The sequence below is a fragment of the Hymenobacter sp. genome, from assembly GCF_036387835.1.
Taxonomy (GTDB): Bacteria; Bacteroidota; Bacteroidia; order Cytophagales; family Hymenobacteraceae; genus Hymenobacter.
Window position 1 is genome coordinate 1 of the sequence record NZ_DASVSY010000069.1, and the last position, 56,677, is coordinate 56,677.

52 protein-coding genes, 2 tRNA genes and 1 pseudogene (1 of these 55 cut by a window edge) are annotated in these 56,677 nt (G+C 55.0%); 35 read left to right on the forward strand and 20 right to left on the reverse strand.

All coding sequences use genetic code 11. The annotated features are described in order from the left end of the window. The first annotated feature begins 92 nt into the window (after nt 1-92). The 6 genes from VF639_RS12855 (at nt 93) to VF639_RS12880 (ending at nt 5,960) form a co-directional block, all read left to right on the forward strand. Complete coding sequence (locus VF639_RS12855; protein ID WP_331146315.1) at nt 93-572, forward strand: energy transducer TonB; 480 nt, start codon at nt 93-95, stop codon at nt 570-572. A 145-nt stretch (nt 573-717) separates the two neighbouring features. Then, nucleotides 718-2,562: an ABC transporter ATP-binding protein gene (locus VF639_RS12860; protein WP_331146316.1), complete on the forward strand. Its 1,845-nt coding sequence runs from the start codon at nt 718-720 to the stop codon at nt 2,560-2,562. A gap of 106 nt (nt 2,563-2,668) precedes the next feature. Next, the gene (locus VF639_RS12865) at nt 2,669-3,667 is read left to right on the forward strand and encodes a cation diffusion facilitator family transporter (protein WP_331146317.1); all 999 of its coding nucleotides are present in this window, start codon (nt 2,669-2,671) and stop codon (nt 3,665-3,667) included. Nucleotides 3,668-3,736: 69 nt separating this feature from the next. Further along, nucleotides 3,737-4,267 (forward strand): hypothetical protein, encoded by a 531-nt coding sequence (locus VF639_RS12870; protein WP_331146318.1) that lies wholly within the window; start codon nt 3,737-3,739, stop codon nt 4,265-4,267. 93 nt (nt 4,268-4,360) lie between these two features. Next, nucleotides 4,361-4,978: a biopolymer transporter ExbD gene (locus VF639_RS12875; protein ID WP_331146319.1), complete on the forward strand. Its 618-nt coding sequence runs from the start codon at nt 4,361-4,363 to the stop codon at nt 4,976-4,978. A gap of 97 nt (nt 4,979-5,075) precedes the next feature. After that, on the forward strand, nt 5,076-5,960 hold the full coding sequence (locus VF639_RS12880) for a DUF2911 domain-containing protein (protein WP_331146320.1): 885 nt from the start codon (nt 5,076-5,078) through the stop codon (nt 5,958-5,960). 166 nt (nt 5,961-6,126) lie between these two features. Here VF639_RS12880 and VF639_RS12885 read toward each other — a convergent pair whose 3' ends face one another. The 4 genes from VF639_RS12885 to VF639_RS12900 all read right to left on the reverse strand — a co-directional run bounded on the left by VF639_RS12885 (nt 6,127) and on the right by VF639_RS12900 (nt 12,409). Continuing rightward, complete coding sequence (locus tag VF639_RS12885; protein WP_331146321.1) at nt 6,127-7,815, reverse strand: sodium:solute symporter family protein; 1,689 nt, start codon at nt 7,813-7,815, stop codon at nt 6,127-6,129. Next, nucleotides 7,812-8,012 (reverse strand): hypothetical protein, encoded by a 201-nt coding sequence (locus tag VF639_RS12890; RefSeq protein ID WP_331146322.1) that lies wholly within the window; start codon nt 8,010-8,012, stop codon nt 7,812-7,814. Before VF639_RS12890 ends, VF639_RS12885 begins: the two co-directional genes overlap by 4 nt. Before the next feature lie 103 nt (nt 8,013-8,115). After that, nucleotides 8,116-10,758, reverse strand: a complete 2,643-nt coding sequence (locus VF639_RS12895) for a PIG-L family deacetylase (RefSeq protein WP_331146323.1) — start codon at nt 10,756-10,758, stop codon at nt 8,116-8,118. Between the two features lie 415 nt (nt 10,759-11,173). Continuing rightward, entirely contained in the window at nt 11,174-12,409 is a 1,236-nt protein-coding gene (locus VF639_RS12900; protein ID WP_331146324.1) for a T9SS type A sorting domain-containing protein, read from the reverse strand. 359 nt (nt 12,410-12,768) lie between these two features. Here VF639_RS12900 and VF639_RS12905 point away from each other — a divergent pair, with 359 nt between their 5' ends. Further along, a complete protein-coding gene (locus tag VF639_RS12905; RefSeq protein ID WP_331146325.1) occupies nt 12,769-14,403 on the forward strand; it encodes a S8 family peptidase in 1,635 nt (544 codons plus the stop codon). A gap of 81 nt (nt 14,404-14,484) precedes the next feature. On the opposite strand, the gene VF639_RS25370 is transcribed toward VF639_RS12905, so the two are convergent. Beyond that, nucleotides 14,485-14,883: a DUF805 domain-containing protein gene (locus VF639_RS25370; RefSeq protein ID WP_414654717.1), complete on the reverse strand. Its 399-nt coding sequence runs from the start codon at nt 14,881-14,883 to the stop codon at nt 14,485-14,487. 404 nt (nt 14,884-15,287) lie between these two features. Between VF639_RS25370 and VF639_RS12910 the strand changes: the two genes are divergently transcribed. The 3 genes from VF639_RS12910 (at nt 15,288) to VF639_RS12920 (ending at nt 17,491) form a co-directional block, all read left to right on the forward strand. Next, a complete protein-coding gene (locus VF639_RS12910; protein ID WP_331146326.1) occupies nt 15,288-15,632 on the forward strand; it encodes a hypothetical protein in 345 nt (114 codons plus the stop codon). A gap of 162 nt (nt 15,633-15,794) precedes the next feature. Then, nucleotides 15,795-16,622 carry an MOSC domain-containing protein gene (locus tag VF639_RS12915; protein WP_331146327.1) on the forward strand — a complete coding sequence of 276 codons (828 nt, stop codon included), beginning with the start codon at nt 15,795-15,797 and terminating at the stop codon, nt 16,620-16,622. A gap of 197 nt (nt 16,623-16,819) precedes the next feature. Continuing rightward, the gene (locus VF639_RS12920) at nt 16,820-17,491 is read left to right on the forward strand and encodes a DUF2461 domain-containing protein (RefSeq protein ID WP_331146328.1); all 672 of its coding nucleotides are present in this window, start codon (nt 16,820-16,822) and stop codon (nt 17,489-17,491) included. A gap of 59 nt (nt 17,492-17,550) precedes the next feature. On the opposite strand, the gene VF639_RS12925 is transcribed toward VF639_RS12920, so the two are convergent. Further along, entirely contained in the window at nt 17,551-18,174 is a 624-nt protein-coding gene (locus VF639_RS12925; RefSeq protein ID WP_331146329.1) for a deoxynucleoside kinase, read from the reverse strand. A gap of 155 nt (nt 18,175-18,329) precedes the next feature. On the opposite strand from VF639_RS12925, the gene VF639_RS12930 reads away from it, so the two are divergent. Continuing rightward, a complete protein-coding gene (locus VF639_RS12930) occupies nt 18,330-18,806 on the forward strand; it encodes a hypothetical protein (protein ID WP_331146330.1) in 477 nt (158 codons plus the stop codon). A 27-nt stretch (nt 18,807-18,833) separates the two neighbouring features. Here the strand turns inward: VF639_RS12930 and VF639_RS12935 are convergent, their stop codons facing one another. Further along, complete coding sequence (locus tag VF639_RS12935) at nt 18,834-19,532, reverse strand: DUF6565 domain-containing protein (protein ID WP_331146331.1); 699 nt, start codon at nt 19,530-19,532, stop codon at nt 18,834-18,836. A 138-nt stretch (nt 19,533-19,670) separates the two neighbouring features. Between VF639_RS12935 and VF639_RS12940 the strand changes: the two genes are divergently transcribed. Both VF639_RS12940 and VF639_RS12945 read left to right on the forward strand, forming a co-directional pair. Beyond that, nucleotides 19,671-20,189, forward strand: coding sequence for a GNAT family N-acetyltransferase (locus tag VF639_RS12940; RefSeq protein WP_331146332.1), 519 nt, complete (start codon nt 19,671-19,673; stop codon nt 20,187-20,189). Nucleotides 20,190-20,336: 147 nt separating this feature from the next. Beyond that, entirely contained in the window at nt 20,337-20,615 is a 279-nt protein-coding gene (locus VF639_RS12945) for a CDGSH iron-sulfur domain-containing protein (RefSeq protein WP_331146333.1), read from the forward strand. Between the two features lie 90 nt (nt 20,616-20,705). On the opposite strand, the gene VF639_RS12950 is transcribed toward VF639_RS12945, so the two are convergent. Beyond that, the gene (locus VF639_RS12950) at nt 20,706-20,963 is read right to left on the reverse strand and encodes an acyl-CoA-binding protein (protein WP_331146334.1); all 258 of its coding nucleotides are present in this window, start codon (nt 20,961-20,963) and stop codon (nt 20,706-20,708) included. 233 nt (nt 20,964-21,196) lie between these two features. Here VF639_RS12950 and VF639_RS12955 point away from each other — a divergent pair. From VF639_RS12955 to VF639_RS12970, 4 genes and pseudogenes are all read left to right on the forward strand, one after another. After that, nucleotides 21,197-22,485, forward strand: a pseudogene (locus tag VF639_RS12955) (amidohydrolase family protein). Nucleotides 22,486-22,634: 149 nt separating this feature from the next. Beyond that, nucleotides 22,635-23,300, forward strand: a complete 666-nt coding sequence (locus VF639_RS12960) for a hypothetical protein (RefSeq protein ID WP_331146335.1) — start codon at nt 22,635-22,637, stop codon at nt 23,298-23,300. A gap of 27 nt (nt 23,301-23,327) precedes the next feature. Continuing rightward, nucleotides 23,328-24,635 (forward strand): APC family permease, encoded by a 1,308-nt coding sequence (locus tag VF639_RS12965; protein WP_331146336.1) that lies wholly within the window; start codon nt 23,328-23,330, stop codon nt 24,633-24,635. A 108-nt stretch (nt 24,636-24,743) separates the two neighbouring features. Further along, a complete protein-coding gene (locus VF639_RS12970) occupies nt 24,744-25,277 on the forward strand; it encodes a CinA family protein (RefSeq protein WP_331146337.1) in 534 nt (177 codons plus the stop codon). Nucleotides 25,278-25,406: 129 nt separating this feature from the next. Here the strand turns inward: VF639_RS12970 and VF639_RS12975 are convergent, their stop codons facing one another. Next, nucleotides 25,407-26,444 carry a hypothetical protein gene (locus tag VF639_RS12975; protein ID WP_331146338.1) on the reverse strand — a complete coding sequence of 346 codons (1,038 nt, stop codon included), beginning with the start codon at nt 26,442-26,444 and terminating at the stop codon, nt 25,407-25,409. Nucleotides 26,445-26,815: 371 nt separating this feature from the next. Here VF639_RS12975 and VF639_RS12980 point away from each other — a divergent pair, with 371 nt between their 5' ends. The 3 genes from VF639_RS12980 (at nt 26,816) to VF639_RS12990 (ending at nt 30,307) form a co-directional block, all read left to right on the forward strand. Continuing rightward, the gene (locus tag VF639_RS12980) at nt 26,816-28,069 is read left to right on the forward strand and encodes a zinc dependent phospholipase C family protein (RefSeq protein WP_331146339.1); all 1,254 of its coding nucleotides are present in this window, start codon (nt 26,816-26,818) and stop codon (nt 28,067-28,069) included. A gap of 434 nt (nt 28,070-28,503) precedes the next feature. After that, nucleotides 28,504-29,409, forward strand: coding sequence for a manganese catalase family protein (locus VF639_RS12985; RefSeq protein ID WP_331146340.1), 906 nt, complete (start codon nt 28,504-28,506; stop codon nt 29,407-29,409). Nucleotides 29,410-29,554: 145 nt separating this feature from the next. Further along, nucleotides 29,555-30,307 carry a peptidylprolyl isomerase gene (locus VF639_RS12990; protein WP_331146341.1) on the forward strand — a complete coding sequence of 251 codons (753 nt, stop codon included), beginning with the start codon at nt 29,555-29,557 and terminating at the stop codon, nt 30,305-30,307. A 17-nt stretch (nt 30,308-30,324) separates the two neighbouring features. Here the strand turns inward: VF639_RS12990 and VF639_RS12995 are convergent, their stop codons facing one another. Next, entirely contained in the window at nt 30,325-30,687 is a 363-nt protein-coding gene (locus VF639_RS12995) for a hypothetical protein (RefSeq protein WP_331146342.1), read from the reverse strand. Nucleotides 30,688-30,871: 184 nt separating this feature from the next. Continuing rightward, a complete protein-coding gene (locus VF639_RS13000; RefSeq protein WP_331146343.1) occupies nt 30,872-33,007 on the reverse strand; it encodes a M13 family metallopeptidase in 2,136 nt (711 codons plus the stop codon). 528 nt (nt 33,008-33,535) lie between these two features. On the opposite strand from VF639_RS13000, the gene VF639_RS13005 reads away from it, so the two are divergent. Next, nucleotides 33,536-34,546: a GDP-mannose 4,6-dehydratase gene (locus tag VF639_RS13005; RefSeq protein ID WP_331146344.1), complete on the forward strand. Its 1,011-nt coding sequence runs from the start codon at nt 33,536-33,538 to the stop codon at nt 34,544-34,546. A gap of 254 nt (nt 34,547-34,800) precedes the next feature. Further along, nucleotides 34,801-36,495 (forward strand): ArnT family glycosyltransferase, encoded by a 1,695-nt coding sequence (locus VF639_RS13010; RefSeq protein WP_331146345.1) that lies wholly within the window; start codon nt 34,801-34,803, stop codon nt 36,493-36,495. Between the two features lie 76 nt (nt 36,496-36,571). On the opposite strand, the gene VF639_RS13015 is transcribed toward VF639_RS13010, so the two are convergent. Together VF639_RS13015 and VF639_RS13020 are read right to left on the reverse strand one after the other, a co-directional pair. Continuing rightward, on the reverse strand, nt 36,572-37,246 hold the full coding sequence (locus VF639_RS13015) for a lipid-A-disaccharide synthase N-terminal domain-containing protein (RefSeq protein WP_331146346.1): 675 nt from the start codon (nt 37,244-37,246) through the stop codon (nt 36,572-36,574). Between the two features lie 92 nt (nt 37,247-37,338). After that, the gene (locus VF639_RS13020) at nt 37,339-38,094 is read right to left on the reverse strand and encodes a glycosyltransferase (RefSeq protein ID WP_331146347.1); all 756 of its coding nucleotides are present in this window, start codon (nt 38,092-38,094) and stop codon (nt 37,339-37,341) included. Between the two features lie 339 nt (nt 38,095-38,433). Here VF639_RS13020 and xseA point away from each other — a divergent pair, with 339 nt between their 5' ends. From xseA to VF639_RS13060, 8 genes are all read left to right on the forward strand, one after another. Continuing rightward, nucleotides 38,434-39,807: an exodeoxyribonuclease VII large subunit gene (gene xseA, locus VF639_RS13025; RefSeq protein ID WP_331146348.1), complete on the forward strand. Its 1,374-nt coding sequence runs from the start codon at nt 38,434-38,436 to the stop codon at nt 39,805-39,807. Nucleotides 39,808-39,928: 121 nt separating this feature from the next. Then, entirely contained in the window at nt 39,929-40,234 is a 306-nt protein-coding gene (gene xseB, locus VF639_RS13030) for an exodeoxyribonuclease VII small subunit (protein WP_331146349.1), read from the forward strand. A gap of 129 nt (nt 40,235-40,363) precedes the next feature. After that, complete coding sequence (locus VF639_RS13035) at nt 40,364-40,714, forward strand: hypothetical protein (RefSeq protein ID WP_331146350.1); 351 nt, start codon at nt 40,364-40,366, stop codon at nt 40,712-40,714. 13 nt (nt 40,715-40,727) lie between these two features. Beyond that, the gene (locus VF639_RS13040; RefSeq protein WP_331146351.1) at nt 40,728-41,447 is read left to right on the forward strand and encodes a hypothetical protein; all 720 of its coding nucleotides are present in this window, start codon (nt 40,728-40,730) and stop codon (nt 41,445-41,447) included. Between the two features lie 483 nt (nt 41,448-41,930). Further along, nucleotides 41,931-42,749 carry a sensor histidine kinase gene (locus tag VF639_RS13045; RefSeq protein ID WP_331146352.1) on the forward strand — a complete coding sequence of 273 codons (819 nt, stop codon included), beginning with the start codon at nt 41,931-41,933 and terminating at the stop codon, nt 42,747-42,749. Continuing rightward, complete coding sequence (locus VF639_RS13050) at nt 42,746-43,162, forward strand: response regulator (RefSeq protein WP_331146353.1); 417 nt, start codon at nt 42,746-42,748, stop codon at nt 43,160-43,162. The genes VF639_RS13045 and VF639_RS13050 overlap by 4 nt, the downstream gene beginning before the upstream one ends. A 316-nt stretch (nt 43,163-43,478) precedes the next feature. Then, nucleotides 43,479-44,165, forward strand: coding sequence for a hypothetical protein (locus VF639_RS13055; RefSeq protein WP_331146354.1), 687 nt, complete (start codon nt 43,479-43,481; stop codon nt 44,163-44,165). A gap of 63 nt (nt 44,166-44,228) precedes the next feature. Continuing rightward, nucleotides 44,229-44,816 carry a hypothetical protein gene (locus tag VF639_RS13060; protein ID WP_331146355.1) on the forward strand — a complete coding sequence of 196 codons (588 nt, stop codon included), beginning with the start codon at nt 44,229-44,231 and terminating at the stop codon, nt 44,814-44,816. 14 nt (nt 44,817-44,830) lie between these two features. On the opposite strand, the gene VF639_RS13065 is transcribed toward VF639_RS13060, so the two are convergent. Further along, a complete protein-coding gene (locus tag VF639_RS13065; protein ID WP_331146356.1) occupies nt 44,831-45,193 on the reverse strand; it encodes an MGMT family protein in 363 nt (120 codons plus the stop codon). Between the two features lie 130 nt (nt 45,194-45,323). On the opposite strand from VF639_RS13065, the gene VF639_RS13070 reads away from it, so the two are divergent. The 4 genes from VF639_RS13070 to VF639_RS13085 all read left to right on the forward strand — a co-directional run bounded on the left by VF639_RS13070 (nt 45,324) and on the right by VF639_RS13085 (nt 51,962). Further along, the gene (locus VF639_RS13070; RefSeq protein WP_331146357.1) at nt 45,324-45,827 is read left to right on the forward strand and encodes a YciE/YciF ferroxidase family protein; all 504 of its coding nucleotides are present in this window, start codon (nt 45,324-45,326) and stop codon (nt 45,825-45,827) included. Nucleotides 45,828-46,062: 235 nt separating this feature from the next. Further along, the gene (locus VF639_RS13075; RefSeq protein ID WP_331146358.1) at nt 46,063-47,220 is read left to right on the forward strand and encodes an efflux RND transporter periplasmic adaptor subunit; all 1,158 of its coding nucleotides are present in this window, start codon (nt 46,063-46,065) and stop codon (nt 47,218-47,220) included. 108 nt (nt 47,221-47,328) lie between these two features. After that, the gene (locus tag VF639_RS13080; RefSeq protein ID WP_331146359.1) at nt 47,329-50,406 is read left to right on the forward strand and encodes an efflux RND transporter permease subunit; all 3,078 of its coding nucleotides are present in this window, start codon (nt 47,329-47,331) and stop codon (nt 50,404-50,406) included. 116 nt (nt 50,407-50,522) lie between these two features. Then, nucleotides 50,523-51,962 carry a TolC family protein gene (locus tag VF639_RS13085; protein ID WP_331146360.1) on the forward strand — a complete coding sequence of 480 codons (1,440 nt, stop codon included), beginning with the start codon at nt 50,523-50,525 and terminating at the stop codon, nt 51,960-51,962. Between the two features lie 61 nt (nt 51,963-52,023). Here the strand turns inward: VF639_RS13085 and VF639_RS13090 are convergent, their stop codons facing one another. After that, nucleotides 52,024-52,302 (reverse strand): hypothetical protein, encoded by a 279-nt coding sequence (locus tag VF639_RS13090; RefSeq protein WP_331146361.1) that lies wholly within the window; start codon nt 52,300-52,302, stop codon nt 52,024-52,026. Nucleotides 52,303-52,723: 421 nt separating this feature from the next. Here VF639_RS13090 and VF639_RS13095 point away from each other — a divergent pair, with 421 nt between their 5' ends. Further along, nucleotides 52,724-52,918 carry a hypothetical protein gene (locus tag VF639_RS13095; RefSeq protein ID WP_331146362.1) on the forward strand — a complete coding sequence of 65 codons (195 nt, stop codon included), beginning with the start codon at nt 52,724-52,726 and terminating at the stop codon, nt 52,916-52,918. Nucleotides 52,919-53,268: 350 nt separating this feature from the next. Here VF639_RS13095 and VF639_RS13100 read toward each other — a convergent pair whose 3' ends face one another. The 5 genes from VF639_RS13100 to VF639_RS13120 all read right to left on the reverse strand — a co-directional run. After that, complete coding sequence (locus VF639_RS13100; RefSeq protein WP_331146363.1) at nt 53,269-54,543, reverse strand: zinc dependent phospholipase C family protein; 1,275 nt, start codon at nt 54,541-54,543, stop codon at nt 53,269-53,271. A gap of 258 nt (nt 54,544-54,801) precedes the next feature. Beyond that, nucleotides 54,802-54,886, reverse strand: a tRNA-Ser gene (locus VF639_RS13105). Nucleotides 54,887-54,965: 79 nt separating this feature from the next. After that, nucleotides 54,966-55,052, reverse strand: a tRNA-Ser gene (locus VF639_RS13110). Nucleotides 55,053-55,180: 128 nt separating this feature from the next. After that, complete coding sequence (locus VF639_RS13115; protein WP_331146364.1) at nt 55,181-56,185, reverse strand: YihY/virulence factor BrkB family protein; 1,005 nt, start codon at nt 56,183-56,185, stop codon at nt 55,181-55,183. Nucleotides 56,186-56,257: 72 nt separating this feature from the next. Continuing rightward, nucleotides 56,258-56,677 carry the 3' portion of an acyl-CoA thioesterase gene (locus VF639_RS13120; protein ID WP_331146365.1) on the reverse strand. It continues 69 nt past the right edge of the window, so the window shows 420 of its 489 coding nt (coding positions 70-489); its start codon lies beyond the right edge, outside the window — the gene reads right to left on this strand; its stop codon occupies nt 56,258-56,260.

Sequence of the window (56,677 nt, forward strand, 5' to 3'; positions counted from 1 at the left end):
CGCAGCATCTCGTACTCGCTCCGCTCGTCGCGGAACGGACTTCCGCGCTACAGTGGCGCGTAACACTACTGTGCCTCAACTTTTTGCAACCTATGAAACACGTATTCTTTCTGGTTCTGCTCGTTGGGGCTGCTTTTACCGCTCGTGCGCAGCAGTCAACCCCGACTTCACCGAAGCCCACCGAACTGAAGGCCGGCCGGATGCAGGCACAGGCCCGGCCGGCCTCCAACCGGCCCGATGTAGCCCCGTCGTTTCCGGGCGGCGCCGATGGGTTAGGCACCTTTTTTCAGCAAAACATCAAGTATCCGCAGACTTCCGGCGTCAGCAACCCTACCGGCAACGTAGTGGTGACGGCTACTGTTGGCGCCGATGGCCGCCTCAGCAACCCCGTGGTGACGCAATCGTTGTCGGCGGCGCAGGATGCGGAGGCGCTGCGGGTGCTGGCGCTGTTGCCGGCTTTCAAGCCCGCGACCCGCAAGGGCCAGCCAGTGCCGGTGCAAATCAGTTTGCCTGTGCCGTTTGGCAACGGGCAAATTTTGAAAGTAGAGCAGGCGAATAACAAGGATGAATAACTAAGAAGCTAGAAGTGAGGAGCTAGGAGACAGAAAGTAAGAGACAGGAATCAGGAGACAAGAGACACTCTTGGCAGCTCCTTGCCCCTCACTCTTAACTCCTAGCTCCTCACTCCTAGCTCCTAGCGTCTAACTTCTATAGAGAATGGCCCGAAGCGGATTGAATACGAGTGGCAATGGGGCGAACCCGGAGCCGGAAAAAAAGAAATTAAGTAAAGAGAGTTTTCAGCGCGGGCTGCAGGTGTTTCGTTTCACGCTGCCGTACCGCGGTAAATTCCTGGTGGGGCTGCTTTTGCTGGCTCTGAGCACCAGCACGTTCCTGGCATTTCCGTGGGTGGCCGGCAAGTTAGTGGATGCTGCCAACCACAAGCCCGTGACCCTGCCCGGCGGCCTAGTGCTCAGCATCGACCGAATTGCGTTGCTGCTGTTCTGCATTATCGTGCTGCAGGGCCTGTTTTCGTTTGGCCGCATCTGGTTTTTCACGCAGGTAAGCGAGTTTACGGTGCGCGATATTCGCCGCGCACTGTACCAGAAGTTCATGCTGCTGCCGATTCCTTTCTACGAAACCCACCGAGTGGGTGAAGTTACGTCGCGCATCACCACCGATGTCGGCCAGATTCAAGATGCCTTTTCTTTGACGCTGGCCGAGCTGTTCCGCCAGATTGTTACCCTTATCGTCAGCATTGCCGCCATCATGGTGGTGAGCATTAAGCTCTCCTTGTTTATGCTGGCAACCTTTCCCCTGATTGTGGGATTGGTCTTTGTGTTTGGGCGTAACATTCGCAAGCTGTCACGCACCACGCAAGACGAGCTGGCCAAGACCAACGTCATTGTGGAAGAAACCTTGCAGGCTATCAACACGGTGAAGGCGTTTACCAACGAGCTGTTTGAAGTGGCGCGTTACAACTTTTCGCTGAACCGGGCCGTGCAAGCCGCACTGAAAGGCAACTTGTACCGGGGCGCATTTGTTTCGTTCGTGATTATCGGCCTGTTTGGCGGCATCATTCTAGTGCTGTGGCGCGGGGCCACGCTGGTTAATTCTACCGGCCCCGACCACCTGGAAATTGGGCAGCTGGTGTCGTTTATCATTTACACCGCCTTCGTAGGGGCGTCCGTGGGCGGCCTCGGCGAGCTGTATGGCAAGGTGCAAAGCACTCTTGGCGCCTCCGAGCGCATCCTAGAAATCCTGGACGAGCCGACCGAGCCTACGCACCAGCCCCGCGTGGCTGGCTTGGCACCACTGCAAGTACGCGGCGACATCGACTACCGCAACGTGGCTTTCCGCTACCCCACCCGCCCCGACTTACCGGTGCTCAAGGACATCAGCTTCGATATTCAGGCCGGCGAAAAAATCGCGCTGGTCGGGCCTTCGGGCGCCGGCAAGTCCACTATCGTGCAGCTGCTGATGCAGTTCTATGAGCTAAGCGAAGGTAAGATCTTGATTGACGGCCGGCCCGTTAGCCAGTACGACCTGACGGAGCTGCGCCGCCATATCGGTATTGTGCCGCAGGAAACCATCTTGTTTGGGGGCAGCATTCGGGAGAATATTGCCTATGGCAAAACCGACGCCACCGACGAGGAAATCATGACGGCCGCCCGCAAAGCCAACGCCTGGCAGTTCATCGAGTCGTTTCCGGAGAAGCTGGATACGCTGGTGGGCGAGCGGGGCATTAAGCTCTCGGGTGGGCAGCGGCAGCGCGTGGCTATTGCCCGCGCCATCCTGAAAAACCCAGCTATCTTGGTCCTCGACGAAGCTACTTCCTCGCTCGATAGTGAAAGCGAAAAGCTGGTGCAGGGCGCCATGGACGAGCTGATGCAAAACCGCACCAGCATCATCATTGCCCACCGTCTGAGCACCATCCGTAAAGTCGACAAGATTCTGGTTATTGATGGCGGCCGCATTGTGGAGCAAGGCACCCACGACCAACTGGCTCATAACGAAAACGGGCTGTACGCGAATCTGCTGAAGCTGCAGTTTGAGTTGAGTTAGCGCTAATAAGCTGCCGTACTTCAGTATGGCAGCTTATTAGCGCTCGATTTTTCCTTGCCGTACACTCCCGTTCAACACTTCGCCAATTTCTACTTGGCGTCCTGCTATGTCGTCTCTCGCAAAAACCAAAAACCAATTAGGCTTGCTTTCCCTAGTGGTGAGCGTGGTGCTGGTATTGGTGAAATTTTACGCCTACTACCTAACCCGCTCGCAAGCCGTACTGACGGATGCGCTGGAGTCGATTATCAACGTGTTTACCAGCGGCTTCGCGCTTTACAGCATCTACCTGGCTAGCCTGCCCAAGGATGAAAACCATCCGTACGGTCACGGCAAGGTGGAGTACCTGTCGGTGGGGTTCGAGGGTGGCCTGATCCTGTTTGCGGGTGCCTACATCTTCTACAGCGCCACCAGTACCCTGCTGCACCCCCACGTGGTAGCCCGCCCCGATTCGGGCTTGTGGCTATTGGGGGCTACGGCCGTCGTGAACCTGGCGGTGGGCTTCGTGCTGGTGCGGGCGGGGCGCCGTATGCACTCGGTGGCGTTGGTCGGCGACGGGCAGCACTTGTATATCGATGCGCTAAACACCATTGTATCGTGTGCAGCGCTGGCCCTGGTGTTCTTTACCGGCAACGTGCTCTACGACACCATTGCGGCCTACCTACTCGGGCTTTTCATTACCGTGAACGGCTACCGGATGCTGCGTAAGTCGGTGGCCGGCCTCATGGACGAGTCGGACGTGAAGACCGTGGGCCGCGTGATTCAGGAGTTGCAGCAGCACCGCCAGCCCGCCTGGATTGATGTGCACAACCTGCGCGTGCTGCGCTACGGCGCCGATTTACACATCGATTGCCACGTCACGCTGCCGTATTACTTCAGTTTGGAAGAAGTCCATGGCGAGGTTCACCGCATCGAGGAATTTATCCAAACCCGCTTCGAGGTAGATACCGAGATGTTCGTGCACGCCGACCCATGTAACTTCTCGGCTTGCTCGCACTGCCACATGCCCGAGTGCCCGGTGCGCCACCACCCCTTCACCCGCGAAATTCCCTGGACTGTAGCCAACACCGTAAAGAACGAGCGGCACCAGTTGGCGGAGTCAAAGTAAACGGTCAAATAAGACTGTTGATTTCCTGGCTCATCTAGCGTTGAGGTAGCACCGCACACCGATTCATATATGCACCTGCCTCTGCTTGCTTCTGGCGTCACGATGACAGCCGATGAATACGTGGCCGTGAATTTCCGGCTTTGGAAGAAGCGGCCTCGCACCTTGTTCAATCATTTGCTACTCGGTATGGCCATCCTCCTGCTAAGCGTAGGCGTCTACCAAGACATAACTCGATCCGGCTATGTTACAAATTGGAGTGGAGTGGTTTTTCTGGCAGTTGCAGTGCTGTACGCCGGGGTACGTATGGCAATAGTGCGCTACGAGCTGCGGCGCGGCTACGCCAAAAACACTGGTCTGCACCACCCTATTAACTTCACTTTCGACCTAGAAACGTTATGTGGCAGCAGTGCTGATGGGCGTTTCGAAGCACGCTGGCGCACGTTGCGCCGCGCCGTGTGGGTGCGGCCGAACTGGCTGCTGCTCTACCCCACCGAAGCCGCTTGTTATTACGTGGATTTGCGCCAGATACAGGCGCCTAATACACCCGAGCACCTGCTGGCTTTGGTGAGAGATGCCAAAATTGCCGTGCGGGAGGTGTAGCATAAGGGCAACCGGACCAAATTGTAGGCCCAATAGTATATAGATGCTGTAGAATTTATCGTTGGTTAATTCTAGCTACCGGCCTCTACTCATATGGTTCCTATCCTGCAACAGTCCCGCCCACGTCAGATCTACCGGCGCAAATTGTCGCTTCCGGAGGTGTGGCCACTGGCAATAGCCTTGCTTATGGTCTTATGTCTTTGTCTGAGTATTGGTCAAATAAGGCATATGGAACCTGATGTCGACCTGCCCACTTCTTCAGGCAGTGGCTGCTTTCCCTATAACCGCCACTATAATATCACTGTTAGTAAAGACAATAGGCTCTTCTTCAACGTCGAAGATGAGCCGTATCGGACTATGGTTATCGAGCAGGTGGCCTTGCTACATGGTATTCGATTCACCCCTTCACAACGGCAGGAATTGCACCGGCTGCCATACGTAGGCATCGATGTGCGCAGACTTCCAGAATACTTTTCCTCTTCGCAAACGCGACGCTATACACTTCTTAAAACAGGTATACCAACTGAACAGTTAGGAGAATACATAGATGCCACTCGTCGCGTGTACAGAGAATGTGCTGGTGTATCAAGCTTCTGTTTTATTCGGGCAGACAAGAAAACGCCTTTTGCTGCTATCCGTCCTGTCATTCAACTCTTGCAGCAACACAACATAAACCGCTTTAACCTAAGAACTACGATAGAGAAGATGTGATATTCTCATCGTTGTGCTTGCCTGACTTCACTAAAACCCGCGCTCCAACGCGGGTTTTATTACTTTTAACCACGAATCAATTTCATTTTCCCCTTTCATGAAAGCACTTCTCTCTCTCACCGCTGGCCTGGCTCTTCTCGTAGCCGTTCCGCAAACGGTTCACGCTCAGATTACCACCCCCGCCGCCAGCCCTAAAAGTACCGTGCAACAGCGCGTCGGCCTCACCGACATTACCATCACTTACTCGCGGCCGAGCTTAAAAGGGCGCGCTGCTTTCGGTGCAGCATCTCCCCTCGCGCCTCTTGGGAAGCGGTGGCGCACGGGCGCCAATGCTACGACTACCATTAAGTTTTCAGACGACGTGACGTTGGAAGGCAAAAAAGTGCCGGCTGGTGAGTACGGTATCTACACCATCCCGAATGCGGCCGAGTGGACCGTGGTGCTCAGCAAAAACACCAAGCAAGGCGCCGATGTTGATGGCTTTAAAGACACCGACAACGTGGCCAGCTTCACGGTGAAGCCTTACAAAACCGCTACCAAAGTGGAAACCTTCACCATCAACTTCGCCGACCTCACGCCCGCCACGGCCAACGTGGATATGGTGTGGGAGAACACTGGCGCCAAGTTCAAAGTGACCACGGAAGTGGATGCCAAGGTGGTAGCCCAAATCGACGAGAAAGTGGTGAAAAGCGCCGCCCCGACCGCCAACGACTTGGCCGCCGCCGCCGTCTACTACTACGATAACAACAAGGACCTCAAGCAAGCCCTGACCTGGATTCAGAAAGCCAACGAGAAGGACCCCAAGTTCTGGAACGTGCACACGGAAGCTAAAATCCGGATGAAGATGAAGGATTACAAAGGCGCTACCGCCGCCGCCGAGCAGTCCAAGAAGCTCGCCCTGGCGTCTACGCCGCCCAACACCGACTACGCCAAAATGAACGACGACTTGGTGGCCGAAGCTAAAAAGCCCGCCGCAAAGTAGACGCTTTAGCCCCTAGCGGGCTTTAGCCCGTAGAAAACGCAGCGGGTCCCGCAGAAGGTGTAGTGTTCTGATATGTTTTCCAGAACACTACACCTTCTGCGGGACCCGCTGCGTTTTCTACGGGCTAAATTATAGTAGAGCGTCATTTCTATCAGCCAGCTAAAGTTTATGCTACACTCCTACGCACCGACAGCAACGCCGCTAGCCCCATCACCAGCCCGCAGCCGATGATGTTGAACCAGAGGTAGCCAATGTCGGTCAGCCAGAACAGCAGCAGCACAATAATTTCGGCGAGAATAGCGGCCCAAAACACCGCCTTGCCGCCAATACTCTTCATAAAAAACGCCACCACAAAAATGCCGAGAATGGTGCCGTAGAAGAGCGAGCCAAGGATGTTCACGGCCTGAATCAGGTTTTCGAGGCGGGCGGCAAACGTGGCAAACCCGATGCCGAGCACGCCCCACGCCACGGTGGCCCACCGGGAGGCCCGCACGCAGTGGCTGCCACTCAGGTGCGGGCGGCTCGGGCGGTACAGGTCTACCACGGTAGTAGAAGCCAGCGCATTGAGGCCAGAAGCCGCCGAGCCCATAGCCGCCGACAGCACCACCGCAATCAGCAAGCCCACCAGGCCCTGCGGCAAGTACCGCAGCACGAAGGTCAGGAACACGTAATCGGTGTCTTTGGCCTCGGCCGAGGGGGCGGCTTTTTTCAGCAGGGCCTGCGCTTCGGTGCGCAGGGCGCGGGTGGCGGTGTTGGATGTTTGCACCTGGATTTGCGCAGCTGCCAATTGGCTGGCATCGTTAGCACGTAGCGCCTGCACCAGCTGCGTGTTGGCCGCTTGCTTTTCCTGGAACAGCTGGCGGTGTTTGGCCTCCAAAGCGCGCAGGGTGGGGCCGTACTCCACCGATTGGGCTACTTGGTCGTGGACGGGGCGGTTGAAGGTGAGCGGGGGCGCGTTGAACTGGTAGAACACGAACAGCAGCACCCCAATCAGCAGAATACCGAACTGCATGGGCACCTTCACCAGCCCGTTCATGAGCAGCCCGAGGCGGCTTTCGGTGATGTCGCGGCCGGCCAGGTAGCGCTGTACCTGGCTTTGGTCGGTGCCGAAATACGAGAGGGCCAGGAACAAGCCGCCGGTCATGCCCGACCAGAAGTTGTACCGGTCGTTGGGGTCGAAGTGAAAATCGACGAGGTTGAGCTTGCCCTGGTTGCCCGCCACCTGCATAGCCTCCGTGAAGCCCACATCGGCGGGCAGGTAGTGCACCAGCAGGTAGCCCGCCACCACCATCCCCGTGAAAATAACGGCCACCTGCCACTGCTGCGTCACGGCCACGGCCTGGGTGCCACCCGCCACGGTGTAAAAAATCATCAGCCCCCCAATCAGCCAAACCGTCAGGTTGATATTCCAGCCCAAAATAGCCGACAGCACCAAGGCCGGCGCGTACAACGACAAACCATTGCTAAGCCCCCGCTGCACCAGAAACAGCACCGCCGCCAACGTGCGAGTCCGCCTGTCAAAGCGCCCTTCCAGATATTCGTAGGCCGTAAACACCTGAAGCCGCTGGTAAATTGGGACGGCGAAAATAGCAATCAGGACCATGGCCAGCGGTAGGCCGAAGTAGAACTGAATGAAGCGCATGCCGTCGTCGTAGGCCTGGCCGGGGGTGCTGAGGAAGGTGATGGCCGAGGCCTGCGTGGCAATAATGCTAAGCCCGATGCCCCACCACTGCGCCTGCCGGTCGCCGAGCAGGTACGAATCCATGGTTGCGCCGGCGCGGCGGGTACGCCAGGTGCCGTAGCCCACAATAAAGAGCAGCGTACCACCCAGCACCAGCCAGTCGAGTACACTCATGCAAATAGACGGGTGAGGTACGTGAAAAACACTATTTCCACCGCCAACGCCCCTAGCACCAACCAGTACCAGGTGCGCCAGTTGGTGGCCCCGGTTGCCTCACCCCTAGCCTCACCCCCTAGCCCCCTCTCCTGTTGAGAGGGGAGACTAGTTTTAGCATTAGAGCTAGTTTCCGACTTTGCGGGTTCTTGATGCATGGGTGGGACAGGAGTAGATTAGAGCTAGAGAACTAGAAATTAGTCCCACCTCTCAACGGGAGAGGGGGCTAGGGGGTGAGGCTAGGGGTGAGGCCCCGGTTGGTCATTTCCCCAACGACACCATATTGGTTAAAAGGCGGTACGCGCCGGGTACGCCGGCTGGCAATTCGCGGAACAGGCTGAGGCCGGTGTAGATATAGTGGCCTTTGCCGTAGTCAGCTACCAGGATGGCGCTTTCCTTGGCCGATTCGTTGGGGTCGTGGCTGCTGATAACGGGCTGGTACTTGGCGTCCCACTGTGAAGGATAGTAGAGGCCCTGCTCCTGCACCCAGCCTTCAAAATCCTTGGCAGTTATCTTGTTGGGCGTGTTGAGCAGCGGCTGCTGCGGTTTCAGGAAAGTAATGGCCGCATTTTCCACCGTCACCCGGTCGCTGGAAAGGGTGAGCGGGTACGGCCCAATCTGGGGCATGACGGTGCCGCGGTTCACCACGTACTGTACTACCATGTTGCCGCCACTTTCGACGTAGCGCAGCAGCGTAGGCTGGAGCGTCTTAAGCTTATCGACCGTGTTGTAAGCCCTGATGCCGAGTACCACGGCATCGAAGCGGCGCAGGTTGGCGTCGGTAATATCTTCGGGCTTGAGCAGCGTAACGTTGTAGCCGATCTGGCGCAGCGCGTCAGGCACCTCGTCGCCGGCCCCCATCAGGTAGCCGATTTCCTGGCCCTTGCGCTTGAGGTCCAGCTTCACCAGCGGGGCCACAGCTTCGGGGAACAACGTTTGGGTGGGAATGTGGTTGTATTCGATAACCTGGTAGCCCCGCGAATACGCCTGCCCGTCCACGGTAGCCACGGCACGTAATTCGGTTTTGCCCTCGGCCACCCCCGCCCCCGGCAACACCCGGAACTGCACGGTCTGTTCGGCGTCTTTGCTGGCCAAATCAAACGGAATGCTGGCTGGCTCCGCTTTCCAGCCGTTGGGCAGCGTAAGCGCCACCGCGCCTTTCACGCCCGCCTTGCCGGCCCGCAGCGTTACGGGCACCGTTTTGGGCTGGTTGTTGGCGAAGACGTAGGCCTGGCCGGCTATGTTCACGGCCACAGGCGGCACCACGGTCAGCGGGCGGTACTTTTCTCCTTCCACCGGGTCGGTGCTTTTGTACTGGACGGGGATAACGTAATATAAACTATGCTTCCCCCCTATAGACACACTAAAACTTAAATTCACAGCGGCCAGATTTTCAGGAGTGCCTATTACATCTGCTTCCGACGCTCGAATCAACTTAACTGATCTAAAAGACTGTGGCTCTATATGGAAAGCGGCAACAACAGCAGGAATGCGGTACATACCGACCGTTGGCTTTTCCAGTAGCCAGTACGGCTGCGTAATACCTTGTGCTGGCCGTTCTATATCAGTTGATTTCTCGGGCAATATGTCTACTGTGGTTGAACTACGGAAAGGCACATTCTGCTTCAATTCCCCTTTGACTATTGCACTGGGGAGAAGCTCAAATGATACTTGCAGAGGAGAACGGTTGACGGCCTCAATTTTTACTTCAAGTTTTCCACTCGGCGTAACTGTTGGCGAAAGAGTTGTAGCTTCTATATGCAAGCCAATACAAGCGGCGAGTAATTGGTCTAGCTCAGATTCTTTTTCAATCAACCACAAAACAGCGTAGGCAGCTTCCCGTTGGCTTGCAGTTGCTTCAGAACTATAGACAGCGTCATTAAGCTCCACTTCAGTAAGCCTATCCATAGCTTGGCGAGCCGCAACCAGCCCCGCCACACTAGCCGCCGGATTGGCCGCATTATACTTCCGAATTACCTCATCGAGCAGCTTGCCCACGGCCGCGCCGCCGGGCACCCGGTTCCAGGTCATGTCAATGCCTTCGAACGGGTCTTTGGTGGCCTTGTCGCCTTTTACATACTGCAGATACTCCAGCGCTTCGCCGCGCGTGGCGGCCGAGCCGAAACCCTGGCTTTTGTGCTGCGAGCGGCTGCGAGCCGCAATTTCGCCGTAGCTCTGGCCGAGCAGCGCGTTGTAGCCGCCGGCATCGAGCTTAAGGTAGCCATCCATATTTTCACCGGGCTTCACGAAGAAGCTGCCGGTGTTCCAGTAAAGGCGCTTGGGCTGCCACGCCTGCACATATTTCAACTGCTCGGGAAACCGTTTCGGGTCGCCAGCCGCATCAAAAGCTTCGGCGGCCAGGATGGCGGAGGCGGTGTGGTGGCCGTGCCCGCCGCGGCCGTCGGTGGGGAAACGGGTGATGAGTACGTCGGGGCGGCGCTGCCGGATCACCCACACCATGTCGGCCAGCACCTGCTCTTTGTCCCAGATGGTGAAGGTTTCCTCCGGTGATTTCGAGAAGCCGAAATCGTTGGCGCGGGTGAAAAACTGCCGGCCGCCATCAATACGGCGGGCCGCCAGCAGCTCCTGCGTCCGAATCACGCCGAGCTGTTCGCGCAGCTCCGGGCCAATCAGGTTCTGGCCGCCGTCGCCGCGGGTGCAGCTCAGGTAGCCGGTTTCCAATAGGCGGCCGTTGGCGAGGTAGGCTATCAGGCGGGTGTTCTCGTCGTCGGGGTGAGCCGCTATGTAGAGCACCGAGCCCAATACATTGAGCTTCTTGAGGCCCAGCAGGATTTCCGAGGAAGAATACGTTTTGGGAGCCTGGGCACGGGCTTCTTCAACGAGCAATGCAGAATGAAGAACAAAGAATGCCAGCAGGGCGGCGCGCAACGAACGAAGAGGCATCAGGAATCGAAGTGAAAGCAAGGGCAGTAAATATACAGGCTGATGCGGCAGCTTAGCCGCATCAGCCTTCCGACGGTGCTAAGAACCTGTCCAACTAGAGTAGCCCGCTTGATCTGGTGTCCGCTTGTCGAAGCATCTCACGCGCTGGCATAGGAACTAGCAACTGATTCCACCACCACTAGTGAGACACCTCAGCAAGCAGACGCCAGATCAAGCAGGCCAATCTAGTTGGACAGGTTCTTAGGCTGGCTGCTTGCGTAGCCAACCACAGCACGGCAGCAGCTGACACTGGAAGCATGGAGTCAACCGCGAAATAAGCGAAGTGTTGATTTTGGTCGACGTTTCCTTACCAGCCTACATAAAAAAGTCCTTCCAAACAGTTGGAAGGACTTTCTTGCCTAAGAAATAAGTCAGACTATTCTTTCAGCAGCTTGATTGCTTGCTGCTCTCCGTTCAAACTTAAGCGCAGGTGATACAACCCCTTCGGCAAGCCACTCAATTCGGGCAGCTTCAATTGGCTGGTGCCTGCCGCCAAGAGTAAGGATTGATTGAAAACCGTGCGCCCTAGCATGTCCGTTACCATGACGGTGCCGGAGCGGGTGCCTTCCTGCGTGGGCAGCGTCAACGTCAGCTCACTACTGAAAGGGTTGGGAGCAGCAATGAGTGCTGCCAACGCTCCTTCTTTACCGAAATTGACAACCCGAGGGCCATAAAAGGTTTCTTTGCCGTCGAGGTCTACTTGGCGCAAACGGTAATAGCGTACACCCGCTTTGCCAGCTTCAATGTCAGTATAGGTGTAGCGACGACGGCCAACACTGCTTCCTTCACTCTGGCTAGACGCAAAGCTTAATGCCCGAAACGTACGACTATCAGTTGATACCTGTACTTCATAACCGCGGCTGTCTTCTTCCGAAGCGGTTTCCCAGCTCAATTGCACATTAGCTTCCTGGCGCTTGGCTTCGAAGCTAACCAATGCAACAGGCAAAGGACCTTGGCTAACAGTAAAGGTTCTCTGATAATTCAACATATTCTTGCTGTAGTACATGATTCCCGTGGCGCCATCAGCACATCTGTCAAAACTCGCCGTTACGAACACCTCCACTATATAGCTTCCCGGAGTCAGTCCCCTTATGACATTCACATTATTAGTGGGGTTAAATCTATCGCCCCAACGTTGGTCGCCTGGATTATATGGTTGGTTCGGGTTATTAGGATTAGCTGAACCACCTATATCGGCTCCGAAGCGTAATTGAATCCGGGTGTAATTTTCTAAAGGAACGTTTCCAGGTGTTCCATCTCGGTGTACATAATAATACAAATCAGCGCCTGTGATATCGCAGCCACTGTTTTTATAGGTCTTAGTCTCCCCTCCACGGATTATCAAAGATTCATTGGTGCTAAAATCGCCAAAGCTCTCCCCATCGAAATCACTATAGGATGTATTTGTGAGGGGACCATTGAGGTCATAAATCACCTCATTGGCACTCTTGACTTTTGCAACAACGAAGACGTCAAAAAAGCCTCTGTTATTGCCCGTGTTAAACTGCGCTTTGGCAGTGGGCAGGGTAAACAAGAACAGCAGCGGCAATAGCCAGACTTTCCGCCTGCGTATTACGCTTGTAGATAAGTGAGCAAGTAGAGTCATTTTCATAGCTTGAAAAAGAGGTGGAAAACTAGGGGTATGAACAAAGGGCAAACACAAACAGAAAAGCCCGTCAGCAGGTAGCTGACGGGTGGTAGGAAACATTTGGACAACTGAAAATTTCAAGTTTTTCCTCAATACCTCTTCCCACCACTGACTCGCATAAGAACCCTATTCAGTATTGGTTCAGTGCTGCAAACTTACGCAAAACCCATGCCTATGTTGTGATCCTAGGAAACAATAGAAGAAATTCAGTTTGTGTCCCTGACGCTGAATTTGTTTCGGTACTTTGGCAGTAAAGCCGAATTAAGTTGGCTACATTTTGTTATGTCCCGTACTTTCTGCTTTCCCACCGCTTATCTTTTCTGATGTCGTTTCCTGTTTCTTCCCAGTTGCGAAGTCTTGGTTTGGCCTTGCTGCTGCCCATAGCCAGCGTGGCCCAAAGCGCAGCACCGGCTGCCTTACCGGCTGTGCCCATTCAACAGTGGTATCACCTCGACCCAACCGCCGACAAAGTGATGGGTGTGAGTGCCAAGCGCACCTACGAGGAGCTGTTGAAAAACCGGACCTCTACGCCAGTGGTAGTGGCCGTTATTGATGCCGGTATCGACACAGCACATGCCGACCTGAAGCGCGTGCTCTGGACGAATCCGCGCGAAATAGCCGGCAACGGTCAAGACGACGACAAGAACGGCTACGCCGACGATGTGCGCGGCTGGAACTTCTTGGGGGGCAAAGACGGCCGCAACGTAGATGTAGAAACCTACGAAGACACCCGCATTCTGGCCAAGCTCAAGCCGCTCTACGAAGGCAAGGTGCGCACGGCCGTACCCGCTGCCAAGCGCGCCGAATTCGACCTCTACCAGAAAGTAAAGAAGAGCCAAGCTGATAAAGTAGCCGAAAATACCACTCAGTATAATTCGCTCAGCGAAAACTACAAGCTAACCGAAAGCGGAGCTGAGAACCTCCGTCAGGCCCTGAATGTATCCCGCCTTGACACCGCCACGCTGCACCGGGCCAAGCCCACTGATCCTAATCTGTTGCGGGCTGCTATAAGCTTGGACGCCAACCTGCGTGCTGCCGGCTACCCCGACCTGGAAACGGTGCTTAAGGAGATGAAGGAAGGCATGGACCAGAGCAAAGACCTGCTCGATTTCAGTTTAAACCCCGCCTTCAACCCGCGCGCTACCATCATCGGCGACGACCCCACGAACGTGAACGACCGCCTCTACGGCAATCGTGACACCCACGGCCCCGACCCTTCCCACGGCACCCACGTGGCCGGCATCATTGGGGCCGACCGTACCAATAGCCTCGGTATTTTAGGTCTCGCCGACAACGTGCGCCTGATGGCCGTGCGGGCCGTACCCAATGGCGACGAGCGTGACAAAGACGTGGCCAACGCCATTCGCTACGCCGTCGACAACGGAGCGAGCATCATCAACATGAGCTTCGGCAAATACTACTCGCCCCAGCGCGAAGCAGTGGAAGCCGCCATTCAGTACGCCGAAAAGAAAGGCGTGCTGCTAATACACTCGGCTGGCAACGAAAGCCAGGACATCGATACCAATGTCGAGTTTCCGTCGCCGATTTACCTGAACGGCAAGCGCATCCCGAACATGATAACCGTGGGAGCTACGGCTCGCCTCAATGACAACCACATGGTAGCCGAGTTTTCCAACTACGGCAAAAAGAATGTGGATGTGTTTGCGCCCGGCAATCAGATTTACTCTACACTGCCTGGCCAAGAGTACGGCAACAAAAGCGGCACTAGCATGGCATCCCCGGTAGTATCGGGCATAGCAGCCGTCCTGAAGTCATATTTTCCCAAGCTCACGGCCGAAGACTTGAAGCGCATTATCTTGCAGTCAGCCGTAGTCTACCATACCAAAGTACTGAAGCCGGGCACCACCAAAGAGGTGGATTTCGCTGAATTGTCGAGTACGGGTGGGCTGGTCAACCTCTACCAAGCCGTGCAGTTGGCCGCTCGCCAAACTCCCTAAACCAACTTATTGAGCAACAAAAACGCCATCGCATTCAAAGTACGATGGCGTTTTTGTTGTAGAATAAGCCTAGGCTATTCGTTATGCACGTACTCTGCTTGGCATTTGTAAGCGCAGTCCACTCATAGTAATCTGTGGAATTGTTGGGTGCGGGTAAGGCACTGGCACCAAGCCCCACCGGTTGTGACTAGGTTTGCCTGGCAATAGCAGAAGCAGCAACAAAGCGGGCAGGTTCAGGATGGGCACAACCAATGCTAGGGCATACCAGCCACTCAACCCTAAGTCATGAAAACGGCGTACGGACAATAAGGCCGTAGAGCCCGTGCAAACCACAATTAGCAGTGCTATTAGTCCTGAGTGCATCCAGTTTTCAGGGTCGACCGGCGGATGCACCAGTTCCAATGGAATCAAAATGATTATCAATTGAATCCCATAGTTGCATCGACATAGTCGCCCTTGAAGAAAAGTTAACTGCTCCATAACTAAAAAAAGTTAAAAGTTTATCATCGCTTTAATAGAAGTGTCAGTTGATTTCAAAAGCTAGGCCAATTCGGCTTACAATCCGTTTCGGAACGCTTAATATAGAGACTACCAAGATAAATGCAATAGCACTTTTTTGTATTTTCTATTATTGACGCTATCGATGATAACATCTGAAATCAGCAGCCAAAATTTAAAATTCATCCAGTGCAATTTTTACTTAGAATCATCTATTTTTTTACATACTATCGACTAAACAGACTTTTATTAGAAATCATTGAATTAATGATGAACAATCTTGTAAAGTCTTCAACGTAAAATTTTGTTTTAACTAGCTCTACAAATTATGCTTTAGCTATTATAAGTGGATTGCATTCACTACTTGTTTCTCTTGATGCCGATAAATGTTACAAACCATCTACTCTTGTTTATCTTATTTCTATATCAACCTGAATCTGTTTTTCAAGAATATAGCCTTACCAGTGCCTATTTACGCTACAGCAAAGCTCGGTTCGTTTCCCGCTTTGACTCTGAAGAAGCTTTCCGTTTCTGCATTTGGGGCGTTCATTGAAATTATAAGCATAATATCAGCAATACCCGGAGGTATAAAGAACAGCTCAACGCTTATTCTTGTGCTTGCCTCAAGTGCCTGTCTTCCAGACCTACTTAAGCTGGCCCTTCGTCACACCGCAGTGCCGCAAAGCGACGTGCTTTTGTATAAGTCAAAACAGGTGCTGTTGGCACAATAAAGGCAAAAAAGCCCAGCAGTGGATAAATGCAATTCAGATTAGAGGCAGCAATGATAAAGGCATGCTAAGTCTATGAAAAGCATACCCATGGTTCACTGAAATATGGGTTAGTCATCAACGGGTAGTAGCAAACGACCGCCTCATGCCACTTAACTTCGCAGCATGATCAATTCTTTGGTTTTACAAGACCTCTATATATATCCTGTGAAGTCGTTGGGCGGTATTCGACTCAGCGAAGCAACCACCGAGCAACGCGGCCTCCGCCACGATCGGCGCTGGCTGCTTGTGAATGAGCGCAACCAGTTCATGACCCAGAGGCAAAATTCAGCTATGGCGTTGCTGCGCGTGGCTCCTGCCTTCAATGGGTTCCTGCTCACCCATGCCCAGCGCCCCGATTTGCTACCGCTCTATGTTCCGTTCGAAGCCACCCCGGAGCGAACTTTGTTCGTGACCATTTGGGACGATATGGTATTTGGCTGGCGGGGCTCTTCTGAGGCCGATGAGTGGCTCAGCGAAGCCCTCGGGCAGACTTGCAAGCTGGTTTATATGTCGGATATGGTGCGGCGCGACGTGGAGCCGGAGTGGAATCCGGAAGGCCAATTGGTAAGCTTTGCCGATGGCTACCCTTTCCTGCTTGTTGGGCAAAGCTCACTCGATGAGTTGAACTCCCGCCTCCCCGACCCCGTGCTTATGGACCGGTTTCGGCCTAACCTTGTGTTCAGCGGCGGTACTGCCTTCACAGAAGACAGCTGGGAAAATTTTCGGGTTGGAGAAGTGCTTTTCCGCGCTGTGCGCCCCTGTGCGCGATGCGTCATGACCACCGTAAATCAGCAGACAGCTCAAAAAAGCGCACTCGGCGAACCACTACGTACGCTAGCCACCTACCGCACTGTAGGCAAGAAAGTGCTATTCGGGCAAAACGTAACGACTACCCGCTCCGGCCTGCTTCGCACCGGCGACCAAGTGGAAGTGCTTAGCCTGAAGCCCTGATACCTGATATAGTAAGCTGTAAGGCGGTGAGGCAGTGGTGCCACGGCTTTTTTGGTCGTGGCACCACTATCGTTGAACGACACCATGTGGAACAACATTGGGCGAGCATCAGCAACGATAGTGGTACCACAACTGGAAAAAGATATGGCACCACCCGCGCCATAAGCTACTTCACTAACTCACTATTTTACCACCTCATGGATCGTGCTTTTCTCCTTGACTTCCTCCGCAACCTAGCAGCCAACAACCACAAGGTCTGGATGGATGAGAATCGTGCTTTCTATCATCAGGCTCGCGCCATTTACACGGCGCTGGTGCAAGAGGTTCTGGTCGGATTGCAGGAGTTTGAACCAGATTTACGCGCCCTTACGCCTGCGGACGTTATGTTCCGCATCAACAAAAACGACCGTTCGCAACGCGACCCGGAACCCTACAAGCGGCGCATGGGAGCTGGCATGAAGCGCGGTGGCCGACACGCGCCTTGGGCCGGTTATTTTCTGGCGGTGCAGCCCGAAGGCCACACTTGGACGGGTGCTGGTATCTGGAAACCTGATACGGCTAGCTTAACCCGAATACGCCAAGAGATTCACTACAGTGGTTCTGAGTTCAGGGCGCTACGCGAAGACCCTGCGCTTCAGCGCTATTTCCCGGCGGGCCTGCAAGGGGAGCGGCTGCAACGCCCACCCCGCGGCTACGATCAGCAGACTCCCGACCTAGAATGGCTGCTCTTAAAAGAGTTCAGGGTTTCCCAAACCTTCTCCGACAGCGAAGTGCTACGCCCCGATTTTGCCGCCCGCGTAGTAACCAGCCTGCGTACCACACAGCCCCTGGTGCGATTCCTCAACCAAGCAATAAGTAATGAGCAATGAAGAATAAGGAATCAGCAGCCGAAGGCTAATCAATAAGGAAATTCTTCATTGCTTGTTCTTCAAAACAGCCCGAACAACGTGCTATTGATTCGCTCGATGATGGTACCAAGGTCTTCGGGGTTTCGCACGTAGTCGAGGTGGTTGACGTCGACGATGAGCAACTTACCGTGCTTGTAGTTGCTGATCCACTGCTCGTAGTGCCCGTTCAGGTTCTTGAGGTAGTCGATCTTGATGTTGTTTTCGTAGTCGCGGTTGCGCTGCTGAATCTGATGGATAAGCCGCGGCAGATCGGCACGCAAATACAGCAGCAGATCGGGCGGGCGCACCAGGTTAATCATAGACTCGAACAAGCCTAGGTAATTGTGGTAGTCGCGCTCCGTCATCAGGCGCGAATCGTGCAGATTGGCGGCGAAAATGTGCGCATCTTCGTAGATGGTCCGGTCCTGAATGACGCCTTTGCCAGCAGCTTGCAGTTCTTTGATGCGCTGCGTCTGCTGGAAACGGCTGTTCAGGAAATACACCTGCAAATGGAAGGCCCAGCGGGGCATGTCGTCATAAAAATCCTTGAGGTAAGGATTATGATCGACGTCTTCCAGAAATACTTCCCAATTAAAATGGTGAGCCAGCTTGTTGGCCAGCGTGGTTTTGCCAGCTCCAATGTTGCCGACGATGGCAATGTGCATACAGGTGAAGAAAGAATGCGTGGCTGGCCGCCGTGGCGCAGCTCAAGCAACAAAAGTACAGAATCAAGTTGCTAGGCCCGCACTCCTTTTATTACATTAATTCTTTGCTATATTACTACTCAAGCGCTATGCTCCCCTCTATCATACCCCCTCCTATGTATCCCGCCCGTCCTGAATTAGCGTCAGCTCCTTCCTCGCTTTCAAGTCCTGATGCGCAGGCTACGGGCCTGGTACTGGATGTCCATGGCGCGCCGCTACTCCAGCAGTTTTACTACCCTGCCGAGCAAATGCTATATGTCCAATGGTTTGGCAACCTCACCGTCGAATCAGTTGTGACCGGAGCCAACGCCGTACTCCAGACGCAGGAGCAACTCCGGTTTCCCTTGCTGCTCAACAACAAGCACGCCTCTACCGGCGACTGGAGTGAAGCCATGGAATGGTTGGAATTTGAGTGGCTACCGCGGGCTTACGTCTTGGGGCTCCGGGCCTTTGCCTACGTTTTCGCCCCCGACCTAAACAACCAGCTGGCCTCGCTGGACTTTGTAGCCCGCTCCAGCCAGCTGTTGTCTATTCGGGTTTTTTATGATGACGCTGTTGCCCGCAACTGGCTGCAAAAGCACCTGCCACAATAAAGCAAGCTTCAGTACCGCCCTAAGGGGTTAGTTGTCCATCACTTCTTTGGCACCCCGGGCCGCTTCGAGCGTGCGGAACTCACCTTGCCAAGAACGAATTCGCACCCGGTCTTCCAGTGGCAGTTGCTCGCGTACTTGGTCGTAGCGAGTATTCAAATTGGAGAGTACCACGCCCGCTTTGCTCCAGTCGGCGGCGGTCCACTGGCGGCGCTGCTCCCGGGTAGACCCAATGAAGCGTGCGTAGAGGTCGGGTAGTTCGGTAGCGCGGGCGCGGCTCAGCACCACCTTCTCACCGAGCAAGCGGTCCTGGGTTTGCTGAACGGTTTCGGGGCGGCGCGCCTTGGCATCTAGGCTGTCTTGTTTGGCGGCCCAATCCTCGTAGCGTTTCTTTTGGTCGCCGTACTCGCGTTTGCCCTGCGACGAAAGACTGTCTACGCTGCGGTCGATGCGCTGGCTTTGCCGGTCGAACTCGGCGCTGATGCGGGGCATTTCGCGGCGTACGCCTTCCTCAGCGCGGTTTAGCTTGTCGCTCACCCAATCACTGAAAACCCGTAAATCGCGCTCTACGCCTACAGCAGTTTGGGAAGTAGACGTTTGCGTGGTGGATTTCTGTGTAGCCGGCTTCTGCAGGGCTGGCTTTTGAGTAGTTGTTTGTTGGGCTTGAACGGCAGATGCCGAGGCCAACGTAACTAACAGGAGCGACAGGGGAAAAGCGAGACGTTTCATGAGGAACAGGTAAGGGGAATGACCTAACAACGGTCGAGTACTTGTCGGTTATACGTCAGCCTAACAATTTCCGACCCAAAACGACGAAATAGGGCTCTAAGTTCGGTTCTTACCGGGAAAATGCCGTTTTTGCAGCCTATGTCTGCTTTTGCTTCCGCTGCTATTTCCATCCGGCCCGCCGCTCTGGCCGACATTCCCATCATCGTCGAGTTGGCCGAAGCTACCTGGGAACCAACCTACCGGTTCATCATCTCCAAGGAGCAAATTGATTACATGTACCGGGTTATCTACACGCCGGCGTCGCTGCAACGCCAGATGACCAACGACCAGCACACGTTTCTGCTGCTCTACACCAACGACGAGCCCGCAGGCTTTGCTTCGTTTTCGCGCTTACCACTGGAAACCAGTGTTTTCAAGCTGCACAAAATCTACGTGTTGCCCTCTCATCAGGGCCAGGGGCTGGGCCAACACCTGGTGGCCGCCGTAGAGGAAGTTAGCCGTTCGGCCGGCGCCCACGCCCTAGAGTTGAATGTGAATCGCAACAACCCCGCGTTGGCTTTTTACGAACACCAAGGATTCGCCCGGAACCGAGAGGAAGATATTGCCATCGGTCCTTTCTGGATGAACGACTACATCATGCGTAAAGAATTACGCTAGCGATGAGATGGTGAAGTGCTGAAAGATGAAGTTATGAATGGTGCCACGAGGCCCTCCAGGCAGTTTGTGGTGCCATTTGCAACTTCATCTTTCAGCACTTCACCGTCTTACCAACTCATCATTTTACAACTTCACCAACTAACGCTTATGGCTACGAAACTCACAGTACTTAGCAACGGCTCCCTCCGCGTGGAGGGCACTGACATTGAATTGGTTGACGCCCAAGGGCAACCTTACGGCCTTGGTGGCCGGGAAAGAATCAGCATCTGCCGCTGCGGCCTTTCCAACCAGAAACCTTTCTGCGACGGGTCGCATAAAGGCCATTTCGAGCATGCTGCTGTTGCCTTCGATTTGCCGGCGCCTAAGCCTGCCGCACCGCCCGTAACCCCGCCCATCAGCCCCGACCTCGGCACGCAGCCGCAGTAAGTTACAGTAGTACTGAAAACACACAAGCCCCTGACAATCTGCACGATTGCTAGGGGCTTGTGTGTTTGATGAGCTTGTGAGCGTTTATTGTTAGGCTTGGAACAAGGAGTTAACCAAGTTGACATATTCCTGGCGAGCTTCGTCGGCGCTTTTGCCTTTGAGGCTGCTCCAAGCGTCGTATTTGGCAATGGCTTTGAAGTCGAAGCCGCCGGGCCGGTCGCCGGTTACGTCGCCTTCGGAGGCTTGTTTGTAAAGCGAATAGAGCTGGAGCAACACGGTGTTGGAGGGTTTGCTGGTCAATTCTTTGCTGCGCGCGGCGGCGGCTTCGAATTCTTCAGGAGTGGCCATGGAGAGCGAATGAGTGAAGGGGCGGTTGAAAGGACCGGAAGGTACGCAGGGCAACAGGAATTTACGCTGCAAGCAGCGTTTTTTCACGTGACTTTGATACCTCTGCAGTTCATCTCGCTCCTGCTGCCACCTAGCTAATGCGCAATAGAGTTTCGGCTAGAGGCGCGTCATTCAGCTGAAAAGCACTTATTTAGACGAATGGCGGCTTTTTCTGCTTCATCCCATCCCTTTTTATGTACCGAAAGACACTTTTACTTTCTGCCTTAGGGCTGGTATTACACTTGTCCACCGCGCAAGCTCAGAAAACCTACCTGCACTGCGGCCGGCTGTTGGACATGCGCCAAGAGCGCGCCCAAACCGAAGCCACCGTAATAGTGGAAAACGGCCGCGTGGTAGCCGTGCAGAAAGGCTACCAAACCGGCGGCCCGGCCGACAAGGTTATCGACCTGAGAAACCGCATGGTGCTGCCCGGCCTCATCGACTGCCATGTGCATCTGGAAGGTGAAACCAGCAAAAACAATCAGGTGGAAACCTTCACCCAGAACCCGGCCGATATTGCCTTCAACTCCCTGGATCATGCCCGCAAAACCTTGTTGGCCGGCTTCACGACGTGCGCGACCTGGGCGGCTCGGGCGTGAACGTAGCCTTGCGCAACGCCGTGAATCGGGGACAGGTAGTTGGACCGCGCATTTTCACGGTGGGCAAAGCCATATCCGGCACCGGTGGCCACATGGACCCCACCAACGGCTACCGCCTCAACCTGATGGGCACCCCCGGCCCCGCCGAGGGCGTAATCAACGGTCCTGACCAGGGCCGGCAGGCCGTGCGGGAGCAATACAAGCGCGGCGCCGACCTCATCAAAATTGCTAGCACCGGCGGCGTTCTGAGCGTGGCCAAAGACGGCTCGGCCCCCCAAATGACAGAAGAAGAAATAAAGGCGATAGTGGAAACGGCCCACGACCTGGGGCTGCGCGTGGCCTGCCACGCCCACGGCGCCGAGGGTATGAAGCGCGCCGTGCGGGCGGGCGTCAACAGCATCGAGCACGGCACCCTCATGGACGACGAAACCATGCGGCTAATGGTGAAAAACGGCACCTGGTACGTGCCCACTATCACGGCCGGCAAATCGGTGGCCGACTCAGCCAAAATCCCGAACTACTATCCACCCCTCGTAACGCCAAAGGCCATGGCCATTGGACCGAAGTTGCAAGGCACGTTTGGACGAGCGTATAAGGCCAAGGTGAAAATTGCCTTCGGGACCGATGCTGCTGTGTTTCGGCACGGCGTCAACGCGCTGGAATTTCAATATATGGTAGAAGCCGGGATGCCCGCCTACGAGGCCTTGCGTAGCGCCACCGTTTTGGCCGCCGAGTTGCTCGATCAAACCGCCAACCTTGGGACGCTGGAACCCGGCAAGTTTGCCGATGTAGTAGCCGTGGATGGCGACCCAACACAGGATATCAAAGTTATGCAGCGGGTGCGGTTTGTAATGAAGCAGGGCGTAGTTTATCGGCAAGAATAAGCACGGAAACCAGTTGAATTTAACTTATTTGTTGCTGTCCGAAAATTAGGACTGTGCCATAGAGAAATACCTTGTTGGACGTGTTCAGTGAAGTTGCGTGCTCCAGCTTTCCATTCATTGTTACTTTCATTTTTTGCTGAAATCTACTCGTGAAAATCTTTACCGCTCTTACCACGCTGCTGGTTGCAGCCGTAGGCCTACCTGCTCTGGCGCAAACTGAATTAAACACGCAGCCACCGGCCGGGCCGAGCCGGCGTATGAGTCCGCCCGCTACGGCCGTTGCCCGGCCCATTGATTTAAGCAACTACCGTAAATCTACTTTGGGTATCGACCTAGGCTGGGGTGGGCCTTATGGTGGCCTGGGGGTTTATTATGCCTACCTGCTAGGCCCTAGCACAGATGTGAATGCGGGCGTTGGTGTTGGGTTCGGCGGTAAGATAGGAGTTGGGGTACGGCAGTATCTGAGTTCTGGCAAGCAACTCTCACCTTATCTTGGCCTTAACCTGTCACGCTCGGGCCGGGTGGCTAATTTCAATTTCACCTTAAACGAAAACACACCTTCGGAAGAAACAGCAGCAGTGCAACTCGCGCCTAGTACGGTGCTGAATTTGCGCTCGGGCTTGCGTTGGCAGCCGGGCAGGGTTGGGCTTATCGGTACCTTAGGCTACGGCGTGCGCCTCTCCAACGATCCGGTAACGTACGTTTCCACTTCCACCGGTCAGTCTCCCTCCGACCAAATGCGTGATTTCATGGGTATATTCAGCCCCGGCGGCCTCGAAATATCCATTGGCATGAGCATTGGGCTGGGTCGGTAGTTAGCAAGCCTTTATTCTGTTCTTCTGTTGGCAGTTCCCGCGTCCAACTCTTCCTCCCGTTTGCTGCGCCTGCTCGGTATGGGGTTTGGGCTGGCTGTGGTAGTGGGCGGCACCACCGGTACGGGGGTGCTCCGCTCACCCCGCGAAGTGGCCGAAGCCGTAGGCTCGCCAAACGGAGTGCTGCTGGTGTGGCTGGCAGGCGGGTTTTACGCGCTGCTAGGCGCTAACTCCATTGCCGAACTTGGGGCTATGCTGCCGCAGGCCGGCGGCTGGTATGGTTATGCGCACCGTGCTTTCGGCGAATTCGTGGCAGTGGTAGTTGGCTGGGGCGACTGGGTGAGCAGCTGCGTAACCGGCGCTTTAGTGGCCCTAATGATGGCCACCTATGTGGCAGGGCTGGTACCCGAGCTGACTGGCCACGAGCGCACCGTAGCAGCGGCCGCAGTGGGCGTGCTCGGGCTTATTCAGTGGCGTGGCCTGCGCGAAGCCAGTCGAGCGCAGGAGCTAACAGCGTTGCTTATGGCGCTGGCCTTGGCGGTACTGCTGGTTGGCAGTTGGTGGCTACCGGCCGCTCCGGCTTTGCATAAGGGTGCCGCGGGGCCAGGTGCGCTGGCGCTGGTAGTGGCCTTTCAGGCGGTCATTTTTGCGTACGATGGGTGGTACGCCGCCATTTATTTTGCCGAGGAAGACCACGATCCGGCTCGTGCCGTGCCGCGCTCCATGCTGTTGGGCGTGGGCCTTGTTATTTTCACGTATGCCTTACTCAATGCGGCGCTGCTGCACACGCTGCCGTTCAGCCAGCTGGTTGCCACCGATCTGCCACTCGCCGAAGTAGCCGACCGGCTGCTAGGTGCCTGGGGGCGACGCGCCATGTTAGCGGTGGCAGTGCTCGGTCATTTGGGCGTGCTCAACTCGGTGCTGCTCATGGCCACCCGGGTGCTGTTTGCCCTAAGCCGCGACGGGCACCTGCCCCGCCCCCTGGCTCAGGTGCACGAGCGGGGCACGCCGCGTCCGGCGCTGCTGGTGGCAACGGGCCTGACGCTGGTGTTGCTGGCCACCGGCAGCGCCGAGCAGTTGCTAGCCGTCACGAGCATTTTGTTTGTGAGTTACTATGGTGTTGGGTTTGGGGCGGTGCTTTGGCTGCGCCGGACCGCGCCGGAGCTGCCCCGCCCCTACCGCGCCTGGGGCTACCCCTACACTACCGGTTTGGCGCTGCTGGTTTCTATCGGCTTTTTGATCAGCAATGCCGTGGCCGAGCCCGGCAATACGCTTCTCGCCGTCGGACTCGTAGCGGGTAGTTATCCGCTCTACAAATTATCTACGCGTCGCCACTAATGAAGGCCTATAGCTGTCATTCAGAAGGCGGGTTTCACTACCTCAACTATAACAATTATTCGGTAGCTCCACGTAGAGGGAGGATTTTGCGCCTCCCCACTCTCCGCCATGAAACCATCCGACCTTAATACTCTCCTCAAGAAGTTTCTACAGTACAAGCTCACCGTGGCTTTCGCGGAGAGCTGCACGGCGGGTTTGCTGGCTTCCGAATTCGTGAAAGGCGAAGCCAGCAGCGAGGTACTCCTCGGCTCGGTTGTGACCTACCATCCCGTAGCTAAGCAGCGCCTGCTGGGCGTAAAGAAAGAAACGCTAGCCATGTACACCGCCGAAAGTCAGCAAGTCACCAACGAAATGGTGATGGGCCTGCACAAGCACCTGCCCGCCGCCGACATTTGCGTGGCCGTAACGGGCCTGTGCGGCGCGGGTGCCTCCGAGTCTGACGAGAAGCCCGTAGGCACTATGTACTTCACGATTCTGCACGAAAACCGCGCGAAAGAGCTGCGCCAAGAGTTTGAAGGCGACTGCGACAAAGTGCGCCAACTAGCCGTCGACTTCATCTTTCAGCACCTCAATGAACTCCTCGACAACTACGCCGAGCAGCACGCCAACGACGCCATCGTCACCAAAATAGAACAGAACTAAGCGGTGAATGAGTAAGTGAGTGACTGAGTGAAGCCGCCTAAGCCGCCTCATGGCGCGGACGTTAGCTGACAGCCATACTACTCGCGCCAGAGGCTACTTCACTCAGTCACTCACTTACTCATTCACTCCCTATTCCAGCTTATTCGGCAGGTCGAGCACCAGCTTTAGGTTTTGGCGGACGATGTCGCCCATGGTGCGGCAGCGGTTGAAGGCGATGGTTTGGTGGTGCAGATTGAGCTCGGCTTTGAGTTGGGCTATTTTTTCGGGTGGGGCTAGCTCTTCGCGGCGCATGCAGTCCATGAGAGCTTTGAGGCGGTAACGTTCCAGGCGCACCCGACGCAGCATCAGTACCCGCTCCTCGGTTTGGTACTGGCGAATGGCTTCGGCCTTGAGGAAGCGGCTGCACATCTGGATGACAGCCAGATTATCCTTAAAGTACTGGGGCAAGTACATAGTTTTGCGGCCTTCGTAGCTCTGCTGGTCGAAGTCGATGGCCCGGACGCGGTACTGCTCGGCTTCGAGGTCGGGCGTTACGACTATTACGTAGTTGTAGGAGCGCATGTCGCCGAGCAGGCGGGCAAAGCACCGCTCGTTGAACTTCACAAACTCCTTGGCAATGCGTACTTGGTTGAACTGCATCTGCGGCATGCGGGTCCGAATGAAATCATCGCCGGGAATGCCGGCAATGTGCTCTTCTACCAGCGTGTCGCCGCTTACGAGGTAGCTCAGGCGGTTCGGCGACAAAAGGTGCTCTAGTTCCAGGCCGTACACGCGCGAGGCATCGGCCGTTTTCACGTAGAAGTAGTCATAGTTGTCGTTGAGGCGGTTGACGATGCGCACCCGGAATGGCCGGGAGTTGCCGAAGCGGCAGTAGTCGATGCGGTCGGCCAGCAGGTGGTCGGTGAACGACAGGTCGCCGTCGGTTTTGAGCAGGGCGTACACTTGGGCCAGGCCCTCGCTGAGCTCGCGCAGGGTTTGGGGCTCGTAGAAGACAGTTTCCCAAAGAGTGTCGTTGCCGTGCCGATCAAGCAGCGGGAAAGCTCCGCTGAAGTACGTTAGGTCGCGGTAGCTGACGGGCAGTACCGTTTCCCGGTCGTAGTTGTGCAAATATTCCCGTAGCGCCAACTTGATTGGGTAACTGAGCTTCTTTTTCGAGATGAGCGCCATGAAGGAGGGAGATGGAGACAGGTGATGAGAGGACAAGTGGGAAGGTAATGGGTCCTGTCATGCTGAACGTAGACATGGCATCTGGCGTGCTTACGTTGTAGCGCGCTACCTGTCATGCTGAGCGCAGCCGCAGTCGAAGCATCTCGCTAGTGTAGTAAAATCATGTACTACTGCAACGATTCGAGCGAGATGCTTCAACTCAACATAACGGGCTCGTTTGGCAATGTTAGCGTGCCAGATGGTTGCTATGGCTAGCAAGATGTTCAGCTTTTTCCTGATTTCACACCGGGCTTATCCTTTAATAACCTAATCTCTTAATCATCTATTCAGCTTAACTTTACGAGTCTATCTACGGGTACTGCCGCTACACCATGAAAAAACCGTTTGTTCTTCTGCTTTGCCTGGCCTTGCTGGTGCCGGTTACGTCGCCGGGCTGGGGCTTTTTTGCGCACCGCACCATTGCGCAGTTGTCGGTGTACGCCCTGCCTTCCAGCCTGCAGCCGTTTTATTTCCGGCATATGAAGGAAATCGTGAAGCTCTCCACAGCTCCCGACGAGCGGCGCGACTCTGACCCCAAAGAAGCCACCAAGCACTTCATCGACATGGACCATTACGGCGACGATCCGTTTGGCCTCATGCCCAAGGCCTGGGACAAAGCCGAAGCCAAGTATACGGCCGACACCCTCCGCAAATACGGCACCGTGCCGTGGGAAATCATGGAGGTGAAAGACAACCTCACGGCCGCCTTTAAAGCCCGTGACACCGCCGCCATCGTGCGCCTCTCCGCCGACTTGTGCCACTACGTAGCCGATGCCTTCGTGCCATTGCACACTACCGTCAACTACGACGGGCAGCTTACCAACCAGAATGGCCTGCACTCGCTTTGGGAATCGAAGCTGCCCGAGCGCCACATTGCCGAGTACAAGCTCGACAACGAGTCGGCGAAATACGTGAAAGACCCCTTGACTGATATCTGGGTGGTACTTCAGAAGTCGTATGGCTTTCTGGGAGCTACTTTCGACATGGAAGAAAAGGTAACCCGGGGCTTCTCTCAGGAAACCAAGTACGTGTACTCGCACAAGTACGGTAAGACCCGCCGCTCTTACTCCGATGCGTTTGCTGATGCTTACCACAAGGAAGTAGGCGGCATGGTTGCCTATCAGCTCAAGCAGGCCCCCACGTTTGTATCGTCGTTGTGGCTAACGGCTTGGCGCGACGGGGGCAGCCCTAATTTAAGCGAGTTGCTGGCCAAGAAGACTTCCAAAGAAGAGAAGGAAGTCATGGATAAGCAGCTGAAAGTGTGGAAAGACAACGAGTTGGTGCCTCAACAGATGCTTTTGGCCCTGGAAAAGGAAAAAGCCACTGTGCAGGCCGACCAAATTAATTCGGCTGTGGACATAACTGCGCCGGTGCTGGAAACCGCTTCCCCCGCCGAGCCGGCTCCGGCCGTATCGGCTAAGGCGGCCTCTCCGGTACCAGGTGCGCCTGCCGTGAAAGATGCCGAAAAGGTAAAGGTGAAAACTAAAACTGCCGAAGGCAGCACCAAACAGAAAGAAAAGAAGCAGAAAGCTGACAAGAAGAAAGATGATGGCTGGAACAGTGCTCCAGCCGGTTCGGGCTGGTAAGTTTTCATTGCTCAAAAAGGCGCCTTTCGCTAAGCGGAAGGCGCCTTTTTGTTTCTGGTGCTATCAAGATGTGTTGTAACAGCAAGGGGCTTCTAAAAAACGTTTCAGGACAGGTGCCTGTCACCCGCTTCGTTGTTCAGACTTGTACTTGGCGCTTTGGTATAGCACGAATTGCAACAAAATGTTGGCTTATTGTTAGGGTTGTATGTTGCGCGTCCTAGTCAAGGCCGCAATATAAAATCACCACTGAGTTACTGCTATCGTAGTTATCAACTGAATGAACACTTCTTTTAAGAGCGTTTTCTTACTCAATCAGATCGGCTGACTACGGGAAGCTCAACATAACGGCAATACTACTGCTCCGTAGAGCTTGGTAACTTTTTCAGCTTGTTGCTGACTTAGTAAACCGACTTCTCACCTCTAAATTCCGAGCTATGATCTTGCGTTATGACCGGCTGGCCGTTGAGCTGCCCAAACCCAAAAACCCTTCGCCTAACGACGCGGCCGCCATTCAGGAATTGCTCGGGGGCAAATACGGGGAGATGTCGACGCTGATGAACTACACGTTCCAGTCGTTCAATTTCCGGGGGCGTAACCGGTTGCGGCCGTTTTACGATTTAACGTGCAGCATTGCGGCCGAGGAATACAGCCACATCGAGGCTCTTTCCTACGCTATCAACTTGCTGCTGACGGGCCAAACAGTACGGGGCAAGAATCCGGTACCTGCCCCGCTGGCCGACGCGAAAGATGCGCGCAACAGCTACCATTTCCTGAGCAGCGCCCAAGCGGCTCTACCAGTCGACTCGATGGGTAATTTCTGGACCGGCCAGAACGTACACAGCAGCGGCAACCTGAAGCTGGATTTGCTGCACAACTTCTTCCTGGAATGCGGCGCCCGCGCCAACAAGATGCGGGTCTACGAAATGGTGGCTGACCCCTGCGCCCGGACGGCGGTAGGCTACCTGCTGGTACGCGGTGGGTTGCATGTAGTGGCCTACGCCAAAGCGCTGGAGCTACTAACCGGCGTGGAAGTAACGAAGCTGGTGCCCGTGCCCGACCTAAGCAACGACAAGTTTCCGGAGGCCAAGAAGCTACAGGACCAGCAGAAGCTACACCTCAAGCTCTACACCTTCAGCCCCGACGACTACAAGCAGGCCGGTATCATCTGGAACGGCACTCACCCCGAGGATGGTCAGCCGCTGGAAGTAATTCAGGGGGGCTTCGAGGGTGTGCCGTATCCGGTACTCGAAGAAGAGCCTCAGCTCAACTCCCCCGGCGCCGACGATTACGACCCGGAAATGTTCAAGGACATTGCCAAGAAGCTAGGAATCAAGCTTTAGGCAAGCCCTAATGCAGTTGAACGTGCATGAAACACCCGTAAGGTGGCCGCACATTCCCGCTGATTGTTATGTTTGAGGTGGCTACCGCAGGGTAGCCACCTCTTTTGCTTTCTGGCCCGCATATCTTCTCCTGTTTGCTTTTGCTATGCCTGCTCCTACTCCACACCTCGTGTTTTCACTTGCCGTGCTGCTCGCGGCCTCGGCCTGCAATCGGCAGCAACCTATTACGGAAACAGTTGCTCCCCGTCCATCGGCTGAGCGAAAAGTACCGGGACCAGCCCTTACGGCCATAGCCGATAGCAGTGCCGCCGCCTTGCTGCTCCCCTATGGCAAGCAGTACCCGGCCTCGCAGGTGATAGTGCACACCCGCCTCGGCGACATCCGGGTGAAGCTCTACGACGATACACCTATTCACAAAGCCAACTTCTTGCTCTTGTCGCGCAAAGGGGTATTCGATGAAACCGTCTTCAACCGCGTGGTGAAAGGATTTGCCGTGCAAGGCGGCGCCTCCGACCACCGCACTATTCGCCTGGCCCGCTACCGGCTGCCGCCCGAAATTCTTCCGCAGCACTTTCACAAGCGCGGCGCCCTCGGCATGGCCCGCTACGACGACGATCAAAACCCCGGTCATCTTTCCTCCAACACCGACTTCTACTTTGTGCAGGGCCAGAAAATGACTCCGGATCAAAGCCAGGCCATGGCCGGCCGTCAACTCACTCCCGCGCAGCAAAAGGCCTATGCTACCGTCGGGGGTGTTCCGTCGCTAGATGGCAAATACACCGTGTTTGGCGAAGTGGTGGAAGGCCTCGACGTCGTCGATAAAATAGCCAACGAGCCCGTAGACCCTTATAAGTGGCCCGTAAAGGATGTGGGCATCAAGATCGAAGTAGTGCAGTAAAAATCTGGCAGTATGCGTTAAGGGCGGCGCACCCGTATCAGCCGGCTTTTAGTTACGTCGCCGGGCTGCTCCTTGAGTAGCGCTGTTAACTCAGCCCGGGTGTAGGGAATACTTTTAGGTGTGGGTTCAAAGGCTAACTGGCGGAGGTCAGCGTCGGCGGAGGGGGAGTCTTGGCGGGCTGGGTGCAGGTAGGCGCTGTCGGGCGTGACGCGGTAGAGATGGTAGAAGAAATAGCGCGTGGTCGTGGTACCCTGCAACTGAAACTGTACCACGTACACGTCCCCAACTTTAGGATCAGCTACCTGCTCTTGTACGGTTTCCGAGCAAGCGCAAGTCAGCAACAGCGGTAGCCAAGCAAGTCGGCGAAGAGTCTTTTGCATGAGGGTTGATTGATGATTGTTGATTGATTGCTGATGGTTGATTGCCAATAGTTGATTGTCGGCCAATGCAGATAGTTTAAAAGAATCAACTATCATCAATCAACTATCAGCAATTAACAACCAAAAAAAAACGGCTCACAAATGCGAGCCGCCTTTCCAACAATCAAACCTTAATAAGCTAAGCTTACCAAATCTTCGCGCGCTCAGTTTGAGCACGCACCATTTTCGCATCTTCTTTACAGCCGAAGGCTTCGTAGAATTGCGGCATGTTCATGAGCGGTCCGTTGGTACGGAACATAGCCGGCGAGTGCGGGTCGGTTTGCACTTGCTGCCGCAGGTACTCAGGACGCGCATTGGTGCGCCACACCTGCGCCCACGACAAGAAGAACCGCTGCTCGGGCGTCAGGCCATCGTACTTCGGACGCGGGCCTGTACCATACTGCTTCTGAAGCTGCTTTTGCAGCGCCGAATACGCAATGTTGAGGCCTCCGAGGTCGGCTAGGTTTTCACCCATGGTTAGTTTTCCATTTACGTAAACCGAGTCTAGGGGTTGGAAAGCCGAGTACTGCTTGCCCACCATATCGGCGCGCTGCGTGAACTTGTCGGCGTCTTCCTTGGTCCACCAGTCTTTCAGGTTGCCTTCAGCATCGTACTGTCGGCCCTGGTCGTCGAAACCATGGGTAATTTCGTGGCCGATAACGGCGCCCATACCACCATAGTTAACGGCATCGTCGGCTTTGGGGTCGAAGAACGGCGGCTGCATGATGCCGGCCGGGAACACAATTTCGTTCATCGGCGGGTTGTAGTAGGCATTCACCGTAGGCGGCGTCATACCCCACTCATTGCGGTCTATCGGCTTGCCGAGCTTGCTGGCATTGTCCATGGAAGCCCATTTGCGAGCCGCCAGCACGTTTTTTAAATACGACTCGCGCGAGATGGTCAGCGCCGAATAGTCTTTCCACTTATCGGGGTAACCGATTTTAACGGTGAAGGCATTCAGCTTTTTCAGGGCTTCCTGCTTGGTGGTTTCGCTCATCCAGTCCACCTGCCGAATGTGGTCGGCCATGGCTTCGCGGATGTTGGTCACCATTTCCAGCGCTTTGCCTTTGGTTTCGGGGGTAAAGGCCTTGTCTACGTAAAGCTGACCGAATGCCTCGCCTAGAGCCGCGTCGGTAGCTAGGTTCATGCGCTTCCAGCGGGGCTGCTGTTGCTTGGCCCCCGTCAACACCTGCGAAAAGCGAAACTCCTCGTCGCCGTACGCTTTCGGCAGCGCCGACGTCAGCGACGATACCGTGTGCCAGCGCAGGTAGGTTTTTAGGTCGGCTAGCGGCTCCTGCTTCAGCATCGCGCTTTCCTCCTTGAAGAAGGCGGGCTGCCCCACAATCACTTCTTTGGCGGCACCGAGCTTCATGGCAGGCAGGGCCGTTGGCAATGCCAGGTTCGGAAACTGCTTGTTGAAGGCAGCCACCGTCATTTTGTTGTAGTTGGCGTAAGGGTCGCGCAGGTCTACGCGGCTCTTGCTGGCTTTAGCCAAACGCGTTTCCAGGCGCATAACCGTAGCGGCATTCTTGGCCGCCGTTGCCGGGTTGTCGCCCAGCATCTTGAACGTGTTGGTCAGGTACGTTTTGTAAGCGCCCTGAATATTTCTGGACCGGGCATCGGTTTTGAGGTAGTAGTCGCGGTCGGGCAACGAGATGCCACCCTGGTAGAGTTGCACCGCGTATTGCGTGCTGTTCTTCTCGTCCTGGCCTACCCCAATATTAAAGAAGGCCCCAGTACTAGCTAGCTGCTGGCGCACAATTTCAGCCTGCACGCCTTTCAGATCTTTGATAGCCTGAATGCGGTTTAACTCGGGCTGCAAGTACTTTAGTCCTGCCTGCTCGATGGCCACCGTGTCCATGGCGGAGGCGTAGAAATCGCCTACTTTCTGGGCGTTGCTGCCTTTGGCGGCCGAGGTGTTGGCGGCGGCTTCCTGCAGAATCTGCCGCATCACGGCATTGTTCTTATTAGCAAGCTCTTGAAAGGAACCCCACCGGACTTCAGCTGCCGGAATCGGGTTGTTCTTGTACCAATTGCCGGAAGCATATTGGTTGAAATCCTGACAGGCCGATGCCGAAGGATCAATGTTGGCCACATTCAAACCGACACCCTTGGTATCAGGAGCTTCGGTGGGGGCAACATTGGCACCTTTCGGAATAGCCAGATCAGGTTTGATAGCAGTAGCCGATGGACGGGATTTGGGGCCACCAGTGGAGCAAGCCGCCACCGCTAGGCCCGTAAGGACCATAGCTGCTAGCGTCGTGCTGTTGCGGTTTTTCATAATAAAGCTTGGTGTGTTCTTTAGTTAGGCGACAAGATGAGCATGCATAACGAAGACTTTGTTGTTTATATGCTTAGCTTGAAAGCAAGAATTTTCAGCACTTACACTTGCTGGTCATGCGCAGAAGACATGGCAACTCGTCGGAAGGTTGCTCCTGATTGAGGAACGCCCTAATTTCTGCCCAATTTATACCAAGCATAGTACAATAACAACTGCAATATGCAGCGCCACATACAGCCTAATACCTATCAACTCGCTAAAGTGCTAGTAGCTAAAGAAGTAGGCTGCAGATTAGATAAGTTTTAATTTTAAGAAACATAGTTGCGCAAGAAAAAACCAGAGAATATGGTTAAAGTAGAATCAACTTATTTTTATCTGCCGATGACGAACACATTCTTTACTACGTTCTTTGTGCACTATCAATACGACCTATTAGACTAGGTTCAGACCTCGTCGCTACTACAATCATTAACTTGTATTTTGCGCTCGACTGCACAGAGCGTTTTTTCAGTTGTTACTGGCTTTTTCATGCCTACTGCCTTAGTTACCGGCTGCGCCGGCTTCATCGGCTCCCACTTAAGCGAACGGCTACTTGCCGACGGCTACCGCGTGATAGGACTCGACAATTTCGACCCGTTCTACGACCGGGCCATTAAACAAGCGAATTTGGCGGCGGCACTGAGAGAGCCGGACTTTGTATTTCACGACCTAGACTTGCTAGCTGGCTCTACCGCTTTAAGCAAAGCGTTTGCCGATGAGCGCATAGATGTGGTGGTGCACTTGGCGGCCAAAGCGGGAGTAGGTCCTTCGGTGCGCGAGCCTGCTTCCTACCTCGAAACTAACGTGCTGGGTACAGTGCATTTGTTGGAATGGATGCGGTTAGCCGGCGTGAAAAACTTGTTTTTCGCCTCTTCTTCATCGGTGTACGGCAACACCGAGGAGCTGCCATTTCGGGAGGATATGGCGTTGCTGGCGGCTTGCATTTCGCCTTACGCGGCTTCCAAGCTGAGCGCCGAGCAACTCACCTACACGTACCACCATCTTTACAAGCTTAACGTGCTGAATGCACGATTTTTTACCGTGTACGGTCCTCGTCAGCGCCCCGATTTAGCTATTCACAAGTTTGCCCGGCTGCTGCTGGCGGGTCAGCCCATTCCCGTGTACGGCGACGGCAGCACCGCCCGCGACTATACCTTTGTGGCGGATACGGTGGATGGGGTAGCGCGTGGCGTAGCCTACCTGCTTGCGCACGCGGGCACTTACCAAACCATTAATTTAGGCAACAGCAGCCCCGTCAAGCTGCTCGACCTGATAGAGGCCGTCGGGACAGCCGTAGGCGTTGAACCCGTGCTCGATCGGCATCCCATGCAGGCCGGCGACGTGGAGGTTACCTACGCCGATATCAGTAAGGCCCGTCAGCTTATCAGCTACAACCCTCGAACGACCTTAGCCGAAGGTTTGCAGTACTTTGTGCGCTGGCTGCAGAAAGAGGAGGTTACGCCTGCCCCGCCCCTGCTGACTTCTGTGCCGGCATCGTAACCAGTATTGCTTTCGGCAAGTTGGCACTAAGCACTCGTATCCTGACGTTTACTTGGCTGGTGCGGCACGGTTCACGTAGTTGAAACCACTGCCCGAAGCTGTTGCTGGTTGAGCTAGTTGAGACATGAGGCAGCCCGGCTAACTGTTGACTAGCATCTGATGGGCCCGCCGTTTGCTGTATAACTGACTGGCTATTCGAGTTATTTTTCCATTGCAACTGCTTTACCCTATTGGCCTGGGGATTCTAGAAACTCATGCGTTCTTCTCTTACTGATACTGAGTCTTCTTGGCTGCGGCCGTTTACGGTGCTGTTGGTGTGCTTTTTTAGTTGCTTTATGCACCTGGGCGCCCCCGAAGTAAACCTGATGGAAGCCCGCAACTTTGTAGCGGCCCGCGAGATGGTGCAAGGTGGCTCCTGGCTTATTCCTACCATGAATGGTGCCCTGCGCGTAGCCAAGCCGCCACTACCGACCTGGGCCGTGGCCTTCACGCAGCAATTCACTGGCCTTACTCAAGACCCCGGTATCCTGCGCCTGCCCGCCGCCATCATGACTACGCTGCTAGTATTTTTCTTCTGGGGCTTGGTGCGGGAATTGATTCGGGAGCAGCCGGGCGAAACCGAGGCCCCCGGCCGGACAGCCTGGCTGGCTACGCTGGTATTGGCCAGCAGCCTGCTGGTAATTACTGTGGGGCGCGAAGGGCACTGGGATATTTTTGCCAACAGCCTGCTGATAGGTTCTCTTTGGGCCTTGGCCCGCGGTTGGTTCACCAAAACTGCCGGCTGGGGCTGGTACATATTGAGCGGCTTGCTACTCGGGGGCTCCATGCTCAGCAAAGGTCCGGTGGCGCTTTATGCAGTTTTGTTGCCTTTTCTGGGAAGTTTCGGCGTGCTGCGACTTTACCCGGAGCGGGGGCCGGTACGCCCACGGCGGTTTGGCTTACTGCTGGCGCTTGTTCTTGGGTTGGTAGTAGGCACCGCCTGGCCTATTTATTTGTCGGTGCAGCATACCGTAGCCCCGGCGGCCATGGCAGTAGCCCGGGTGGAGGTAACGTCTTGGGGTGAACGGCACGTGCAGCCGTTCTGGGAGTACTGGAACTTCCCGGTGTTCACCGGCATCTGGACACCAATAGCGTTGCTGGCCCTGGCCGTGCCCTTTGCCCGGCAGCGGGCCGGGCGCTATATCCCGTACCGGGCTACCTTGGCTTGGGTGCTGGTAGCGTTTTTGTTGCTGAGTTTGGTGCCCGAGAAAAAAGAGCGGTACCTGTTGCCCCTCATGCCCCCACTGGCGCTGCTGATAGGCGGTATGTTGCGCCACCTCGAAACGGTGCTGCGCAATGGCCTGCGGCCCCGTCCCGAAACCACCCTGGTTCGGGTCTGGGCTGGCTTGCTCGCCGTTGCCTGCTGCTTGTTTCCGGTGGTATTGATTTTTATGAAGTTGCCTGCGTATGGGCCAGGGTCACTGCCGTTTGCGTTTACAGTGGTAGCGTTTCTGCTACTGGCAGTGGCAATTGTACGGTGGGGCTTCCAACGGTATCAAGTACCCGTGCTGATGGCTAGCTCCATAACCGCCATGGCTTTGCTGCTGGCCTTGCTGGCTCCCGCTTATCCCCTCTGGACCAACCGCCGCGCCGAGCCTGCCTTGCGGCATGTCGATGCCCTGCACCACAACCCCGCGCTGGCGCGTCTGCCCTGGTACACACTCGAAGAGTTACACATCAAGCGCGTTTGGGATGCCGGTCGGGCCGCCCCAAGCTGGCCCCGTACTCCCGATTCAATGCTTGTAAAGCCGCGCGGCCCCATTGCCGTCCTCTCCGGCTCTACTATAGCCAAAAAGCTCCCCCGCGCGTGGCGCGACCAAGTGCGTTTGCAAGTAGTGGACAGCTTCTATGTTGACCGCCAACGCAAAGACGGCCGCTGGCTGGTGACACTGGTTACGCCAGTAAGGTGAGGCGTAAAAGTGCGAGCAGCTAGTTTCTTCTAGCCCAGCCCGTGCCTATGCGCGGTGAACTCACCATTTTACGGTTTCACAATTTCGCCACCTCCCGGCGCATCAGCACAATATTGCGGGCGTAGACCACCGTACCGAAGATATTGCCCACAATAAGCACTGTATCGACGGGGCGGCGCAGGATGGCGTAAGTCAGAATCAGAACAGAACCCACGAAACTCACCAGCCAAAACCCGAGGGGCAGCACCGACTCGCCTTTGCGCTCCGAGTACAGCCATTGATACACGAAGCGCATCAAAAAGATAGTCTGGCCCATGGCCCCTAGCGCCAGCACCCCGCTTGGTATATCGTGGTTAAGCATGGCCTGTAGGCCGAAATGCCGGTTGCCCACCACAAACCAAACCAGCATAGCCAGCGGAAATACATAAGCGCCGGCCCGAAACAGACCACTCAACTTACGCCACTCACCTAGCAGCTGCAAGTTGCGAATGTAGATGCCATAGCTGATTAGCTGCGCGCCTAGAATGACTGGATCATGGCGCAGCATGCCGTAGATAATCATCAGGAACGAAGAAACCAGGCTGATTTGCCAAAATAGCGTGGGCACCAGCACCCGTTTGGCCCGCTCACTCTGTACCCATTGCAGCACGATGCGGCTACTAAACAGCAGCTGCGACGTGAGCCCAATACCCAGGGCCACTCTTTCTGGTTGAATTAGAAATAAAGAATTAAAAATTAAGAAGTCACTCATTCCACTGCTGTTGAAATTTCCGGGCGTAGCTCAGGCCATAACGCCAGCCTGCCAATGCGCCCACGCCCCGCCGCAGACAGAATTTTCAATACTTAACTTTTAATTTCATTGGTGTGCTGCTCTCCGATTTCGTAGTTCTTCCAACGGCTCCTGATCCAGCGGAAGCCAAAGGTATCCACCAGGGGCTTCCAGGCACGGTTCCAGAGGTTGTACTTGGCCGTGCCCGCAAACCGGGGGAAATGCTGCACCGGCAGCTGTTTCACGCGCCCGCCCTGTAGTTGCACCAGCGCCCCCAGAAAGCGGTGCATGCCATGGAACAACGGAATCCGGCGGGCGTACTCGATCTTGATAATCTTGAGCGGGCAGCCCGTATCCTCAATACCGTCGTTAATTAGCGTCCGACGCACTGTATTGGCTACTTTCGACGATATCTTCTTCACGACCGTATCCTGCCGCTTGGCCCGAATGCCGTTCACCATGTCATACTCCGGCAGAAACTCGAAGAATTTCAGAAAGTCGAGCGGCGAAGTTTGAATGTCGGAATCAATGTAGCCGACTAGCGTGCTGCGGCAGTGGTCGAAACCGGCTTTGATGGCTGTGCTCAGGCCCTTGTTTTCGCTGAGACTAATGAACTCGTAACGGGCATCCTGCCGGCATATATCGCGCAGCAGCGCCAGAGAGCCATCTTTAGAGCCGTCGTTGACGAATAATACGGTGGTTGGTAGAGGGGTTTGCTCCAGAAACTTGTTCATCTCCACCACGAACTGCGGGAGGCTTTCTTCTTCATCGTACACAGGTACGAGCACCGTGAAGGTTTGCTGAGCTAGATAAGAGGTGACGAGCGTCATGCGGGCGGTTAAGGTGGAGCCGGAAAGCCAGGAGCGAATTGCAAAAGTACGGTGCGGGTTTGGTTGTATTGCTTTACCGTAAGCTAAGCGGCATTGCTATAGCTCTGCCAAGCGTTGAAATACAGCGGCTTATATAGTTTATCGAAACACTGTAGCTGCCCTCACAACTTTGGGCAGCTCAACTTATCGTGCGCTATTTTCTCAAATGATATACCCCTGCATTGGTAGGACGAGGAAGCATAAAAGCAGTTCAATTAGTGCTTGCAATGGACCTTTACTTACCTAAAAACTGCTCTTTCTCCGTCCTTTCCCCTAGTCTGCTGTTATCTTTACAAGTATATGCCACTCTATAACCGTCGCCCCGAGCCGGGTCTCTCCTCTTCCTTGCCCCCTGTAGCCTTGCCGCTGGCCGAGTTGCTGCTGCGCGTGAAGCAAAGCCTGAGCGAGCGGTTTGCCGATTCTTACTGGGTGGTGGCCGAAATTGCCGACCTTACCTTGCCCCGCTTCGACGGTGCCCACTGCTACCTCACCCTCACCGACCAGCATCAGACTGGCCGGGGTGCGCAACTGAAAGCGCAGGCCCGAGCCACCATCTGGAGCCAACGCTATCAGCAACTCGCGCCCGTGTTCGAGGAGCACACCGGGCAAGAGCTGCGGCCGGGCCTGAAAATCATGCTGCGGGTACAAGTGAAGTTTCACGAGCAGTACGGCCTCAGCCTCGATGTGCTGGCCATCGACCCCACCTACACGGTGGGCGAGCTGGCCCGGCAGCGCCTCGAAACGCTGCGCAAGCTTGCCGAAAAGGGCCTGCTAGAGCGGCAGCGCGCTTTGCCGCTGGCGCTGGCCCCGCAGCGGCTGGCCATTGTCTCGTCCCCTACGGCCGCCGGCTTCCAAGATTTTGTGCAGCAGTTGCAGGAGTCGCCGTATGCTTTCTCGCTGGCACTCTTCCCGGCCAGTATGCAAGGCGAAGATTCCCCGGGCAGCATCCGGGCCGCCCTCGACACCATTCGCAAACGCCGCCAGTACTTTGACGCCGTCGTTATCATCCGGGGCGGAGGCTCGAAGACCGACTTATTAGCTTTCGATGATTATGGGCTAGCAGCAGCCATCGGTGCTTTTCCGCTGCCAATCCTTACCGGTATCGGCCACGAGCGTGACGAAGCCGTAGTGGACCTGACGGCGCATCTGGCCCTGAAAACCCCCACGGCCGTAGCCGCCTTCCTTGCCGACCGCCTCGCCCGCCTCGATGCCGTATTCGACGGCTATGCTGGCCGTATTCGGGAGTTGGCAGCGCAGCAGCTCCAGGATGCCACTGCCCGCCTCGACCGAGTCGGGCGCCGTACCCACCTGGCCGCGCAAGAGCAGCTAGAAGACCATCGCAACACTTTACGTCAGCGCGTACGGGCCACTGGGCCGCTGGCGCGGGCGCGTTTGCGGCAGCAGGAACTGCAGCTCGGCCAACAACGCCATGCCCTCCAACGAGCGGCCCATCACGCCGCGGTAGGTCAGCAGCGTCGCCTGGTGCATCTGGGCATTACGCTGGCCCGCCGCTTCCGTCGCCTGCACCGCCGCCGCCGCGAGCAGTTGCTCCACCGCCGCTACCAGCTTCAGTTGGCTGCCGAGCGCCTGCTGCACCGCGCCGAAGTGCTGTTGCTGGAAAAAGCAAACCAGCAAGACGCGTTAACTGGCAAACAAAACAGCATTCCTATTTAACCTCCAAGCAAAAGGGAGTTGCCATCATAATGGTCGGCACTTGCTGCTTGGCGTCCATCTGGCAAGCAGCATGGGCTGTTCTTAACCGCTTCGCCACTCTACAATTTCACTACTTCCCCTCATGGATACCACTTACCGCGACGCCATAGCAGAGCTTGAAACTATTCTGCGCGCCTTGGAAACCGACACCGTTGATGTAGATGAGTTGACGGCTCGCGTACAGCGCTCTGCCCACCTTATCCGGCTTTGCAAGCAAAAGCTTCGCACCGCCGAAGACGCCATCGACCGGGTGTTCGAAAACCTCGACCAGGACGAAGAAGACCTCCCCTCATCTCCTACCGAAGAAGCTACTCCGCTCTTCACCCCACCAACTCCTAAACGTGCCCCCCGCGCCCCGCGCGATACCAACGGCGGCTTGTTGTTTTGATGTAGAACAACCTCGAGAGGCTAGTAAAATGACGGAAATGGCGGCCAATAATGTAGTTTAACATATATTTGAATGTACTAATCCAAAGTGCATAGAAACTACCTCTCCGCATCTTACTCACCTAATCTTATGGAACCCCTTTCTTCCAATAGCCTTCTCGACGAGCGCAAACCCCGAAATACTGTAGGAGAACAGATCAGCTTCGACAAAGCCATAGCCTGGACTGCAGCTTATCAAAATGATCATGCAGGAGGCTTGAAATCAGTGTTCTTCAGCACTGATGTATTCGAGGCTCTATCCAAGCAAGATGGAGCCACTGGCATTCGTATCTACAATGCCATCAATTCGGAAGGCAAAGAGTGTTTTGTACTGGTAGGTGCAACCGTAGACGGCGACCTGACCAGGGAGCAGAACATAGCGGTTGATAAGGGGCAAGGCTGCCCGGATATTTGCGTAATTAGCCCGCTGAACCATAGTTAGCCACCTGTGAGTGATGCCAACGCCAGATTTTGCATGGATACTCAAGTTCCGAACCATCCTCACTTACACCGGAGAACTTTCCCTGCTGCTGCCGATTTGGGTAGGCTATCAACGCTGGTTTGTTCTGCAGAAGCACCATAAAGTGGTTTTATGGTGTTGTGTGATGTGGGCAATTTTAACAATTGTCGGCGAAATTCTATTTGCCTTAAAACGCCATAACCTCTTTGTTTGGAACATAGTTACGATACTGGAAGCGCTGTTTTTAGGCTACGCTTTCTATCTAGTGCTACGCTCCCAAAAGATTCGCCGGTTACTGCGTGTAGCAGCCGTGGTGTTTCTCGTAACTGCCCTTATTGACTTCTTCTACCTGAGTGGTTTGGGAGCCACCACCGTATACACGGTGGCCTTGGAAAGTGTGTTGCTGATTGCAACGGTTTTGCTGTATTTCGAGCAGCTCTTGCGGGAGCTTCGCACCACTTCCCTCGAGCAAAATCCTATGTTCGTGATAGGCATAGGAGTAATCACCTATTTCGCTGGAACTGTGATGGTTTTTCTGCTACAAGACTCAGTGTCTGGCGTGCAGGAAATGATTATGATGATGGTAAATTCCTTCCTGAGCCTTGTCCTGAACGCAATTATCGCCCGGGCGTTCTGGCTGGTTGGGCGGGTGCAACCACCAGCGTCAGCCATAGCATCTGCTCCACCATATGCCCGGCGTATTACGCGCCGTTGAAAGTGCTGTCTGCATACTGCCGCTAACAGTACGGCAAAGCGGTGTGTGCAGGCGCGCACAATGAGTTAGTTCTGGAGCCAACAAGCGCAACAACCAAGTGGGCACTGCGCTCCTTGGCTCCAGAGCTCGTTGCCGACAACTAACAGCACCCGCTCTAAACGCAGAAGCTCGAGAAAAGAAAGAGCACATCAGTTTAACAGACTACTCGTAAGGAAGAGTTTGGATTCAATCTTGTACCAAGATGTTCCCTACTGTTTAGTGGCAGGATAATCGTTAGCTGTTGCTGGTGGGTCTGGGGTTGGTACTGTAGTTTTCAGCCACTATGTTATCCTATGCTCACGCTGGTGCATTGATTCTTACCTTACTGCCTCAGCAGCCTGTCATTTTGTAATTTATTTCTGTGTAAACCCGCTGTAGTTCAGTTTATTTGCGCTGATTTTTGCTTGCGCTGATTTCTTGCCCCAGTATCGTTTTATTGCTTACATGAATAATTGGTTGATTCCTGTTATGCTGGCTACGCCAGTGCTGCTACTGCTTGCTTTGGGCATTGTGGCATTTGTGCTTCGCTATCAGCGCCGGCTGCTCCGCCAACAGGAACAACTGCGTCAGGTACGCGAAATGGCTCAGCAGCAAGCGCTGGAGGCGGCTCTGTTAGCTCAGGAAGACGAGCGTCGTCGTATTGCTGCCGATTTGCACGATGGAGTGGGTACCACCCTAGCTATTGTGAAGCTACACTTAAGCTCACTCGGCCACCCTTCCCTGACCCAGGAGGCCAGTAGTCTGCTCGACCAGGCCATCACCGAAGTCCGACGCATTTCGCGCAACCTGCTGCCCGCGGCCCTGCAAAAATTCGGGTTGCCTTTTGCGCTCGATGCGCTGGCGCGCACCGTACCCACCGATGGCCCTACCCGCCTCAACCTCGAGCAGCGCGGTCAGCCCCGCCGCCTCGACCCTCACTACGAACTTATCGTATATCGTGTGGTGCAGGAGTTGCTTGGCAACGGTCTGCAGCACGCACACGCCGACAAAATCGATATTATAGTGGACTTTGGTACGGATACGCTTTCTTTGCATTATACCGACAACGGTATCGGCTTCGATACGTCTAAAGTGGATGCTTTACCCCTGAGCGGTGCCCGCACCGGCCATGGCCTTACTAACCTTCGCAGCCGGGTAGCCGTGTTGCAAGGTGACCTCCGCTATCAGTCGGAGCTAGGGGCCGGCAGCCAGGTTTGGATTTCTTTGCCAGTACCGTATATTACTGCTTCTCAAATACCTGCCCTTATTAGCTCCCTATTATGACACCTGCAACAATTCGTTTAGCCGTAGCCGATGACCACATCCTTTTTCGAAAGGGTTTGCGTGCGCTCATCAGCGGTTTCCCTGGTATGGAAGTTCTTTTTGAAGCCGGCGACGGCGAGGAACTACTTCATCGGCTCGATCAGGGCAATCTTCCAGAAGTGATATTGATGGATTTGCAAATGCCTAACCTCGACGGTTTACAGACCGTACGGTTGCTGCGCGCCCAATACCCTCGTATCCGCGTTATCATTATCTCCATGCACGACGAGCCCGAGCTAATTGAAAGCCTAAAAGTAGAAGGCGCTCATGGCTATCTGCTTAAGAACGCCAGTCCGGAGGAAGTACGCGGCGCTATCCTCGCTGCTGCTAACACTGGGGAGACACGCCCCGCTTTGAGCGCGCAGCTGAGCTAGTTTATTCTATTGCCAGTCTATTGCTAGAGGCAAGTTTGCATAAGCTCTTCAGTCGCATTAAACATGCTCAAGCTATTTTCGCTGCCTTGGCAAGACAACGGCTAATACGCTTGTGCATTTGGGCTGTGCCTGGAACTGATACCGAGCTTCACTGAAGCCAACTTGAGTACCAGCTGGGCATAGTTGTCACTCTTGGCAGGGTTCTGGTTCGTGAGAAGGTAGCCGCAGGTTAGTCGCGTGGCCGGATGCTGTAGCAAACTATGTACTATTTATATTTTTCTCGTCTCCCCTTATGAAGCTTTTTTACTTACCCCTTTTGCTGCTTCCCTTCACTGGCTACGCTCAAGGGCCGATGTATCAAGTTGATTTGCACAACCAAAAAATTCAAATCACCAACCCTACCTTTTATGTAGCAGAGGTAATTGATTTACGCATCAACAAAAGTACCATCGGCCGGGTGCAGCGTGGCTTGAATAACATCCCGGTACCAGCCAATTTCAAGGATGGGGCGGCGGTTGGCCTCACTAAATGGCTGCAAACGCAGCTGCCAGCCCAACCCGGTTCGCGCCCGATTATTATGCGCATCCATAATTTGCGCATAGGAGAAGTAACTAAGGTCACCTCCGAGAAAGCCAGAGCCGTTGTCGATGTGGATTTCCTAGTGCAACAGCCCGATGGCCAGTATTACGTTCTGCTACGTCACGCCGACGAAGAGATTCGCGGCGGCATAGAAACCACTGCATTTCATGATGATAACATTGCTGCCTGTCTTCAGCGTGGCCTTACTTTGGTGAACACCTTGCCCTGGGAACAACGCCTAAACAATGCGCGGCCTCTTACAGCAGAGCAAATTCGATATGCTCATGGCCGGGTACCAGAAGCTTACACCTACCCCATTTTGACGGCTCAAACGCCAAAGTGTGGCCTTTACAAGAGCTTTCTGGATTTTCGCCATAATCAGCCCGACACGGCTGCTCTCTTCGAAATTGAGAAGAAGCCGTGAGGTAGTGCTGAGTGGCAGGGCACGCAGGAAATAAAACTTTATAATGGTGCCGGCGCTACCCGCATGGAGGTAAACAAAGCTTGGGGGTTTTCGGATGGGCAGCAGTTCTATATCCGTTACCGCAACCGCTACTACCCACTTCGACGAGCCGGCAACGACTTTGTTTTTGAAGGCCACGCCGGTGCCAATGCCGGTGCAGTAAGTACCGCTGGCTTTGTAGGCGGGTTAGCCGGCAGCGCCATTGCCGCCGCCGCCACCACTGGTCACCGCCAGGAATATACGCTCGATATGGCTACCGGCCGGGTGTCAGATTTTGAGTACTTGGAGCATTGCAGCCAGCGTGATACGGCTATGGTAATAGTATACCGTCGGCCAAGTAGTGCTAAAAACGCTATTACTGTTTCACTGAACGGCAAGGCGCTGGGGAATTTGCCAGCCAATAATTTCCTACAAATCCCGTGGACCAGTAAAATACGTGAGGTGACGCTTTGTACGGAAGGAGTGGAATCAACGTGTTACTCTTTTATTCCCGACTTTACGGCCACAAATTATGTGGAGCTACGGGCGAAAGCCGAAGCTGACAAACCCATACTGGAAGCCGCACCAGCGAAAGAGGGTGTGTTCTACACCAAGAAAATGCAGCGGCCGTGATGCATTCACCGGCGCTACTCCAACTCCACGCTTGGGTCCCAGAAGAGCTGCTTAAACGCTACTACCTGGTCATCGACTACCCGCACGCCTTCGGCCTCGAGAGCTTCCTGCATGGCGGTGGGCGTAGCAAAATGCATGCGGCCAGTGAGCAGCCCATTGCGGTTGACCACGCGTTGCGCCGGAATATCTTCTAAGCCGCGGGCGGGGGCAGCGGCAATGAGGGCGTAACCGACCATGCGGGCGCCATGCCGGGCGCCCAGGTAGTGGGCAATGGCCCCGTAGGTGGAAACCCGGCCAGGTGGTATCAAACGCACTACCTCGTGTACTTCTTCGAAAAAATTACGACTTACTTCGTTGGGGTTGCGGGGTAAGCTCATAGGCTGGAAACACGGAAAAAAGGGAGCGGAAGGTAGGGCACCAGACGTTGGCAGTCAAAACGGGGGCAACGTCCTTGTTGTTGAGCACGTATCGGAAGTACTTGATTTCCATCTTAACACCTCCTATATCATGGGCCTCTTCTCAGATAAACTCACCACTCTCGACGACCTGTTTCACGAGCAACTCAAAGACCTGTACAGCGCCGAAAACCAACTCTTGGAAGTGTTGCCACAGATGGCGGCTAAAGCCAAAGATACAGGCCTGAAAACGGCGTTCCAGACCCACTTGCAGGAAACTAAAAACCAAGTGACCCGCTTAGAGCAAATCGGCAAGATGCTGGACGTTAGCCTGACCGGCCACAAATGCAAAGCCATGGAAGGCATCCTGAAAGAAGGCTCCGACATGATCCACGAGGACGCTACCGACGAGGTAAAGGATGCTGGCCTTATTGCTTCGGCGCAGCGCGTCGAGCACTACGAAATTGCGGGCTATGGTACGGCGGCATATTACGCGCAACGCGTTGGACAACCAGAGGCGGCTGCTTTGCTGCACCAAACGCTCAGCGAAGAGCAGGCTACTGACACCAAGCTCAACAATCTAGCGAAGAGCTACATCAACGAAAAAGCACTGTAACTAGAGACTAGGCTTCTTGTTATAATCGGAAACCCGGTTGGCTGCGTAGCGAACCGGGTTTCTTGCTGAATCAAGGAAAGCTGCAACCTGAGGGCGAATTTAGTGTCTTACCGCCGTGCGGGCCTAGTTCTAGCATTCTAAGTCAACTTAAAACCAGCTATTAGCGTTGTGAAACGTTGGTTGCGGTTAAACAAGCCATGCAGCCACACGCCTCCGGTTAGAACCCTTTTATAGTATGCAAACCAAAGAACAAGAAGAAATTGAAGTAAGGCAGGCCCCCGCTGGAAAAAGCCATCGGGTGTTGTGGATACTTCTGGCATTAGCACTAGTAGCAGGGTTGGTTTTTGTGAAGATAAAGTACTTTCCTTCCACTACTGCCAAAGGCGGCGGTGGCGGCAAAGGGGGGCCCGGTGCGGGTGCTCCCGGTGGCGGTGGCGCCGGTGGTAAAGGAGGCGCGCAGCGCCTACCCGTGCAGGTGTACGTGGTACAGCCCACCAACCTCTCCGACCAGGTAGCAGCCACCGGTTCGGTGCTGGCCGACGAGTCATTAATCATTAAGAGCGAGCTATCCGGCAAAATCACCAGCCTGCATATCAGTGAAGGGCAGCCAGTTCGTAAAGGACAGTTGCTCTTCAGCATCAACGCCGACGAGGCTCAGGCCGGCATCCGCAAGCAGGAATACAACATCAAGCTGTTCCGTGACCAGGAGCGGCGCCAGCGCACCCTGCTCGACAAGGAGTATATCAGTGCTCAGGAATACGAGCAAGCCAACAACCAGCTGCTCACTGCCCAATCAGACCTACAGGCTTTGCGGGCTACGCTTAGTAAGGCCTACGTGCGGGCACCTTTCGATGGTGTGCTCGGTTTGACTACTGCTACGGTGGGTACCTACGTTAGTCCTGGTGCCGAAATAACTACGCTCTCCCGCATACGGCCCGTTAAGATTGATTTTGCCGTGCCGGGCCGCTTTGCCAGCAATGTGCGAGTGGGCGACGTTGTGAACGTAACCGACGAAAGCACCAACAAGCAATACGAGGCTAAAGTCTATGCCCTCGATCCGCAGATCGACCCGGTGAGCCGCACCCAACCTGTGCGCGCCCGCTATGCCAACACCAAAAACGAACTGCGCCCCGGCGCTTTTGTGCGGGTAAACCTGCAACTCGGCGAATCGACGAGTGCCCTGCAGGTACCCACCGAATCGGTGATTCCGGAAGCCAGCGGCTACAGCGTATACACCGTACAGAAAGGTAAAATGACGCCGAAGAAAGTGAAAATCGGAATTCGTTCTGAAAAAGTAATTCAAATCACCGACGGCCTAGCCGTGGGTGATAGTGTTATCCGAACCGGCATACTCCAGGTGAAACCAGGGGATCCGGTTAGAGCAACCAAGTAAGATTTCGCGCAGAGTCTCGCAGTAGCAAACGCAGTAGTCCGCAGTGGACTGTTGAACGACACTGCGAGACACGGCGCTACCCACTGCGAAACACTGCGTGAAACAACTATGAGTTTATCATCAACCAGTATTAACCGTCCAGTTCTCGCCATCGTGATGAGCCTCGTCATCGTGATATTTGGTGTGATTGGGTTCCGGTACCTCAGCATCCGGGAATACCCTAGCGTTGACCCGCCTATTATTACCGTATCGGCCAGCTATACCGGGGCCTCGGCCGACGTGATGCAGGGCCAGGTGACGGAACCCTTGGAAGAAGCCTTGAATGGTATTGCCGGCATCAAGAACCTGACGTCCAATTCGCGCGACGGCCGCACCCAGATTACGGTGGAATTCGACCTCGACGCCGACCTCGAAACCGCTGCCAACGACGTGCGCGACAAAGTATCGGGCGCTCAAGGCCGACTGCCGCGCGACATCGACCCGCCGGTAGTGAGCAAGGCCAACGCCGACTCGCAGCCCATTGTGATGACCTACCTCAGCAGTAGCCAGCGCAACCTACTGGAACTGACTGATTATGCCAACAACACTCTTAAAGAACGTTTGCAGACAATTCCGGGCGTTTCGGAAATCCGGGTGTATGGCGAGCGGAAGTATTCGATGCGTCTGTGGCTGGACCCCGTGAAACTGTCGGCGCTAAGTGTGTCGCCGGTGGATGTGCAGGCCGCCCTTACCCGCGAAAACGTGGAGCTGCCGAGTGGTGCGGTGCAAGGCGAGAGTACGCAGCTTACCCTGCGCACCATGGGCCGCCTGACCACCATCGAGGACTTCAACAACCTCATCATCCGCAAAGACGCCTCGTCGCTGGTGCGGCTTTCCGACATCGGCTACGCAGAACTGTACCCCGAAAACGACCAGACCATCTTCAAGGTAAACGGCGTACCGATGGTGGGCTTGGCGGTTATTCCGCAGCCGGGCTCCAACCAGATTGACATTGCCGACGAATTCAACCGGCGCATTGCCCTTTACGGCAAAGACCTGCCGAAAGACCTAGTGCTGAAGCCGGGCTTCGACAACTCGGTTTTCATCCGCCAGTCTATCAACGAGGTGGAGCACACCATCATCGAGGCTTTCGTGCTGGTGGTAATCATCATCTTCCTGTTTTTGCGCGACTGGCGCTCCACGCTTATTCCGGTGGTGGCTATTCCGGTGTCGTTGGTGGGTATTTTCTTCGTGATGTACCTGCTCAATTTCTCTATCAATGTGCTCACGCTGCTGGCTATTGTACTCGCCATCGGGCTTGTGGTGGACGACGCCATTGTGGTACTGGAAAATATCTATTCCCGTATCGAAGAAGGCGAAGACCCCAAGACAGCAGCCATTAAGGGTTCCGAAGAGATTTTGCTGGCCGTAGTTAGTACCACGGTGGTACTGGCGGCGGTGTTCTTGCCGGTGGTATTCCTGACGGGTATCACGGGGCGCTTGTTCCGCGAGTTCGGGATTGTGGTGGCCGGTTCGGTACTGATTTCCGCTTTCGTTTCCCTCACGCTCACGCCCATGATGTGCTCGGTGCTGCTGAAGCGGGAGGAAAAGCACAACTGGTTTTATCGTAAAACGGAGCCTTTCTTTGAGAAGCTTATTGGCGGCTACCAGGACAGCTTACACACTTTCCTGCGCAACCGTTGGCTGGCGTGGCTGGTGGTAGCTGGCACCGGCGTAGGCATTTGGTTTTTTCTTAAGACCATTCCGTCGGAGCTAGCGCCGGTGGAAGACCGTAGCCGCGTAAACGTGAATGCCACTGGTCCGGAAGGAGCTTCCTTCGAGTTTATGGATGCTTACATGAGTGAGGTTACCAAGCTGGCCATGGACTCAGTAGGGGAGAAAAATCTAAGCAGTGTATTCGCCGTGACTTCGCCCGGTTTCGGGGGCGGCTCCAACTCCGGCACCGCCCGCGTTCTGTTGCTCGATGCCGATCAGCGGCCGGTTACTCAGGATCAAATTGCCTCCAAGCTTACTTCGGGCGTGCGACGCCTCTCGGCCGCTCGCACCTCGGTTTCGCAAGACCAAAGTATTGGCTCGGGTGGTGGCGGTTTGCCAGTACAATTCGTGGTGCAGACGCAGGATTTCGACAAGCTTCGGACGGCCGTCCCGAAGTTTCTGGACGCGGCCCGGCAGGACCCTACCTTCCAGTTTGTTGATGTTAACTTGAAGTTCAACAAGCCCGAGTTGCGCGTCAATATCGACCGGGAGAAGGCGCAGAGCCTTGGTATATCGGTGCAGAGTATCAGCCAGACGCTGCAAGCAGGCCTCAGTGGCCAGCGCTACGGCTACTTTATCAAGGAAGGCAAGCAGTATCAGATTATCGGGCAGGTGGCGCGTGAAGACCGGGACCAGCCTCTAGATGTGCGTCTGCTGTCGGTGAAAGGCGCCGATGGTCAGCTCGTGCAGCTCGACAACGTAATTCGCCTCACCGAAAGCAGCACCCCGCCGCAGCTTTACCGCTTCAACCGCTACAACTCGGCTACGTTCTCGGCTTCGCTGGCCCCCGGCAAAACTCTCGGCGACGGTATTGCCGCCATGCAAGCCATTGCCGACAAGCAGCTCGACGAAACCTTTTCCACCGAACTATCCGGCGCGTCCCGCGACTTCCAGGAAAGCTCCTCGTCGCTCCTTTTCGCCTTCGGTTTGGCTTTGGTGCTGATCTACCTGGTGCTGGCCGCGCAGTTCGAAAGCTTCCGCGACCCGGTTATTATCATGGTAACGGTACCGCTGGCCCTTTCGGGCGCGTTGCTGAGCTTGTGGTACTTCAACCAAACGCTGAACCTGTTCTCGCAAATCGGCATCATCATGCTGGTGGGCTTGGTAACCAAGAACGGTATTCTCATCGTGGAATTTGCCAACCAGCGTGTTGAGCAAGGGGTAGATTACATGACCGGCCTGGTAGAAGGAGCTACCGCCCGCTTCCGCCCCATCCTGATGACCAGCCTTTGCGCTATTTTGGGTATTCTACCCATTGCTATTGCTACCGGTGCGGGCGCCCTCAGCCGCCGCGCCATGGGCATCGGCGTGGTGGGCGGACTGCTCTTTGCAACGGGCCTTACCTTGTACGTAGTGCCCGTTATGTACTCGTACTTCGCCACGGCCAAGAAGCATAGCGCCAAGGCGAAAACCAAAAAAGTAACTGCTTAACAACTAAAGCCCCTACCTCCTGGAGTACTTAGGAAGTAGGGGCTTCTCTTTGATATCACTCCTCCCCTGCTCAACGGAGCAGAGGACCAGCGTTTAGTTTTAGCATAGTTTTCCGAATGCAGTTTCAAGTCTATCGTTTTTCTTTTGTGAGTGCGGCGTTGGCGCTGCTGCTACCCTTTGCGGCCTTGGCCCAACAGCCTACGCAACCAGCACGGCCAGCGCAGGAACCCCGGTCGAAGTCGCAAACCGAAAAGCCCGAAACCGTAGCCGCCGCGGCGCCGCTCACCCTGGCAGAAGCCCTTCGAATTGGCTTGGAAAACAACTACGATATCCGGGTATCGCGGCAGGACGAGCGAATTGCGGAAAACAACGTGACGCGCGGTAACGCTGGCCAGCTGCCAGTAGCAAACGGCAATTTCACCCGTACCTTCAACATCAACAACACGCGGCAGGTACGGGAACAGTCGGAACCTGTGGTTATCAACGGCGGCAGGGCCAATACCTTGAACGCCAACGCCACTGCCACCTGGACTATTTTTGACGGGTTAGGCATGTTTATCGCCTATGACCGGCTCAAGACCCTTAATGAGAGCCAGCGCCAATTCACCCGGGCCACCATCGAAGAAACCGTAACCAACATCACCGATGCCTATTACGCGGTGGTTCGGGAGTTCGGCAAGATCGGCTCCATAGAAGAAGCGCTCAAAATTGGACAGGCCCGTATCGACCTCACGCAAGCGCGGGTAGACGTGGGCGCCAGCGCTAAAGTGGAGGTACTTACGGCCCGCGTGGACTACAACGCCGACCGCTCCGTCCTGATTCAGCAGCAGGAACTCCTGCAACGAGCCAAAGTCAACCTCAACACGCTACTCGGCCGCGCCCCCCGCATCGACTTCAGCCCCGCCGACTCTATTGTTGTCGCCCGCGACCTGACGCGCGAAACGGTAAACCAGGCCTTAGCACAAAACAACCCGCGCTTACAGCAAGCCAAGCTCAACACCCAAGTTGCTACTTACGATCGGCGACTGGTGCGAGCTAGCCGTTTTCCGCAGCTTGGCTTAACCGGTGGCTACGGCGTAAACCGCAACATCAACAACGCCTTCCTTATTAATACTGCAAACGGAAGCGTCCTGGGCTCTAACACCAACCGCGTGTTCGGGCCGAACTACGGGGTGGTGGCGTCTATTCCTATTTTTGATGGCTTCAACCGCAGCCGTCTAGAGCAGAACGCGCGCATTGCAGAAGAACAAAGCCAACTGCTGCTCAACCAAACGCAGCTTCAGTTGGAGGCCGAGGCCGAGCAAGCCTTTGCCCAATACCAAAACCGCCTGCAGCTGCTGGAGCTGGAAGAAGTTAACATTCTGCTGGCCCGCGAAAACGTAGCTATTGCCTTGGAGCGTTACCGCTTGGGACTGCTCACTCCTATCGTCTTACGCGAAGCACAACGCACCCAGCTCGACGCAGAAGTGCGCTTGCTCGACATCCGGTATCAGGCCAAGCAAGCCGAGATAGTGCTGCGCCGCTTAAGCAGCGGCTTGGTGCAAACCCCGCAATAATCCGCGCTTCCTAGCCGTGACTCTAGGTGCAGCCACCTCGTTGCTCTCGGAATATACCTGTCTATGCTGTCTTCGCCTGTCGTTGCTCACGTAGCCACTCCTCGGCTTCGGGCACATGGTCGAAGAGCTGAATCTCGATGTTGCCACCGAACGAATGGGCTTCCAAAATAGCAACCTCATGGACTAGGTCTTTGGGCTGAGAAACGTGCGCAATGTAGCGTAGTCCCATCCGCGAGGCCTGTGGTGCCCATATCGTTCGCAGCCATTCCACTGAATCAAACCAGGGTCCGCGCAGACCACTATTGTCGTTGAGCAGGAAGGGGCAATGAAACTTATTCATAGTGTCAAGAAAGTTAACAGCCCCATCATAGGCTTCTTGGGGGTCAATGTACCCTACCCAGGTGGCCCGTAGCCATTGTTCGTCTTCCTCATAAGACAACTCACAGATACTTCCGTCTTGTAAATCTATGTTTTTGGATATACGCATAGATTGGGTAACGCAATTCCCACCCTGCTCGGGTGCTAGTGAGGAGCTGTGAAACCAAAGATAAATTTTTTTCGGAGCCTCGCTCTCAGGCCTAATGAGGAGCTAGACCGGTGGCTTCGTCGGGGTGTTGACTGGTTTGGTGGCGTTATTGCTTTAGCTCAGCGAATAGTCTCCTCTGCCCGCAAGTAGCACCGTAGTTTTGACTACTTCTTCACCGGATTCGCTAGTGGCAGGCCGGGGAAAAAGCTTCGTTCCATCGCACAGCTATTGCACCATGGTTACTTGTATCTGTCGGCTGTTGCTTGTTTGGGCGCTGGTAGTAGTAGCAACTTTCGCTTCATTCGAAGTCACTTCTACTTCCTCGGTTTTTCGGCTGCTACCCCGCATGCCACTGAAAACGGAAAGCCGGTTCCCGCTCTGCCTGCATCATGCCAGCTACCGCGCATACAAGGCGTACCGCCACTACTAATTAGGCAAGCTCTACACCTAGCTCGCCTTCGCAGGAACTAGCTTTAGCTCCGAAGTAAAAGCCCACCAGCTAATCTGGCGGGCTTTTTTGCAGGTAGTATCCTGAGCTACTGACCACACTGCGGGTGCAAGCCAAGCAAAACAAGCGCCGCAATACTAAGGGGGCATCCGAATAGGCAAAACGTCATGCAGAAGCACAACCAAAGCATCTGACGTGCTGACGTTGCCAACCAACCGCTATGCTCTATCTGGCGTCCGCTTGCTGAAGCATCTCGCGTGCTTCATTGAATAGCATATGAGCAAGATGCTTCGGCAAGCTCAGCCTGACAATACGCACTATCCGGATAGCCTTCAAGGAGCAACCTGTAGCGCCCGTAGTTGAGCTAAAGCCTCCATTGTCTTGGCTCTGATTTTTTCTTCTTTTTCGTCTTTATCAATTGGTGCCTTGGGAGTAGGCCCAAAAAAGGTCAGGATGTTTTGACGGACGGGCCTAGTGAGGCCAGCAAACTTATTGTCGGATAATTGGCGTAGCCATTCCCCGTAGGTTTCATCGGTTAGGTCGTACTCACCTACTTTGGTTGGCTTTCCCGTATCAAAGTCGGCGTTGGGTAGGGTCTGGCGCGCTACCGCGGCCGTGTCTTTAGGCTCGGCTTCAACCAATTGGCAATAGTTTACCATCACGCTGTGGAAACTGCTCTTGAATAGCTTCTGCGCCTCCGGCGTGGGTAGCTTGAAGGCGAATGGCCGCAACGGGCCAATCTTGGGTAGCACCCGCACGAAGTAAGAAAGGATACGCGCGCCGGTGCCGGGCTTTTGATAACCGGTACCGTAGAGTTGCCGGTAGTCTTGCTCGCTCTGCTTATACACATATTCGCGGCGCCGGGCCCGGGGGCTAAGCCGCCGGATTTCCTTTTTCTGCGACTGCCAAGCGGCCCTACTGGCAATCGGAATCAATTGGCGCACCGCAAACCGAAACGACTCAATAGCTAGGTCCACGTTGAACACCACTTTGCCTAGCTCCAGGCCATATGTTTTGTAGAAAGCCCGCTCCAATACGGGTTTAGAAACCTTAAACCCGATGGAGCGCTGATACTCGGCGGTGCGGTAGCGGCCAGTAGCCAGCTGCACCACGTCGAAGGCAAACTCTAGCTGCGTGTGCTGAATAGGAGCTTCCTCGTAGGTGATGTTGTTGCCGAACTTCTGTTGCAGTTCCGGATACACCGAAGGCATGGCTTTATTGGTGCCTTCGGGGTGCCCAATGACGTCGGCAGTGTAATGGGCCAGCGCTCCTAGGGCAAACGCGTACTCGTTGCGGCCATGTGCTTCGGTGAGCAGATTACGCACAAAGTCGCCGCTTCGCACATAATGGGTTAGGTTGGTAAACAGCTTGGAGCCCATCGGGTAATAGCCCATATCCTGCAGGATGGACCCACCATAAGCATAGGCCTTTGCCTCAGTAAGCTGCTCTTCGGTAGCCCCCGGATAGCGCCGTTGCAACAGCGGCAGCAAACAGCGGGTCCACGACGAGTCGATATTGGCTTGGTGGGTAAGCACCGAATAGCCTGAGGCAGAAAAAGGAACCAACAGCACCACCAACACCAAACTCCGGAGCAACCAATTCAGCATGATGTAACGAGGAACTTAACAGGCTGCCGGGGCATTCCGAGGCCTTAAAAGCAATTGCAATACGCGCAAGCTCAACCGGAGTTGTCCCTGTGTTGATTAGTTGATTGCTGGCTCATTTTTAAAGTTATTGCCCTCAACTCAAACCACCGAGTAGCCACACAACGCAGTAAGCAGGTAATAGTGCCTTGCAATGCGTTGATTAGTGCAACTTACCATAAAAACAAAGCCCCGTTTCTGATTCAGAAACGGGGCTTTTTGTAGAGAGCGAGGGATTCGAACCCCCGGAGGTTTAACCCTCAACGGTTTTCAAGACCGCCGCAATCGACCACTCTGCCAGCTCTCTAGGTTATTCAACAGTTCTCAAAGCTAGCACTTTGAAATGACTGTTAAATGGTGTTTGCTAAATGTTACTTGTAAAAATGTAGAGAGGGGGGGATTCGAACCCCCGATACCCTTGCAGGTATAACGGATTTCGAATCCGTCGCATTCGACCACTCTGCCACCTCTCTGTTAATCTAACCCGCCTGATTTGGGACGACAAAAGTAGCAGTGCGCCGCACTCGTCACAACTTTTGACCGCATATTTTTCGGGGCTTAGCTGCGTTTTGTGGAGCACTCGCCCATTTACCTCTGAGTATCAGGCTCTAACTTTCACTTCTTTTTCTTTACCGCGGAGCCGGTCCAGCAACCGCAAGCCGTGGGGCTCGTTGCGCAGGCGGCCCGTTACGGCATCAATACTTACATTCACTTCAAACCCCACGATGAGCGTCATGCACACAAAGTCCAGCCACACCATAAAGCCCACCAGTGCCCCAATAGAGCCATAGAAGTGGTTGTAGGAATCGAAGATCTTGACGTAGAGAATAAACAGGAACGACACCAGGAAAATTAGCAGCGTGGCTACTACCGCCCCGGCCGAAAGGAACGGCCACTTGTCGTGCACCGGCGGCACATAGTAATACACCAGGCAGGTAGTAAGCAAAAACAACCCAACCACCGACCCATACTTGATGACTGTGATTAATTCGCTGGTGTATTGCTCGGGTACAATTTCCTCGAACACCAGCGCATCAATAATATAAGTCCCAAAGAAGATACCCGCCACCGACACCAGCAGCACCGACGACAGCACCACCGTAAGCAGCGTCGCAATGACGCGCTTGCGCACATACGTCCGCTTTTTGAACGAAGGATACTTCTTCTCGAAGGCATCGAGCAAGGCCATAATACCATTGCTGCTCAGCACCAGCGCGGTAGCAAAACCAAAGGAGAGCAAGCCACCGTGCGGAATGTTCACGATGTCTTCAATAGTGCCCGATACCACCTTGTACATCTCTCCCGGAATCAGATCGGCCAGGAATTGCAGGATGTCAACGTTCAGGTTGGGGATGGGCAGGTACGGAATGAGTGTGAACAGAAAGATGATGGTCGGGAACAGGGCTACCGTGAAGTTGAACGCCATGTAGCCCGCTCGCTTCTCTACGCTATCCTGCTTCAACTCCTGCATCATCCGGTCCACCACGTCATACACCGACGCCTTGCCACCAGCAATCCGCAACCGCTTCGACCACACAATAAACCGCCGGTAGCTGCGCCGACGGCGCAGATCCGGCAAACGATACCGACGAACTGGCAGGTGCATAGGATGATTGTTGATTGTTGAATTGTTGATTGTTGAAAATGACGAATCATCAGCCATTCAACAATCAACAATTTATTTTTTCAAAAATGCGGCGGGCGCGGGGGCGTTTACGGGAGCTTGCGGTGGGGTAAGGGGGCTGGTTAGCTCATCGTCGGTGAAGTAGGGCGCTAGCTTGGCTTGGATTTGCTCGGGAATGGGAACGGGTCGACCGTTAGCGGTACTTACGAACACCATGAGCGTGTGCCCCTCCGTTAATAACTCATTTGCCTCGTTATAGATTTCATATTCAAACATCACCCGGGAGCCTTCGGCGGGCTGGCGCAGCAATAAACGCACCGTCAGCAGGTCGTCGTAGCGAGCGGGCCGGCGGAAACGGGTCCGGATTTCCCCAACGGGCATACCTACTCCACTAGCCTCGAGGTCTTTGTAGCTGATACCTAGCTGCCGAAAAGCCTCGGTACGGCTCACCTCAAAAAAAGCCGCGTAGTTGCC

Bases quoted from the DNA above. Each gene is read 5' to 3' on its own strand.
- VF639_RS12855 (WP_331146315.1), top strand. From the start codon at position 93: ATGAAACACGTATTCTTTCTGGTTCTGCTCGTTGGGGCTGCTTTTACC.
- VF639_RS12860 (WP_331146316.1), top strand. From the start codon at position 718: ATGGCCCGAAGCGGATTGAATACGAGTGGCAATGGGGCGAACCCGGAG.
- VF639_RS12865 (WP_331146317.1), top strand. From the start codon at position 2,669: ATGTCGTCTCTCGCAAAAACCAAAAACCAATTAGGCTTGCTTTCCCTA.
- VF639_RS12870 (WP_331146318.1), top strand. From the start codon at position 3,737: ATGCACCTGCCTCTGCTTGCTTCTGGCGTCACGATGACAGCCGATGAA.
- VF639_RS12875 (WP_331146319.1), top strand. From the start codon at position 4,361: ATGGTTCCTATCCTGCAACAGTCCCGCCCACGTCAGATCTACCGGCGC.
- VF639_RS12880 (WP_331146320.1), top strand. From the start codon at position 5,076: ATGAAAGCACTTCTCTCTCTCACCGCTGGCCTGGCTCTTCTCGTAGCC.
- VF639_RS12885 (WP_331146321.1), bottom strand. From the start codon at position 7,815: ATGAGTGTACTCGACTGGCTGGTGCTGGGTGGTACGCTGCTCTTTATT.
- VF639_RS12890 (WP_331146322.1), bottom strand. From the start codon at position 8,012: ATGCATCAAGAACCCGCAAAGTCGGAAACTAGCTCTAATGCTAAAACT.
- VF639_RS12895 (WP_331146323.1), bottom strand. From the start codon at position 10,758: ATGCCTCTTCGTTCGTTGCGCGCCGCCCTGCTGGCATTCTTTGTTCTT.
- VF639_RS12900 (WP_331146324.1), bottom strand. From the start codon at position 12,409: ATGAAAATGACTCTACTTGCTCACTTATCTACAAGCGTAATACGCAGG.
- VF639_RS12905 (WP_331146325.1), top strand. From the start codon at position 12,769: ATGTCGTTTCCTGTTTCTTCCCAGTTGCGAAGTCTTGGTTTGGCCTTG.
- VF639_RS25370 (WP_414654717.1), bottom strand. From the start codon at position 14,883: ATGGAGCAGTTAACTTTTCTTCAAGGGCGACTATGTCGATGCAACTAT.
- VF639_RS12910 (WP_331146326.1), top strand. From the start codon at position 15,288: ATGTTACAAACCATCTACTCTTGTTTATCTTATTTCTATATCAACCTG.
- VF639_RS12915 (WP_331146327.1), top strand. From the start codon at position 15,795: ATGATCAATTCTTTGGTTTTACAAGACCTCTATATATATCCTGTGAAG.
- VF639_RS12920 (WP_331146328.1), top strand. From the start codon at position 16,820: ATGGATCGTGCTTTTCTCCTTGACTTCCTCCGCAACCTAGCAGCCAAC.
- VF639_RS12925 (WP_331146329.1), bottom strand. From the start codon at position 18,174: ATGCACATTGCCATCGTCGGCAACATTGGAGCTGGCAAAACCACGCTG.
- VF639_RS12930 (WP_331146330.1), top strand. From the start codon at position 18,330: ATGTATCCCGCCCGTCCTGAATTAGCGTCAGCTCCTTCCTCGCTTTCA.
- VF639_RS12935 (WP_331146331.1), bottom strand. From the start codon at position 19,532: ATGAAACGTCTCGCTTTTCCCCTGTCGCTCCTGTTAGTTACGTTGGCC.
- VF639_RS12940 (WP_331146332.1), top strand. From the start codon at position 19,671: ATGTCTGCTTTTGCTTCCGCTGCTATTTCCATCCGGCCCGCCGCTCTG.
- VF639_RS12945 (WP_331146333.1), top strand. From the start codon at position 20,337: ATGGCTACGAAACTCACAGTACTTAGCAACGGCTCCCTCCGCGTGGAG.
- VF639_RS12950 (WP_331146334.1), bottom strand. From the start codon at position 20,963: ATGGCCACTCCTGAAGAATTCGAAGCCGCCGCCGCGCGCAGCAAAGAA.
- VF639_RS12970 (WP_331146337.1), top strand. From the start codon at position 24,744: ATGAAACCATCCGACCTTAATACTCTCCTCAAGAAGTTTCTACAGTAC.
- VF639_RS12975 (WP_331146338.1), bottom strand. From the start codon at position 26,444: ATGGCGCTCATCTCGAAAAAGAAGCTCAGTTACCCAATCAAGTTGGCG.
- VF639_RS12980 (WP_331146339.1), top strand. From the start codon at position 26,816: ATGAAAAAACCGTTTGTTCTTCTGCTTTGCCTGGCCTTGCTGGTGCCG.
- VF639_RS12985 (WP_331146340.1), top strand. From the start codon at position 28,504: ATGATCTTGCGTTATGACCGGCTGGCCGTTGAGCTGCCCAAACCCAAA.
- VF639_RS12990 (WP_331146341.1), top strand. From the start codon at position 29,555: ATGCCTGCTCCTACTCCACACCTCGTGTTTTCACTTGCCGTGCTGCTC.
- VF639_RS12995 (WP_331146342.1), bottom strand. From the start codon at position 30,687: ATGCAAAAGACTCTTCGCCGACTTGCTTGGCTACCGCTGTTGCTGACT.
- VF639_RS13000 (WP_331146343.1), bottom strand. From the start codon at position 33,007: ATGAAAAACCGCAACAGCACGACGCTAGCAGCTATGGTCCTTACGGGC.
- VF639_RS13005 (WP_331146344.1), top strand. From the start codon at position 33,536: ATGCCTACTGCCTTAGTTACCGGCTGCGCCGGCTTCATCGGCTCCCAC.
- VF639_RS13010 (WP_331146345.1), top strand. From the start codon at position 34,801: ATGCGTTCTTCTCTTACTGATACTGAGTCTTCTTGGCTGCGGCCGTTT.
- VF639_RS13015 (WP_331146346.1), bottom strand. From the start codon at position 37,246: ATGAGTGACTTCTTAATTTTTAATTCTTTATTTCTAATTCAACCAGAA.
- VF639_RS13020 (WP_331146347.1), bottom strand. From the start codon at position 38,094: ATGACGCTCGTCACCTCTTATCTAGCTCAGCAAACCTTCACGGTGCTC.
- xseA (WP_331146348.1), top strand. From the start codon at position 38,434: ATGCCACTCTATAACCGTCGCCCCGAGCCGGGTCTCTCCTCTTCCTTG.
- xseB (WP_331146349.1), top strand. From the start codon at position 39,929: ATGGATACCACTTACCGCGACGCCATAGCAGAGCTTGAAACTATTCTG.
- VF639_RS13035 (WP_331146350.1), top strand. From the start codon at position 40,364: ATGGAACCCCTTTCTTCCAATAGCCTTCTCGACGAGCGCAAACCCCGA.
- VF639_RS13040 (WP_331146351.1), top strand. From the start codon at position 40,728: ATGCCAACGCCAGATTTTGCATGGATACTCAAGTTCCGAACCATCCTC.
- VF639_RS13045 (WP_331146352.1), top strand. From the start codon at position 41,931: ATGAATAATTGGTTGATTCCTGTTATGCTGGCTACGCCAGTGCTGCTA.
- VF639_RS13050 (WP_331146353.1), top strand. From the start codon at position 42,746: ATGACACCTGCAACAATTCGTTTAGCCGTAGCCGATGACCACATCCTT.
- VF639_RS13060 (WP_331146355.1), top strand. From the start codon at position 44,229: ATGGAGGTAAACAAAGCTTGGGGGTTTTCGGATGGGCAGCAGTTCTAT.
- VF639_RS13065 (WP_331146356.1), bottom strand. From the start codon at position 45,193: ATGAGCTTACCCCGCAACCCCAACGAAGTAAGTCGTAATTTTTTCGAA.
- VF639_RS13070 (WP_331146357.1), top strand. From the start codon at position 45,324: ATGGGCCTCTTCTCAGATAAACTCACCACTCTCGACGACCTGTTTCAC.
- VF639_RS13075 (WP_331146358.1), top strand. From the start codon at position 46,063: ATGCAAACCAAAGAACAAGAAGAAATTGAAGTAAGGCAGGCCCCCGCT.
- VF639_RS13080 (WP_331146359.1), top strand. From the start codon at position 47,329: ATGAGTTTATCATCAACCAGTATTAACCGTCCAGTTCTCGCCATCGTG.
- VF639_RS13085 (WP_331146360.1), top strand. From the start codon at position 50,523: ATGCAGTTTCAAGTCTATCGTTTTTCTTTTGTGAGTGCGGCGTTGGCG.
- VF639_RS13090 (WP_331146361.1), bottom strand. From the start codon at position 52,302: ATGAATAAGTTTCATTGCCCCTTCCTGCTCAACGACAATAGTGGTCTG.
- VF639_RS13095 (WP_331146362.1), top strand. From the start codon at position 52,724: ATGGTTACTTGTATCTGTCGGCTGTTGCTTGTTTGGGCGCTGGTAGTA.
- VF639_RS13100 (WP_331146363.1), bottom strand. From the start codon at position 54,543: ATGCTGAATTGGTTGCTCCGGAGTTTGGTGTTGGTGGTGCTGTTGGTT.
- VF639_RS13115 (WP_331146364.1), bottom strand. From the start codon at position 56,185: ATGCACCTGCCAGTTCGTCGGTATCGTTTGCCGGATCTGCGCCGTCGG.